Here is a 48,329-nt window from a genome sequence, read left to right on the forward strand (position 1 = left end):
TGGGCGAGAAGAGCGAAGCGCTCGAGCCGTTCCACCCTGAGCGTATCGCCTCGCGCATCCTCGGCATGGGTGATGTGCTCAGCCTGATCGAGCAGGCCGAAGCCACGCTCGACAAGGACAAGGCCGACAAACTGGCCAAGAAGCTGAAGAAGGGCAAGGGCTTCGATCTCGAAGACTTCCGCGACCAGCTGCAACAGATGAAGAACATGGGCGGCCTCGGCGGCCTGATGGACAAGCTGCCCAACATCGGCGGTGTGAACCTGGCGCAAATGGGCAACGCCCAGGGCGCGGCAGAGAAACAGTTCAAGCAGATGGAAGCCATCATCAACTCCATGACCCCGGCCGAACGCCGCGACCCTGAGCTGATCAGCGGTTCGCGCAAGCGCCGGATCGCCATGGGTTCCGGCACCCAGGTGCAGGACATCGGTCGCTTGATCAAGCAGCACAAGCAGATGCAGAAGATGATGAAGAAATTCTCCGCCAAGGGCGGTATGGCCAAGATGATGCGCGGCATGGGCGGTATGTTGCCCGGCGGCGGCATGCCTAAAATGTAAAGTATTCGAGCGCAAGCCTTGCTTGCGCTCCGCCCCACAGGGATGTGGGATCTCCAGCAAACCCGCCGTTGGCGGGCGCTGACTCGCCGTTTTAACCGACGGCTCTATAGCAGATCTGAATGGCACGCTGATAGGCGCCAGAAAAAGACATTTGCAAAAGTCCGGATATTCCTTAGAATATGCGGCCTTTCGGGCACCTATGCCCGCTGTGCATTTAGATTTGCAGCACCGACTACAGGAACGATGTTCACATGCTAACAATCCGTCTTGCCCTTGGCGGCTCCAAAAAGCGCCCGTTTTACCACTTGACCGTAACCGACAGCCGCAACCCGCGTGACGGTTCGCACAAGGAACAGGTTGGTTTCTTCAACCCTGTTGCTCGTGGTCAAGAAGTTCGTCTGTCCGTGAACCAAGAGCGCGTAGCCTACTGGCTGAGCGTTGGCGCACAGCCATCCGAGCGCGTTGCAAAACTGTTGAAGGACTCGGCTAAGGCCGCAGCCTGAGCAATATGAACGCGACGCCAGCTGTTGCTGATGATTTGATCGTTATCGGCAAGATTTACTCTGTTCATGGCGTTCGCGGCGAAGTGAAGGTGTATTCCTTTACTGATCCGACTGAAAACCTGTTGCAGTACAAAACCTGGACGCTCAAGCGCGAAGGGAGTGTGAAGCAGGTTGAGCTGGTCAGTGGACGCGGGAGCGACAAGTTCCTGGTCGCAAAGCTCAAGGGTCTTGATGATCGTGAAGAAGCTCGTCTTCTGGCCGGTTATGAGATCTGCGTGCCGCGCAACCTGTTCCCTGAATTGACCGACGGCGAGTACTACTGGTACCAGCTCGAAGGTCTGAAGGTTATTGATCAACTCGGGCAATTGCTGGGGAAAATCGATCATCTTCTGGAAACCGGCGCCAATGATGTAATGGTGGTCAAGCCTTGCGCTGGCAGCCTGGATGACCGTGAACGCCTGTTGCCCTATACCGAGCAATGCGTGTTGGCCGTCGACCTGGCAGCGGGCGAGATGAAGGTGGAATGGGACGCGGACTTCTAAGCGTGGCTAATTTGCGCATTGAAGTGATCAGTTTGTTTCCCGAGATGTTTTCCGCCATCAGCGAGTACGGCATCACCAGTCGGGCGGTGAAACAGGGGCTGTTGCAGCTCACCTGTTGGAACCCGCGAGACTACACGACGGATCGACATCACACTGTGGACGATCGCCCATTTGGCGGTGGCCCGGGCATGGTGATGAAGATCAAGCCCCTGGAAGATGCGTTGGTTCAGGCCAAGGCAGCCGCCGGGGAGAAGGCGAAGGTAATTTACCTGTCCCCTCAAGGCCGTCAGCTGAAACAGGCGGCGGTACGCGAACTGGCGAATGAGGAAAGTTTGATCCTGATTGCCGGTCGCTATGAAGGCATTGACGAGCGTTTTATTGAAGCTCATGTCGATGAAGAGTGGTCGATTGGGGACTATGTCCTGTCTGGCGGCGAGCTGCCGGCGATGGTCCTGATAGATGCGGTTACACGACTGCTGCCCGGAGCTTTAGGGCATGCGGACTCCGCGGAGGAAGATTCCTTCACGGATGGTTTGCTGGATTGCCCGCACTACACCCGTCCGGAGGTGTATGTGGATCAGCGTGTTCCCGACGTATTGCTAAGTGGCAATCACGCACACATCCGGCGTTGGCGTTTACAGCAGTCCCTTGGTCGGACCTATGAACGACGCGCCGATCTTCTGGAAAGCCGCTCGCTTTCTGGAGAAGAGAAGAAGCTGCTCGAGGAATACATCCTCGCGCGGGACGATAGTTAACAACGTATCGATGGTAGGTCCATTGACTTACCTTAGGAGCACAGCATGACTAACAAAATCATCCTTGCACTCGAAGCAGAGCAGATGACCAAAGAGATCCCTACCTTTGCCCCGGGCGACACCATTGTCGTTCAGGTGAAAGTGAAGGAAGGCGACCGTTCGCGTCTGCAAGCGTTCGAAGGCGTGGTAATCGCCAAGCGTAACCGTGGTGTGAACAGTGCTTTCACTGTTCGTAAAATCTCCAACGGTGTTGGCGTAGAGCGTACTTTCCAGACCTACAGCCCGCAAATCGACAGCATGGCCGTCAAGCGTCGCGGTGACGTACGTAAAGCCAAGCTGTACTACCTGCGTGACCTGTCCGGTAAAGCAGCTCGCATCAAGGAAAAACTGGCTTAAGTCCAGCTTCCCGATGCAGAAAAAAGCAGCCTACGGGCTGCTTTTTTGTGCCTGAAATTTGCCTATCTGCCGGTATTGACCCATGACCACCCGCCTCGAAGAAATCCAGCGCCGCACCGACCTGTCCGTCACCCACGTGACCAAGGCCGTGTTCCCGCCCACCACCAATCATCACAACACCCTGTTCGGCGGCACTGCCCTGGCCTGGATGGACGAAGTGTCGTTCATCACCGCCACGCGTTTCTGTCGCTTACCTTTGGTGACGGTCTCCACCGACCGTATCGACTTCAACCATGCGATCCCGGCTGGCTCTATCGTTGAGCTGATCGGTCGGGTGATCAAGGTCGGCAACACCAGCCTCAAGGTCGAGGTTGAAGTGTTCGTCGAGAGCATGAGCGCTGATGGCCGTGAAAAGGCGATCCAGGGCGTATTCAGCTTTGTCGCGATTGACGCAGATAAACGCCCTGTCCCAGTACTGCCTGGCTTTGTTGACTGATTACTCGGCGGTGCTGGCCTGCGGTTGAATGACCGCCAGCAAGGTCCAGCCCGCTACGGGCTTCAAATTGCTCTCGGGCGAGACCACGTGCACCCAGCCGCTGGTGTCCCTGGCAAACAGCAAGGTGGCGCGCTCGCCGTGCAACGCCTGGTACTGCTCCCAGCCAAAGCCGTCGGTGAGGTTGGTGCTATACAGTTCGGCGCCCTGGCCCAACAGGCTGGCCAGTTTGGTGTAGCTCAAAGGTTGGCTGCCCAGCAAATGGCCACGGTGTTCATGGCTGGCCTTGTGCTTGTCGGTGCGACGGTTTTCCTGGCTGCTGGCCAGGGCGAACAGGCGATGGCCGAAGTCATGGCGAAAACGCATGGTGGCCAAGGCATTCAGTTCGCCAGAAGGCGAGAGGGCGAGCAGATGCCCCAGGCCGACCAGGTCCAGATGGGATTCGGCATGCTGGGAGGCCGGGTTGCCGAAGTACGTAGGCAAGCCTTCCATACGACTGGCGCGGATGTTTTCCCAGCTGGAATCCGTCAGCAACACGCGGCTGCCCAATTGCTGCAACGCCTTGCCGAGTGCTCGCGCCGGGCCGTTCGCACCCACGATCAGGAAGCCGCTAGGCGCCGGCTCAGCGACTTTGAGCAGGCGGGCCAAGGGGCGTGCCGTGGCGCTTTGCAGCACCACGGTGCCGATGATCACCGCGAAGGTCAGCGGCACCAGCAACAACGCGCCTTCGTGGCCAGCCTCATCCAGACGGATCGCAAAGATCGCTGACACCGCCGCCGCCACAATGCCCCGTGGGGCGATCCAGGCCAGCAGCGCGCGCTCGCGCCAGTTCAACCCCGAGCCAAAGGTCGAAAGCGCCACGTTCAACGGGCGTGCAATGAATTGGATGATCAACAGCAGGATCAACACGAACGGCCCCAGGGCGATCATGGCGTTCAGGTCCAGGCGTGCCGCCAGCAGGATAAACAGCCCGGAAATCAGCAACACGCTGAGGTTTTCCTTGAAGTGCAGGATGTGCCGTACATCCACGCCTTTCATGTTCGCCATCCACATGCCCATCAGCGTGACCGCCAGCAGGCCGGACTCATGCATCACCTGGTTGGAAGCGATGAAGATACCCAGCACGCCCGCCAGTGTCGCCAGGTTATGCAGGTATTCCGGCAACCACTGGCGGCGCATGATCTGCCCCAGTACCCAGCCACCGGCGATGCCGAACAGGCTGCCGCAGAGGATGACGCCGCCGAAGGTCAGCAGGCTGTGGCTCAAACCATCGCCCGACGCACTGGCGATGATAAAGCTATACACCACTACCGCCAGCAGTGCGCCAATCGGGTCGATGACGATACCTTCCCAGCGCAGGATATTGGCGATGGACGCTTTGGGGCGCACCACACGCAACATGGGCACGATCACGGTTGGGCCGGTGACCAGTGTCAGGGTGCCGAACAGCAGTGCCAGCATCCAGTCGAAACCCAGCAGCCAGTGGGTGGCCAGGGTGATCACCGCCCAGGTCGAGAGTGCGCCGACGGTGACCAGCCGGTGGACGACGCTGCCGATTTCCTTCCATTCCGACAGGTGCAGGGTCAGGCTGCCCTCAAACAGGATCAGCGCCACTGCCAACGACACCAATGGCATCAACAGAGGGCCGAACATTTCCTGCGGGTCGAGCCATCCGAGTATCGGCCCTGCCAGAATCCCGCTCAGCAGAAGAAACAGAATCGCCGGCAGTTTCAGGCGCCAGGCCAGCCACTGGCAGCCGAGTGCGGCCACGCCAATACCGCCAAAAGCCAACAAAATCTGTTGTTCGTTCATTAAAGCTTCCTGTTCCTTGAATTAGCGGGCTATGAAAGACTAATGGCTCTTGCCACAGTTCACTAAATAATTCGCGTATTGCCTTGTGCTGCGTTGCTTGAGTGCCCATGCCTGCCATTGACCATCCCCTGATCGACCGCTTCCTCGACGCCCTCTGGTTGGAAAAAGGCCTGTCGGACAACACACGCCAGGCCTACCGCAGTGACCTGGCGCTGTTTAACGGCTGGCTGCAGGAGAAAAAACTTGAGCTGAAAAATGCCGGGCGCGAGCTGATCCTCGATCACCTGGCCTGGCGCCTGGAGCAGAACTACAAACCGCGCTCCACTGCGCGATTCCTCTCCGGCGTGCGTGGCTTTTATCGCTACCTGCTGCGGGAAAAACTCATTGCCGTCGACCCGACCCTGCAAATCGACATGCCGCAACTCGGCAGGCCGTTGCCCAAATCCTTGTCGGAAGCCGACGTCGATGCCCTGCTCGCGGCCCCGGACCTGAGCGAGGCCATCGGCCAGCGCGACCGTGCCATGCTGGAGGTGCTGTATGCCTGCGGCCTGCGCGTCACCGAACTGATCAGCCTGACCCTGGAGCAGGTCAACCTGCGCCAGGGCGTGTTGCGCGTGATGGGCAAGGGCAGCAAGGAGCGGCTGGTGCCGATGGGCGAGGAGGCGATTGTGTGGGTCGAGCGCTACATGCGCGATGCGCGCCACGAACTGCTGGGTGGGCGCCCCAGCGACGTGCTGTTTCCCAGCCAGCGCGGCGAGCAGATGACCCGCCAGACCTTCTGGCACCGCATCAAGCACCAGGCCAAAGTGGCCGGGATCGGCAAGGCGCTGTCGCCCCACACCTTGCGCCATGCGTTCGCCACCCACTTGCTCAACCACGGTGCGGATTTGCGCGTGGTGCAAATGCTGCTTGGGCACAGCGACTTATCCACAACCCAGATCTACACCCATGTGGCACGCGCACGTTTGCAGGACATGCACGCCAAGCACCACCCGCGCGGATAAAACCGTCAGAAATGGCCCATTTTACCTGTCGCGGTCTGCCCTCCCGCCCAACTGTGGTAGGCTTTGCCGGTTCGCAAAGGGGACGGCACCCGTTGTGTTCCAGATCTGTATTCTGCTCCCGTCCCTGCCTCTGCCTTCAGGAGTTCCCATGCGCTTGACCCAGATTATTGCCGCCGCAGCCATTGCGTTGGTTTCCACCTTTGCGGTCGCCGATGATGCGGCCGAGCAGACCATTCGCAAGAGCCTGGCCAACCTGGCGCTCGATACCCCGATCGAAAGCATCAGCGCCAGCCCCATGGCCGGCCTGTATGAAGTCAAGCTCAAGGGTAGCCGCGTGCTGTACGCCAGTGCCGATGGCCAGTACATCGTCCAGGGCTACCTGTTCCAGCTCAAGGACGGCAAGCCGGTCAACCTGACCGAGAAGGCCGAGCGCCTGGGCGTGTCGAAGCTGATCAACGGCATCCCGGTGGCTGAAACCGTGGTTTACCCCGCCATTGGCGAAACCAAGACCCATATCACCGTGTTCACCGACACCACCTGCCCGTACTGCCACAAGCTGCACGCTGAAATCCCGGCACTGAACAAGCTGGGCGTGGAAGTGCGCTACGTCGCCTTCCCGCGCCAGGGCCTGGGTTCGCCGGGTGACGAGCAGTTGCAGGCGGTGTGGTGCTCGGCCGACAAGAAAGCGGCCATGGACAAGATGGTCGACGGCAAGGAAATCAAATCGGCCAAATGCGCCAACCCGGTTTCCAAGCAGTTCGCCCTGGGCCAGTCCATTGGTGTGAACGGTACACCGGCCATCGTTTTGGCCGACGGCCAGGTGATTCCGGGCTACCAGCCGGCGCCGCAAGTTGCCAAACTGGCACTGGGTGCCAAGTAAGCATTTATCGTTGAGCCTTTGACGATCATGGCCCGCCGAACCGTCGGCGAGTCATTAATTGAGAGCCGCAGTTGTGCGGCTGTTTTCACGGCCGACCTAGCGTCGGCCGTTTCATGGGGAGTTCTTCAGTGAAACCGGTCAAAGTAGGCATCTGTGGGTTAGGGACCGTCGGTGGCGGTACCTTCAACGTACTTCAGCGTAACGCTGAAGAAATTTCCCGCCGCGCAGGTCGCGGGATTGAAGTGGCGCAGATTGCCACGCGTTCGCCAAAGCCTCAGTTCGAAACGACCGGTATTGCGATTACCAACGATGTGTTCGCCGTGGCCACCAACCCTGAGATCGATATCGTTATCGAGCTGGTAGGCGGCTACACCGTGGCCCGCGAGCTGGTGCTCAAGGCCATCGAGAACGGCAAGCACGTGGTCACCGCCAACAAGGCGCTGATCGCCGTGCACGGCAACGAGATCTTCGCCAAGGCTCGCGAGAAGGGCGTGATCGTGGCGTTTGAAGCCGCGGTGGCCGGTGGTATCCCGGTGATCAAGGCGATCCGTGAAGGCCTGTCCGCCAACCGCATCAACTGGGTGGCCGGCATCATCAACGGCACCGGTAACTTCATCCTCACCGAAATGCGCGAGAAGGGCCGTACCTTCGAAGACGTGCTGGCCGAAGCCCAGGCCCTGGGTTACGCCGAAGCCGACCCGACGTTCGACGTGGAAGGTATCGACGCCGCCCACAAGCTGACCATCCTGGCCTCCATCGCCTTTGGTATCCCGCTGCAGTTCGACAAGGCCTACACCGAAGGCATCACCAAGCTGACCACCGCCGACGTGAACTACGCCGAAGCCCTGGGCTACCGCATCAAGCACCTGGGCGTAGCGCGCAGCACCCCGGCGGGCATCGAGTTGCGGGTTCACCCGACGCTGATCCCGGCCGACCGCCTGATCGCCAACGTCAATGGCGTGATGAACGCGGTGATGGTCAACGGTGACGCCGCCGGTTCCACCCTGTTCTACGGCGCCGGTGCCGGCATGGAGCCGACCGCTTCGTCAGTGATCGCCGACCTGGTGGACGTGGTTCGCGCCATGACCAGCGACCCGGAAAACCGTGTGCCGCACCTGGCCTTCCAGCCGGACTCGCTGTCGGCCCACCCGATCCTGCCGATCGAAGCCTGCGAAAGTGCCTACTACCTGCGCATCCAGGCCCAGGACCATCCAGGCGTGCTGGCCCAGGTGGCCAGCATCCTGTCGGAGCGCGGTATCAACATCGAGTCGATCATGCAGAAGGAAGTCGAGGAACAAAACGGCCAGGTGCCGATGATCCTGCTGACCCACCGCGTGCTCGAACAGCACATCAACGATGCCATCCATGCCCTGGAAGCCTTGCAAGGCGTGGTCGGCCCGGTGGTGCGGATTCGCGTCGAACACTTGAACTAACCGATTTGTTCCAGGGGCCCCGTCCATTCGGCGGCCCCTGTTCGAGAATGTTTTAGAGGAGCCAGTCATGCGTTACATCAGCACCCGCGGCCAGGCACCGGCCCTGAATTTCGAAGACGTTCTGCTGGCAGGCCTTGCCACCGACGGCGGCCTGTATGTGCCGGAAAACCTGCCGCGCTTCACCCAGGAAGAAATCGCCTCCTGGGCCGGCCTGCCGTATCACGAGCTGGCTTTCCGAGTGATGCGCCCGTTCGTCACCGGCAGCATTCCGGATGCGGATTTTAAAAAGATCCTGGAAGAGACGTACGGCGTGTTTGCCCATAGCGCCATCGCACCTCTGCGCCAGTTGAACGGCAACGAGTGGGTACTGGAGCTGTTCCACGGCCCGACCCTGGCATTCAAGGACTTCGCCCTGCAACTGCTCGGTCGCCTGCTCGACTACGTGCTGGAAAAGCGCGGCGAGCGCGTGGTGATCATCGGCGCCACCTCCGGCGATACCGGCTCGGCGGCCATCGAAGGGTGCAAGCACTGCGAAAACGTCGATATCTTCATCCTGCACCCGCACAAGCGCGTGTCGGAGGTGCAACGTCGGCAGATGACCACCATCTTCGGTGAGAACATTCACAACATCGCCATCGAAGGCAACTTCGACGACTGCCAGGAAATGGTCAAGAACAGCTTCGCTGACCAGAGCTTCCTCAAGGGCACGCGTCTGGTGGCGGTGAACTCGATCAACTGGGCGCGGATCATGGCCCAGATCGTCTACTACTTCCATGCATCGCTGCAGTTGGGCGGCCCGGCGCGTTCGGTGTCGTTCTCGGTGCCGACCGGCAACTTCGGCGACATCTTCGCCGGTTACCTGGCACGCAACATGGGCCTGCCGATCAACCAGTTGATCGTCGCCACCAACCGCAACGACATCCTGCATCGCTTCATGAGCGGCAACCAGTATGTGAAGGAAACCCTGCACGCCACGCTGTCGCCGTCCATGGACATCATGGTCTCGTCGAACTTCGAACGCTTGCTGTTCGACATGCACGGTCGCAACGGCGCAGCCCTGGCCGAGTTGATGAACAGCTTCAAGCAAGGTGGCGGTTTCAGCGTCGAGCAAGAGCGCTGGACCGAAACCCGCAAGCTGTTCGATTCCCTGGCCGTGGACGATGCACAGACCTGCGAAACCATCGCGCAGGTCTATGCCGAGACCGGCGAAGTGCTCGACCCGCACACGGCTATCGGCGTGAAAGCCGCCCGCGAATGCCGCCGCAGCCTGGATATTCCAATGGTGATCCTCGGTACCGCGCACCCGGTCAAGTTCCCGGAAGCGGTCGAGAAAGCCGGCATTGGCAAGGCCCTGGAGTTGCCGGAGCATTTGACCGACCTGTTCGAGCGCGAAGAGCGCTGCACCGTATTGGCCAATGACCTGAAGACAGTGCAGGCGTTTGTCAGCCAGCATGGCAATCGGGGCAAACCGCTCTGATCGACAGGGCTGCCTGAAGGCCGACGGGCATCTTTGTGCTGCCCATCGATCCAAAATGTGTGGGCTTGCTCGCGAATGAGGTGGATCAGTCACACATTCAGTGACTGACACAGCGCTTTCGCGAGCAAGCCCGCTCCCACATTTGAGACGGTTTCATCCACCCAAGACGTGGTGGAGCAACAGTCAGCTTTTTTGCAGTCGGCCAAGCCCGTCCTCGTGACGGGCTTTTTCATTCTGGCGAGCCATACTTGCCCAGTCGCCCAATCAAGGAAACCCAACCGGTGCAGGTGTTGATCCAATGGACGTTGAAGCTGGTGTGCCTGTTGTGGCTCATCCAGGTGCCCATGAGCCTGGCCGCCGTCAGCCTGCCGTTCAAACTGGTCCCGGCGTTTATCCCGCTTGAACCTATGCCGCTGGCGCCAACGGAGCAGCAGTGGTTGGCGGCGCATCGGACACTCAAAGTGGGTATCTCGATAGATGACTACCAGCCGATCGATATCACCCGCGACCGCAATCGCTACCAGGGCATCAGCGCCGATTATTTGAGCCTGGTTGGCGCGCGGCTGGGTGTGCCCATGCAAGTGCTGGGCTTCTCCGAGCGCGCCCAGGCGGTCGAAGCGCTGCGCAACGGCACCATCGACATTCTCACCAGTGCCAATGGTTACGAGCGTGACGTACCTGGCCTGCAATTCACCCCGGACTACATGCCCGACCGTTCGGTGGTGGTGCTGCGTCGCGACGATACCCAAGGCGACGATCTGGCCGGCAAGAAGCTGGTGTTGCTCGACGGCTACGCCAACGTGCAGAAGGTGCACGCGGCGTATCCCGACAGCCACATCATGCTCGCCCCCAACCTCTACAGCGGCCTCGAAGCCTTGAAGCAAGGTGACGTCGATGCGTTTATCGGCAACGAAGTGATTGTGCGCGCCTATAAATCGCTGCGGCCTTACCTGGGGTTGCAGATCAAGGAGCAGAGCCGGCTGGCGCCCATCGGTTTTGCCTTCGCCACCCGCCAGGCAGATCCGTTGTTGGGGGCCATGATGAACCGCGCGCTGGCAAGCCTTGACGAGTCGGTGCAGCGTGAAATCCTCGCGCGCTGGACCACCGGGCTCGGCGTCGGTATCAGTGGTGAGCGCGTTGCGTTGTCGGCGTCGGAACAGGCCTGGGTGCGTGAGCATCCCCATGTCGTGGTGGTGGCCCAGCAGATGTCGCCTTACATTTTCAGGGACAAGGACGGCCAGTGGGTTGGCCTGAATGTCGACCTGTTGAATCGCATCTCGCGCATGACCGGTTTGCAGTTCGTCTATGAAGAGGTGGGTTCTACTGCGCAAACCCTGGAATGGCTGGAAACCGGCCGGGCACAGATGAACACGACCCTGGCTGTGAATCAGGAGCGCAGTGCGTTGCTCAACTTCAGTCATGGTTTTGGCGGGTCCGGCTGGGTGTTTATCGAACGTGCCGATGCCGCGCCCCTGACGGGCTTGAACCAGTTGGACGGCAAGGTGCTGGCATTGCCGGCGCGCCATGTCATGGAGAGCCAGATTCGCCATGACCATCCGCGTATCAAGTTGCGCCTGGTGGACAATTACACCCAGGCCCGCGAGTTGGTGCGACGAGGCGAGGCGGCCGCCACGATACAGACCGAAGTGGAAGTGCAGAGTTACCCGGAAGATGGCCTGCGTATCGGACGCAGTGTCGATGGCAAGTGGTCGTCCAACTGCCTGTCGGTGCGCAAGGACCAACCTGAGCTGCTGAGCATTCTGAACAAGGCCCTGGAGGCGTTGCCGGTGGCTGAGCTGAGTGCGTTGCGCCTGCGTTGGATCGGTGCCGTGGCGATTCCGCTGCCGGCCTGGCAACGCGTACCGCCATGGGCCTATTGGACGGTGGCCACGGCGCTGCTGTTTGTGTTGGTGTCGCTGGTGTGGAACAGCCGGCTCAAGCGCCAGATTCGCCAACGGCTGGAGGCCGAGCAACGGCTCAACGATCAGTTGGCGTTCAAGCGCGCACTGCTCGACGGCATGCCCAACCCGCTGTTCGTCCGCGACCTGGACGGGCGCCTGGTGACCTGCAATAAAAGTTATGAACAGCAATTGGCGACCCGGCTGGAGCTGATCCAGGGCCTGACGCTGATGGAGAGCAAGGTCGTGCCCGACGCCACAGCGGCACGCCTGCACGAAGGCCACATGGAGCAATTGGCCACGCAGCAGCCGTTGTTTGTCGACCGGCAATTGGAACTCAACGGCGGCAGTTATCACGTCTACCAGTGGACCGTGCCTTTTTTTGACGCCCAGGGCCGCCTGCAGGGGTTGTTGGGCGGTTGGATCGATATCAACGAACGCAAAGACCTGGAGCGTCAGTTGATGGACGCACGCCAGGCCGCCGACGAAGCGAACTACGCCAAAAGTGCATTTCTCTCGGCCTTGAGCCACGAGATTCGCACTCCCATGACTGCCATCATTGGCTTGCTCGAACTGGAGCAAGAGCGTTGCCTGGCAAGCGGCCAGCCGGTTTCCGAGGCGCTGCAGGTGGCCCATCGTTCGGCGCGCGAGCTGATTGCGCTGATGGGCGACAGCCTGGACTTGGCCAAGATCGAGGCCGGCCACCTGCAACTGGCGCCACAGACCACCGAGTTGAAGCGTTTTTTCGAGGGCATTCAGAGCCTGTTCGAAGCCACAGCGCAAAAGAAGGGCCTGCACCTGACCCTGGCGTTTGATCCGGCTGCTCAGGGTTATTACTGGTTCGACCCGCTGCGGTTACGCCAGGTGATGCACAACCTGTTGGGCAATGCGCTCAAATTTACCGAGCGGGGCGGGGTTCACCTCAGCGTGACCTGCCAACGGGATGAGACCGATACCGAATACCTGCACCTGTGCGTCAAGGACAGTGGCCCGGGCATCAGCGCCGAGCAACAGCCGCGGGTGTTCAAGCCTTTTACTCAGGTGAGCGCCTTGACCGCTGCGCAACACGGTGGCACCGGGCTGGGCCTGAGTATCTGCAAGCAACTGGTGGAATTGATGGGCGGCAGCATTCACCTCGATAGCGTGGTGGGCGAGGGGACAGTGGTGTGCATTGACCTGCGCCTGGACCGGGTCAGCACCGATGATGTGCCGGCAACGCCCACCGCGACGTTGTCACCGACGGGGCGCAGCCTGTCGATACTGGTGGTGGATGATTTGGCGGCCAACCGCCTGGTGCTGGCGCAGCAGTTGCAGTTCCTCGGTCATCAAGTGGTCGCCCTGGAGTCGGCCGAGGCCGCGTTGCAACGCTGGCGTGAGCAGCGTTTTGACGTGTTGGTCACCGATTGCCAGATGCCCGGCATGTCCGGTTATGCCTTGAGTGCGGCGATACGGCGCCTCGAAGCCGAGGAGCAACGGCCTCGTAGCGCGCTGGTGGGTTGCACCGCGAACGCCATGAAAGATGAACAACGCCGCTGCGAGGACGCCGGTATGGATGAACTGCTGGTCAAGCCGGTGACCTTGGAACACTGGACCCAAGTGCTGGCACGCCTGGCACCCCAGCGTTCGTTCGATATCGAGGCCCTGCGCACCATGACCCAGGCCGATGGCCCGGTGCTGCAAAGCATGTTGCAGGAACTGGCCAAGAGCCTGGACCACGAACACGAGGTGTTGGCGGGTGCCCTGGCCGAGCGCGACGTGGCACGCTTGAATGCATCGCTGCACCGGCTCAAGGGCATTTGCTCGCTGGTGGACGCACTGCCACTGGCCAAGGCCTGTGTCGCCCTTGAGCAATGCGCCCGTGAACAGCGCGGCGCCGAGCTTGAAGAACCCTGGTTGCGCTTGTCCGAGGTGCTCAAGGCTTTTCGTCGCGACCTGCAACCTTATCTGGATGCGTAACCCAGCCCGTATGCCGATCAGCCAAGCGAACGCAATGCTCAAGGCAACGAAGATCAAATGTGGGAGCTGGCTTGCCGGCGATAGCGGTAGTGCAGTAACAGATGTAGCGACTGACACACCGCCTTCGCAGGCAAGCCAGCTCCCACAGGAGGTCTGCGCTTGACCGACAAGGCTTGCCCCTCCCACATTTAAAGAAGCTTTTAGGACACGTCCTATGGGATACGGCGTAGCGTATGGCTACTGTGCAGGACTTTCTCTGTACCGACACCCTTACCCATGCGATCCCTGAACGTCCTGATCCTCGAAGACAACCCGTTTCAACTGATGGCCCTGCACCAGATGCTCAATGCTAACGGTGTGTTCAATGTGCGGGCCGCGGAAACGGTCGAAATTGCCCGCCAGTCCCTGGACAGCAAAGGCCCGGTGGATATCGCCATCTGCGACCTGTACCTGGAGCAGGGCGATGGCCTGGCGTTGATCCGTGAGTTGGCGGAACGCCGCCTGGCCCAGGTGTTGATCTTGCTCAGCAACGCCGAGCCCGACGTGCTGGAAGGCGTGGCGAACATGGCTCGCCAATTGGGGCTCAAGGTCTTGGCGTGCTTGCCCAAGCCGGCCTCGGCCAAGCTGATCGGGCAAGTATTGAGCGATTGTCAGGAGCACTTGCGTCCAGGGCCAGCGGTGCTGTCCTGGGAGCGCGTCCGTCAACTGCTGAGCTTGAGCGAGCAGGAACAACTGCCGCCCTCGGCGGATGTCAGCCAGGCGACTATCGCAGCCTGTGGCAGGGTCTGGTACCAGCCCATCGTCAGTCAGGCCGGTGTGTTGCAAGGGGTGGAGGCGCTGGCGCGTTGGCAGTTGCAGGACGGTGAGCTATTGCTGCCTGACGAGTTCCTGCCAGTGCTGGAGTTTGCCGGCATGGAAGAGGCGTTTACCTGGCATGTGCTGGAGCAGGCGCTTGGCCTGGCGAACCAGGTGATGGGCGAAAGCGGCCGAGTGCTGCCGGTAGCTGTGAACATTCCCGGGCGTATGCTGGAGCGCGAGCACTTCCCCCAGGTGCTGCAAGGTTTGCTGCAACTTCATGGTGTGCCCGCCCATAGCCTGACCCTGGAGTTGGTGGAAACCTCGACGCTGAAAACCGACAGCGCCCATGTCACTGGGTTGCTGCGCTTGCGCATGTTGGGTTGCCAGTTGTCCATCGGCGACTTCGGCATGGGCGGCACCAGCCTGCAGCATTTGCTGGAACTGCCTTTTACCGAGCTGAAAATTCCCCCGGCGTTTGCCTGTGGGATGGCCAATGATGATCGCAAGGCCGCTGTGGTGGCGGGCGCCATGAGCATGGCGGCGCGCCTGGATGTCGCCGTGGTGGTCACCGGCGTGGAAACCGCCGCCGATTATCACGCCGTGGGCGAACTGGGCGCGGCGTGGCTGCAAGGTTGCTTTATCGCCCGGCCGATGGAGGCCGAGACGCTCAAGCAATGGATCGCGTTCCAGGCTAGGCCAGCCCGTGTTCCTGCACGTAAATAAACAGGGCGGCATCGTTGACCAGCCCCAGCTTGCGCATGGCGCTGACTTTTTGCGCGCTGACGGTCTGCTTGCTGCGGTGCAGGTGCGCGGCGATCTCGCCCACCGTCATGCCACTGGCCAACAGGCGAATCACCTCCAGTTCCCGGGGTGACAGGTGCTCCTGGGAGTGCAGGCGATCAGCGCCGACTTCCCCGGCCAGGCTCAGCGCCTGGCGGATGGTCTGGGCCACATAGGTACGTTGCTGGCGAACCTGGCGGATCGCCTGGGGCAGCTCATCGGCCAGGCTGGCCTTGCTCAGCAAGCCCATCACGCCCAACGCCAGGATGGAATGAAACAACCCGGCATTGTTGAGCATGGTCACCACCACAATGGGCAGGTGCGGATAGTGCCGGCGCAGTTGCTCGATCAAGCGCAACCCGTCGGCTTGGGGCTCGACGGGCATCATGAAGTCGGTCACCACCACATCGCAGGCACAGTGTTGCAACAACGCACTGAGGGCCTGGGGGGAATTGGCCTCGCCGACGATGCTGATGTGCGTGTCACGCTCGAGCACGGCGCGCAGGCCAATCAGGAAAATCGGGTGATCGTCGGCAATCACGATACGCAAGGGCGGTTCAGACGCAGCTCTCAAGGCAGGCTCCCGGGACAATCCAGGGATTCTAGCCTGTGCGCCGTTGTTTTTTCTCTGTCATCTTTTCCGTGCATGCTCGTTTTCCTCAAGCAGTGGATTACACAAAAGGTAGAACTTTCTGCTTTGAGCACGGGTCACTTGAATGTCAGCCTCTTCGTGACATTTTTGTTTTTCGAACCTTTTTCGAATGATTGAGTGGTGATCGAGATGGAAAGTATCAACCTATTGCTCAGCCAAGCACTGAGCCCTTATCAGGTTACGCTGACCTCTGCCGGTATGCGCGACGACTGCCTGGTAACCGTGAAGAACCCCGGTGGTGCCATCGTGGTTGAACGTGAAGTCGATCGTGCGCAATTGAGCGACAAGCGCGCGCTGGTGGATGTGGTGGATTGCCTGCTCCGCGACCTGAAAATCGCCGAAGGGCGCCTGGAACCTTCAGTCATCGCTGCCTTGCGCAACGCCTCTCAAACCCGTGGCGGCGCACTGGCATGAAACATTATTTTTCTTCGGAACCTTCCTACAAGGTGGTCAGTCAGAGTTTGTAACAGCAAGAGCAGGCATTGTGCTCCGGTGTTTGTCGCTTGCTGTGCGGGTCTTTTTGTAGACCACGTTTAACCCCGAGTTGTCTCCCCACTGCTCGGGGTTTCTTTTTGCCTGGGATTTGTCAGATCGCGCCATCCTCGCGCAGGCGAGTGATAGCCGCCGCGTCGTAGCCCAAGGCATTGAGCACCAGGCTGTTGTGTTCACCCAGTTGCGGGCCGACCCATTCGCAGCTGCCCGGTGTGTCCGAGAGCTTGGGCACGATGCCGGGCATCTTGAAGTCCTTGCCGCCCGGCAACTGCGCCTTGAGGAACATTTCCCGGGCCAGGAATTGCGGGTCGCCCAGCATGTCTTCGGCGCTGTAGATGCGGCTGGCGGGCACCTCGGCTTTGTTCAGATGCTCAATCACCTGGTCGAGAGACAGCGAATTGACCCAGCGATCAATCACGCCGTACAGCTCATCGCGGCGAGCGTCACGCCCGTCATTGCTGGCCAGTGCAGGGTCGTTCGCCAAATCGTCACGGCCGATCACCCGCATGAAGCGCTTGAAGATTGCATCGCCATTGGCGCCGATCTGCACATGCTTGCCGTCTGCGGTGGTGTGGATCGAGGACGGGGTGATGCCGGGCATGATGTTGCCGGTGCGCTCACGGATAAACCCGAACACATCGAACTCGGGGATCATGCTTTCCATCATGGCGAAGATGGCCTCATACAGCGCCACATCCACCACCTGGCCCAAGCCGCCGTTGACTTCGCGGTGACGCAGCGCCATCAGCGCGCCGATCACTGCCCACAACGCGGCAATCGAATCGCCGATGGAAATCCCGGTGCGCACCGGCGGGCGGTCCTCGAAGCCGGTGATATAGCGCAAGCCGCCCATGGACTCGCCCACCGCGCCAAACCCCGGCTGGTCCTTCATCGGCCCCGTCTGGCCGAAGCCCGAGAGGCGTACCATCACCAGCTTGGGGTTGAGGGCGTGCAGGGTTTCCCAGCTCAGGCCGAGTTTCTCCAGCACGCCTGGGCGGAAGTTTTCAATCAGGATGTCGGCGTCGGCCAACAGTTGCTTGAGGATCGCCAGGCCTTCAGGGTGCTTGAGGTTGAGGGTCAGCGACTGCTTGTTGCGCGCCTGTACGAACCACCACAGCGAAGTGCCTTCATACAGCTTGCGCCATTTGCGCAGCGGGTCGCCGCCGTCCGGGGATTCGACCTTGATCACCTCGGCGCCGAATTCAGCGCAAATGCGTGAGGCAAACGGGCCGGCGATCAAAGTGCCCAGTTCGATGACTTTCAGGCCGGCAAGTGGTTTGGCATTAAGCGACATGGGGATCCTTACGAGCGCGGGACGATGATGTCCTGCTTTTTAACATAGGCGAGCCGCGCGGATGCAGCGCAGTATTCGTTCAATGCCCTCGCCATCGGTTAGACTGGCCGCCTTTCCTTGTCTTTAGAAGCCCGTTCATGGCCCAGCCGTCCACGACCTACAAATTCGAACTCAACCTCACCGACCTCGACCGCTCGGTGTACGAGAGCGTCAAACAGACCATCGCCCGCCACCCTTCGGAAACCGAAGAGCGCATGACCGTGCGCCTGCTGGCCTACGCCCTCTGGTACAACGAGCAATTGGCGTTCGGGCGTGGCCTGTCGGATGTGGACGAACCGGCCCTGTGGGAAAAGAGCCTGGATGATCGGGTTTTGCACTGGATCGAAGTCGGCCAGCCGGATGCCGACCGCCTGACCTGGTGCTCGCGCCGCACCGAACGCACCAGCCTGCTGGCCTATGGCAGCCTGCGCGTGTGGGAAGGCAAGGTGGTGCCGGTGGCCAACAACCTGAAAAACGTGCACATCGCTGCCGTGCCCCAGGAAGTCTTGGAGACCCTGGCCAAGGACATGCCGCGGGTGATCAAGTGGGACGTGATGATCAGCGAAGGCACGATCTTTGTGACCGATGACCGTGGCCAGCATGAAGTGCAACTGCAATGGCTGGTCGGCGAGCGCGGTTGAAAAGGTGGGAGCTGGCTTGCCTGCGAGGGCATCCACTCGGTGTGTCTGATGTACCGAGTCGTATGCATCGCAGGCAAGCCAGCGCCCACACTTGATCTCTGCTGCGTTCGCTATCTGTGTTTAACTGATGTATTAGAAGAGAAGCTCCCGTCACCCCATGCGTATCGATCCCCGCCCATTGCCCGCCGTCCTGCCTTTTCTCGGTGAACTGCCGCCGCTGTTGACCCGCCTTTACGCCGCACGCGGGGTGCAGTCGGAGGCCGAGCTGGACAAGAGCCTGGCGCGGTTGATTCCCTATCAGCAGCTCAAGGGCATCGATGCGGCGGTGGACTTGCTGGTGACGGCCCTGGAGCAGCGTCAGCGCATCCTAATCGTCGGTGACTTCGACGCCGATGGCGCCACGGCGAGTACCGTGGGCACCCTGGGCCTGCGTTTGCTTGGCGCGGCCCATGTCGATTACCTGGTGCCCAACCGCTTCGAATACGGCTACGGCCTGACCCCGGAAATCGTCGCGGTGGCGCTGGAGCGCGAGCCGCAGTTGCTGATCACCGTGGACAACGGTATCTCCAGCGTCGAAGGCGTGGCGGCGGCGAAAGCGGCGGGGTTGCAGGTGCTGGTGACCGACCACCACTTGCCCGGCGATGAACTGCCGGCCGCTGACGCCATCGTCAATCCTAACCAGCCGGGCTGCACGTTTCCCAGCAAGGCCCTGGCCGGCGTCGGCGTGATCTTCTATGTATTGATGGCCCTGCGTGCACGGTTGCGCAGCCTGGGTTGGTATGACAACAAGCCCCAGCCGAACATCGGTGAACTGCTTGATCTGGTGGCCCTGGGCAGCGTCGCTGACGTGGTGCCGCTGGACGCCAACAACCGCATCCTCGTGCACCAGGGGCTGGAGCGTATTCGGGCCGGTCGGGCGCGGCCGGGGATCAAGGCGATCCTGGAAGTGGCCAAGCGTGATCATGCGCGTATCACCTCCACCGACCTGGGTTTCATCCTCGGCCCGCGTCTGAACGCGGCCGGACGCCTGGATGACATGAGCCTGGGCATTGAATGCTTGCTTACCACGGACTTCGCCGCCGCACGGGAAATGGCCGCGCAACTGGACGGCATGAACCAGGACCGTAAATCCATCGAGCAAGGCATGCAACGCGAGGCCCTGGCCCAGCTCAAGGACCTGCCGGTGGAGTCGATGCCGTACGGTCTGTGCCTGTTTGACCCGGAGTGGCACCAAGGGGTGATCGGGATCCTCGCGTCACGCATGAAGGAGCGTTATTTCCGCCCGACCATCGCCTTCGCCGATGCCGGTGATGGCCTGCTCAAGGGCTCTGGACGCTCGGTGCAAGGCTTTCATATCCGCGATGCGCTGGCGGTCGTCGCCAGCCAGCACCCCAACCTGATCACCAAGTACGGCGGCCACGCCATGGCGGCGGGGCTGACCTTGCCCGAGGCCAACTTCCCGTTGTTTGCGCAAGCCTTCGATGCCGAAGTGCGTCGGCAATTGCGCGAAGAAGACCTCACCGGCCGCCTGCTTTCAGACGGCACCCTGGCGGTGGAAGAATTTCACCTGGAACTGGCCCGCGCCCTGCGCCATGCCGGCCCGTGGGGGCAGCACTTTCCCGAGCCGTTGTTTCACGGGGTATTCCAGTTGGTGGAGCAGCGGGTGGTGGGCGAGCGGCATTTGAAAGTGGTGCTCAAGAGCGAGTGCGGGTCGGTGAAGCTCGATGGCATCGCCTTTGGTGTGGACCGCGAAGTGTGGCCAAACCCGACGGTGCGTTGGGTGGAATTGGCCTACAAGCTGGATGTGAATGAATTTCGTGGCAATGAGACGGTGCAGTTGATGATTGCCCACATCGAACCGCGCTGATTATTAGCAACACCACACATCAAAAATGTGGGAGCGGGCTTGCTCGCGAAAGCGGTGGATCAGTCACAGCTGCATTGACTGACATTCCGTATTCGCGAGCAAGCCCGCTCCCACATTTTGTTTTATGTGCGGCGCGGGATTATTCGGCTTTGGCCTGATGCTTGACGATAATATCCACCAACCGCTTGGCCAGCGCCGGGTAGTTCTCATCGAAGTGATGCCCGCCCGGCAGCTTCATGGCTTCGCCCACGGCGGTCTTGTCGGTGCAGCCACTCTCGTCGACTTCTTCGGCGCCGTAGATGCACACGACTTTCTCAGGCGGCAGCTTGGCCATTTCCGGGCCGGTGGCGGCTTCTTTGCCGGCGTTGCCCAGCCAGCCTTCCACTTCGATTTCAAAGCTACCGGTACGGGCGAAGGCCAGCAGGATGATCGCGTCCACCCGTTGCTGTTCGTTCTCTGGCATACGGTTGTAGATGGCCGGCAATACGTCGGCGCCGAACGAGTAACCGGTCAGCACGAAGCGCTTGGTGCCCCACTTTTGCCGGTAGTGTTGCATCAGCTCGGTGAGGTCCTTGGCGCTTTGCTCCGGCGTCTTGTGCTGCCAGTAGTAGCGCAGGGTGTCGATGCCCACCACCGGGTAGCCGATCTTCGCCATCTCGCCCGCCACGTCGCGGTCCAGGTCGCGCCAGCCGCCGTCACCGGAGAGGAATAGGGTCACGGTGTCCTTGGCTTGGCCGGCAGGCACTTCTACCACTGGAATCGCCAGGCCGCCGTTGTCCGAACCGACCAGTTGCTTGCGCAGTTCGTTATTCAGCACCTGTGGGTAATGAATGTCGTAGTCGCTGATGCTGGTAGTAGCGCGCGGTGTGTCACGTACGAAACTGGCGCTTTCATCGTCGGGGTTATCGTTCCACGCCACCAGCCAGCTGCCATGGGCGGCGGTTTTCGGCAGCGGGTCGTTGCAGCCTTCCTGTTTCAGGGCGAAGCCCACGGAGATGGCGTTGGCCTTGTCGTCGTTCTGGGTGGCCAGCCAGCGCCAGGCGAGTGCGGCGCCAGGGCCGATGCCGCTGACCAGGGTTGCCGGGCCTTTGAGCTGGGCCAGGGCGCCTTGCAGGGCTTTTTCCTGCAGTGCGCAGTCATCCTTGGGCAGCACCACCTGAACCAGTTGCGCAGCACCGCCCTGGCTCAGGGCAATCAGTTGGCTGTCGGTCAGGGTTTCGTCGGCCATCACCGCCACGGCCACGCGGGCTTTTGCGTTGCTGGCCGGGGTTACGCGGGTCATTACCGAACCGTCGGCCTGGGGCAAGTGCTCCAGGGTCGGTTGCGGGGCGGGGCGGTTCCAGTACCAGAAGCCACCCGCCGCGATCAGCGCAAGCAGCACCACTAAAGCCAATACATACCGCCAGGAGCGTCGAATCATCAGCGTTTCACCAATCCAGTCAAGCCGCCCGCAATCAGGGCGGCGGTATCGGCCAATGCCACCAGCGGATCCAGTCCTGCGGGCACGGCCATGTAACGGGGTTCCCAGTCGGGCTGGAACTTGTCTTTGAAGCGGCGCAAACCTTGGAAGTTATACAGTTGCTCGCCACGGCGGAACACCATCGAGCCCAGGCGCTGGGTCAGCGGTGCGCCACGGCGCGGTTGCAAGCCCGACAACGGCACCATGCCGAGGCTGAAGCGCGCGTAGTCGTGGCTCTTATAGTGTTGAATCAGGCCCACCATCATGAACTCCATGGTCAACTTGGGCGCGTCCGGGTGGGCACGCATCAGGTCGAGGCTGGCCAGGTCATGATTATAGGTTTCGAGCAGATTAGCGAAGGCCACCGGGCGCCCTTCGAAGCGAATGATCGCGATACGAAAGTGCTTGAGGTAGTCATCGCTGAAACGGCCCAGGGAGAAGCCCTTTTCCCGCACATTCTTACCTGTAAGCCAGGCGTCGGAGATGACTTTTAATTCATCCATCGGCGCCTTGCCCGGTTCGCAGATTTCCAGGGACAGGCCGTCCCGGGTGCCACGGTTCCAGGTGTAGCGCAAATCCTTCATTTCTTTGCCCTTGGCTTCCAGGTCAAAGCGTTTCAGGTCGACGCGGGCTTCTTCACCCAGTTTGATCGCGGTGAGGCCGATGTCCATGTAATACGGCAGGTTCTCGGCGCGTACCTGATAGAACACCGGACGGGCGTGGTGGATGTCGCACAGGTCGCGGAACTGCCAGATCATCTCGGCGCGCGGTTGGGTCGGGCCGATCGGGTCGTACAAGGCCACCAGGCTACGCCCGCGACGGGCATACATCAGGAAGGCTTCATCGTTAGGGTGAAACAGCAGCGCCTTGTCGCCGGTGAGCGCCAGGCCGCCGTCGGGTTGGGACGAGGCCATCAGAATCTTGCTGGCGCGCTCCAGCTCTTCCGGGGTCGGCAGGTGGATGACCGGGCGTGCCGTGCGCAGCAGCCAGGTCAGCGACACGATCACCAGCAACACGGCGGCGCCGAGCAGCGAACGCAAACCACGTGGGGCGTTGGCGTCGAGGGTGAACTGCCACCAGAGTTGGTGGCTGTAGGGCACGTCCTGGTAGGCAAACAGCAACAGCCAGATCGAAGCGCCGAGCACACAGACACTGGCCACCAGGTACAGCGGCGAAAACGGCAACTCGGTCAGGCGACTGGCGCGGTAGAACGAGCGCCGGAAGATGGCCAGCAGCACTGCGGTCATGGTCATCAGGCTGGCTTCTTCCCAGTCGAAGCCTTTAAGCAGCGAAAGCAGGGCGCCAACCAGCAGCAACACCATGGTCAGCATCCAGGCGGCCGACAACCGCCGGCGCAGGCCCTGGGCGAGCAACAGGCACAACACACCGATCAGGCTGGCACCGAAGTGCGACGCGTCAATCAGACGATGGGGGATCAGGAAGCCGATGTTTTCCAGGCGTGAGTCGATCTCTGGCGTGGCGCCGGAAAACAGCAGGACCACGCCGGACAAAAAAACCAGGACGGCCAATACTGGCGCTGCCAGCCCCGACGCTACCCGCAGACTTTGCTGGGTCTGGAACAGGCGCTGGGCCTCGTTGACCAGCAGGAATACACAGGCGATCAGCAGCGGCAGCACCACGTAGATCATGCGGTACAGCAGCAAGGCAGCAGCCAGGGGCGCGGCACCGAGTTTGTCGGCAAAGGCCGCCAGCAGAATCGCTTCGAATACCCCCACGCCGCCCGGCACATGGCTGAGCACACCGGCGGCCAGGGCCAGCAGGTACACCAACAGGAACGGGCCGAAGGGCGGAGCTTCCGGCAACAGCAGATACAGCACGGTGGCGGCTGCGGCGACGTCCAGTGCGGTGATGATCAGTTGCAGGAAAGTCAGGCGTCGGCCAGGCAGGCGCAGGGTACGGCGCCCGGCCTTGACCAGCAGGTTGTCGGGGTAGGGCTGTTCCGGCAGGCGGCGGCGATAGATGCCGATGCACAGCAGGGCCGACAACAGCAGCACGGCGCCGGCAATGCCGCCGAGCAGGCTTTGCGATAAATGCAGGTAAGTGGAGGCGGCCGGCAAGTTGCTCAACGTGGCCAGCGCGGCCAGCGGTGGCAGGGCACAGCCCAGGGCCAGGCTGGCGAATACGGTCATGTGCGCCACTTCCGAGGCGCCGATGCCATGGCGTGCATATAAACGGTAACGCACCGAACCCCCCGAGAGCATCGACAAGCCAATGGCGTTGCCGATAGCAAAGGCGGTGAAACCACCCAGGGCCAGGGTCTTGGCGGGCAATTGCACGCCGGCATAACGCGCGCCGGAGAACTCATAGCCGAGCAGGATTACAAAACCGGCGACCGCCGCCGCAAAGGCCCCCAATAGGGCCGGCTTGGGCACTTCCAGGATCGAATCGTGCAGGGCGTAGAGGTCCAGCTCCAGCAGCAGGTGCCGGCAGGCGATCAGGGCGATTGCAAACAGCAGAAGCGTCACGGCCAGGCCGATGGGCTGGCGGTATTTGCTCAACAGGTCCAGCCACCGCAAACGGGTGGGAGTGATCGGTTGTTCTGCTGTAACGGTGTCTTGTGGTTCAGACGAGTTGGCGCGCATCAATCACCTCGTGGATTGTGCGCGACAGGATGGAGGTATCCAGCCAAGTTACCAATCCCTATGGACAAAATAATTACAAATATTAACGCGGATCACCGGGCGCGGCGACTGCGGCCATTGGTCGTAGAGGGGTAGCGCTTGAGCATTGAGCATAGCGTGCAATGAGATGGACTCTGCAAACCGTCTACGGTTTCATGAAAGATGCCATGTCATTGTTTCAGAAGAACTTTTTCGTCAGATACAAAAAAGGCCACTCTTTCGAGTAGCCTTTTTTGATGTTTGGTTGCGGGAGCCGGATTTGAACCGACGACCTTCGGGTTATGAGCCCGACGAGCTACCAGACTGCTCCATCCCGCGTCTGTGGGCGGCATTCTACAGCCCAGCGGCGGGGTGTCAACCGTTAATGAGCTGATCGCTGAAATAAGCGCTAATTATTCTGAAATCAAGGTGTTGGCTGCATTGTGCAGGCAAAAACAAGCGCGCACAAAAAAGGCCACTCTTTCGAGTAGCCTTTTTTGATGTTTGGTTGCGGGAGCCGGATTTGAACCGACGACCTTCGGGTTATGAGCCCGACGAGCTACCAGACTGCTCCATCCCGCGTCTGTGTGTCGGCATTCTACAGAGGAACGCGAGTGTGTCAACCTGTGAATCAAACAAAAGCGCTTGTGGTTCAATCGGTTAGCTCTCCAAAGAGGGGGCGTGAAGTGCTCTGGGCCAGTCAGGCCAAGGCTTTCAGCTCTATCGGAAACCCGAATTCGATTGAAAAAATAAATTCATCAAGGAAACTTCCTACCACTTGGAAGGAAGAATCAAACTACTGGTGCTATATACAGGTGTGAATGCGATACTGGCCACCCGTTGGTTCACACCCCGTTTATATGACGCAGCGCAAAATCATCCACGTTGACTGTGATTGCTTCTACGCCGCCATCGAGATGCGTGACGACCCGAGCCTGGCGCAAAAGCCCTTGGCGGTGGGCGGTTCGGCGGACCGGCGGGGGGTGATCGCTACCTGCAACTACGAGGCGCGAGCGTATGGGGTGCGTTCGGCGATGTCGTCACGTCATGCCTTGAAGCTCTGCCCGGACTTGACCATTGTTAAGCCGCGCATGGATGCCTATAAAGAAGCGTCGAAAGAAATCCAACTGATCTTCCGCGACTACACCGACTTGATCGAGCCGTTGTCGCTGGATGAGGCTTACCTTGATGTGTCTGACAGCCCGCATTTTGGCGGCAGCGCCACGCGTATTGCCCAGGACATTCGGCGCCGGGTCTCCAACCAGTTGCATATCACTGTGTCTGCCGGCGTGGCGCCCAACAAGTTTTTGGCCAAGATCGCCAGCGACTGGAAAAAGCCCAACGGCCTGTTTGTGATCACGCCGGATCAGGTTGAAGACTTTGTCTCGCAGTTGCGTGTCAGCAAGCTGCATGGCGTGGGCAAGGTCACCGCTGACAAGCTGGCGCGCCTGGGCATCGAAGACTGCCTGCAATTGCGCGACTGGAACAAACTGGCGCTGGTGCGCGAATTCGGCAGTTTTGGCGAGCGCCTCTGGAGCCTGGCCCGTGGAATTGATGACCGTGTGGTGCAAAACGACAGCCGTCGGCAATCGATTAGCGTGGAAAACACCTACGATGTGGACTTGCCGGATCTTTCAAGCTGCCTGGCGAAACTGCCGGAGCTGATGGAGACCCTGGCCGGGCGTATGGCGCGTATCGACAGCAGCTACCGGGCGGGCAAGCCGTTCGTGAAAGTGAAGTTTCATGACTTTACCCAGACGACGCTGGAGCAGGCCGGGGCAGGACGGGATCTGGAGAGTTATGAACAGTTGATGACCCAGGCGTTCAATCGCGGGGGCAAGCCGGTGCGGTTGCTGGGGATAGGCGTACGGTTGCTGGACCTGAGCGGCGGCAACGAACAGCTCGAGTTTTCCTGGTAAAAACCCGAAACAAATGTGGGAGCTGGCTTGCTTGCGATAGCCGTGTGTCAGTCACGAATGCTTTAACTGATACACCGCTATCGCAGGCAAGCCAGCTCCCACAGTTTGATCTTCACAGGTATTGCACGATCAGCGTGCGCCAGGATCGGCGACTAACCGCCCCCCATCCTTGGTCAACGCCTGCACAAACTCCTGCTGCAACTCCGGATCATTGCGCGTCAGTTCAATCAGGCTTTGTTCCAGCTCGCTGGCTTCTTCTTCCAGGCCCAGCTCCGACAAGCGTTTGACCCGGTGTACCCACTGGTTCACTTCGTCATCTTCCAGGTCGTCATAGATCAGGGCATGGGCTTCGAGCAGCTTGCTGCGCAGCGTGTTGCTGACCGCCAGGGTCGAGTCGGTATGCACGTCGTCCTGGCCATCCGCCACAGTGATTTTCAGCGTGGTGACGCGGTTCAGGTCCTGCTCGGCAAAGGGGCTGTCCAACAGGTTAAGGCGCAGTATGCCGTTACGGTCGGTGGTCAGCTCGTGGGTCTGCTTGCCGGCGGTGACTTGCACCGGGCGCTCGCTCCAGGGCAGGCTCGAATACTCCAGGCGCTTGTCACGCTGGACTTCATCGATGGCCGCCAGGTTCTGTTGCGCACGGCCGTGGGATTGCACGTTCATGAACGGGTTGATGCCGTCCACGCCATAGCTCAACCAGTCATGGGTCACACTCGTGGGCAGGTTGCCGAGGGCGAAGATATTCACCACGTTAGCACCCACGCCCGCCACCAGCGCCACGGCACCCAGGGGCATCTCATAGAGTTTGCGCCAGGGCTGGTAGGGTGTGTAGCGGTCGTAACGACGGGTGACTTCGAATTCGGTGACCTCGAAGGTCTTCTGCTCATGAATGCGAACCCGGCGTTGCGGCAGCTCCAGCACTTTAGGCTCGCCTACATCGATCTGCAGGCTGTGGTCGAGCAACTTACGCTCGACCCGCTCCTCGTGTTCACTGCGTTGCGACATCTGATTGGCGCAGCCGCTGACCAGCAGGGCGCCGCACAAGGCGGCGCCCCCCAGGGCTCTGGTGTTTCGCTTGAACATGACTTCTCTTGATCTGGTTTTCAGCGACGAATACGCGCCTGGAGGAAAGACAGCACCTCAGCCACCGGCAACGGTTGGGCTTCGGCTTCGGTCCGGCTCTTGTATTCCAGATTGCCATCCGCCAGGCCGCGGTCACTGACCACGATCCGGTGCGGGATGCCAATCAGTTCCATGTCGGCGAACTTGATGCCCGGGCTGGTTTTCTTGTCCCGATCATCGAGCAGCACTTCAAAACCGGCGGCGGTGAGTTGCGCGTACAGTTTGTCGGTGGCTTCGCGTACTTGCTCGGTTTCATAGCGCAATGGCACCAGGGCCACCTGGAACGGCGCCAGCGCGTCACTCCAGATGATGCCTTTCTCGTCGTTGTTCTGCTCGATGGCAGCGGCAACTACTCGGGATACGCCAATGCCGTAGCAGCCCATGTCCAGGGTGATCGGCTTGCCGTTCTCACCCAGCACTTCGCACTTCATCGCCTTGCTGTACTTGTTGCCCAGCTGGAAGATGTGCCCGACTTCGATGCCGCGCTTGATCTCCAGGGTGCCCTTGCCATCCGGGCTCGGGTCACCGGCCACGACGTTGCGCAGGTCGGCCACGGTCGGAACCGGCAGGTCACGCTCCCAGTTCACGCCGAAGTAGTGCTTGTCATCGATGTTTGCGCCGATACCGAAGTCGCTCATCAGCTCAACGGAACGGTCGATGATGATCGGCAGTGGCAGGTTCAGCGGGCCGAGGGAACCGGCACCGGCGCCAATGGCGTCGCGCAGTTCGGCATCGGTGGCCATGACCAGCGGGCTGGCTACGCCAGGCTGGTTGGCGGCCTTGATTTCGTTGAGTTCGTGGTCGCCACGGATCACCAGGGCGATCAGCTTGCCTTCTTCTTCGGCGCGCACGATCAGGGTCTTGATGGTCTTTTCAATCGGCAGATTGAATTTCTCCACCAGGGCCGCGATGGTCTTGGTGTCTGGCGTGTCGACCAGGCGCAGCTCCTCGGTGGGAGCAGGGCGCGAGGTTTCACGTGGTATGGCTTCGGCCTTCTCGATGTTCGCCGCGTAGTCGGAACCGTTGCTGAACACGATATCGTCTTCGCCGGACTCGGCCAGCACGTGGAATTCGTGGGAGCCGGCACCGCCGATGGAGCCGTTATCCGCTTCAACCGGGCGGAACTTCAGGCCCAGGCGCGTGAACACGTTGCAGTAGGCCTGGTGCATGCGGTCGTAGGTCGCTTGCAGGGAAGCCTGGTCGGCGTGGAACGAATAGGCGTCCTTCATGATGAACTCGCGGCCACGCATCAAGCCGAAGCGTGGGCGGATTTCATCACGGAACTTGGTCTGGATCTGATACAGGTTGAGCGGCAACTGCTTATAGCTGCTCAGTTCGTTGCGCATCAGGTCGGTGATGACTTCTTCGTGGGTCGGGCCGGCGCAGAAATCGCGGCCATGACGGTCTTTGAAGCGCAGCAACTCAGGGCCGTACTCTTCCCAGCGCCCGGATTCCTGCCACAACTCAGCCGGTTGGGTGCTCGGCATCAACACTTCCAGAGAGCCGGCAGCGTTCATTTCCTCACGAACGATGGCTTCGACCTTGCGCATCACCTTCAAGCCCATGGGCAACCAGGTGTACAGGCCCGAGGCCAGTTTGCGGATCATGCCGGCGCGCAGCATCAGCTGATGGCTGATTACAACCGCGTCGGAAGGCGTTTCTTTCTGTGTGGCGAGCAAATATTGACTGGTACGCATGGTAGGCCGTTGTCGGTTGCTTGGACTTGAAATGACTTGGGATTGTACGGGCGCAGAGTGCTGGAGTACAGGTATCAGAATGCAGAGGGGTCTGTGGGAGCGGGCTTGCTCGCGAATGCGGCGTGTCAGCCTCCGAGTCTTGGACTGACCCACCGCATTCGCGAGCAAGCCCGCTCCCACATGTATCAGTCTTCCTGCGGGGGATTGAGTCGGGCGCGGCGGTTCTCCTGGAACCAATGCAACGCAATCAGGAGCAGCGTCGGCACGCCCAACAGGCAGGTGATCATAAAGAAGTTGTGGTAACCGAACTTCTCCACCATCACGCCTGAATAGCCGCCGATCAAACGTGGCAGCAACAGCATGATCGAACTGAGCAGCGCATATTGGGTGGCGGAGAACTTGAGGTTGGTGAGGCTCGATAGGTACGCCACGAACGCCGAAGTGGCCATGCCCGAACTGAAGTTGTCCAGGGAGATGGTCACGATCAACATCTGCAGGTCGGGGCCCATGTCGGCGAGCATCACGAACAGCAGGTTGGTACCGGCCGAGGCCACGCCGCCGATGAACAGGATCGGCAATATGCCGAACCGCACGATCAACAGGCCGCCCATGCCGGCGCCGAGCAGGGTCATGATCAGGCCGAAGATCTTGCTCACTCCGGCGATCTGGTCCTTGGTGAAACCCTGGTCGATATAGAACACGTTGGCCATGACGCCCATCACCGTGTCGGACATGCGATAGGTGGCAATCAGCCCGAGCAGCAGCAGCGCCTGCCAACGGTAGCGCAGGATAAAGTCATTGACCGGCGTGAGCACGGGCGCCAGGCCCCGGCGGCCCATGGCTGAAAGGCACAGGGTAGTGAGGATGATATAGAGGATGGCGCGCAGGAACGCGCGGTCTTCCATCAGCAGTTCCCACAAACTCACGCCCTGGAACAGCACGCTGGCGAAGTCGGTGTTGTACAACTGGGTGAACATCGCCGGCACTGAGACCAACAGCACGATCAGCACAAACACCGACACCAACTGATGCATGAAACTGTAGCGGCCGGCCTGCAACTGAGTGCGCAGTGGCACATCAGGTTCACGCATGAGGAAGGTGGTGAGCAACGCCGGCACCATCAACACGCCGAACAGCACATAGGTGCCGGTCCAGGCCGAGTGTTTATAGTTGAAGCCGGTGGAGCCAAAGCCTTCGGCAAAGAACAGCGCACCGGCCGTGGCCAGCAGGGCGGCAATGCGATAGCCGGACATGTAGCTTGCCGCCAGGGCGGCCTGACGGCTGTCGTCGGCGATTTCCAGGCGGTAGGCATCCACGGCGATATCTTGGGTGGCCGACGCGAAGGCGACGATCACCGCGATGGCGATCAACCAGGACAAGTGTTTTTGCGGGTCACAAAAACCCATGCCGATCAATCCGAGGATCACCAGCGATTGGGCCAGCACCAGCCAGGAGCGACGACGCCCCAGTTTGCCAAGCAACGGCAGGCGCCATTGGTCGAGCAGCGGCGACCAGACCCATTTAAAGGCGTAGGCCAGGCCGATCAGGCTCGCATAGCCAATGGTCTCGCGAGCCACACCGGCTTCACGCAGCCACACCGAAAGCGTCGAAAACACCAACATGTAAGGCATGCCGGCGGCGAAACCGAGCAACAACAGCACTAACGTCGAAGGGCTGGCATAGGCGGCGAGCGCGGCGCGCCAGGTTTTACGGGGCATGGGCTGGAGTCTGCCTCAGATTTGCGGAAACAAAGCGCGCACTCTAACCGCTGTGCTCTACCGGGCGCCAGCCATGACGCTGAATATCAACACGATTGTTCAGGATAGTGACGCCTTCGCTACGTAAACGCGCACGTTGTTCGTCGCCCGAGGCACTGCCCACCGGCAGGCTTATCCGACCACCGGCACCCAGCACCCGATGCCAGGGCAACCGCGTGTCTTGCGGCAACTGGCTCAGGGTGCGCCCGACCCAGCGGGCAGCACGGCCCAGACCCGCCAGGTGGGCCAGCTCGCCGTAACTCACCACGCAGCCTTCGGGCACCTGCGATAACGTCAGGTACAAGGCGGTGCGGCGCATCTCGGCGGGGCTTTGTGGTGCATCTGCAGGTGGGATCACTGTGGAGATATCCGTTGAGATCGTCGTTGTTTTGTCAGAAACGTCTGTAAACATGACGATGAGTATTGAACTCAATATAAATCCTTGAGTCAGTTCTAGCCATGTAACACTATAACGCCCCTTTTTTCGCCTATCCTGAGCCCCGTACCTGCTTATGTTGTCCAGAACCCTGTTGTGCCTTGCTGTTTTCAGTGCTTCCACGCCCTTGCTCGCCGATACCGTCTGGTTGAAAAACGGTGACCGGCTCACTGGCAAGATAAAAGTCTTCGACGGTGGCAAGTTGCTGATCCAAACCACCTACGCAGGCTCCATTCCGGTGGACTGGAAGCAGGTCAAAACCCTGGAAAGTGACCAGGAGCTGCTGGTCAAGCAAGACGCCTACAGCGGTGAAAAGGCCAAGTCCTTGCAGGCATCGGATGACGGCAAGGTGGTGCTGGCCAATGGCGAGGCGCCCAAGACGGTGGAACTGGCAAGTATCCAACAGATCATGAAGCCCAAGCCCGTGATCGAAGACCTGGTGTGGAAGGGTAATGTCGACCTGGCGCTGGACTACAAACGCGCGGACAAAGACACCAACGACTACGACATCGACTTCAAGACCTCGGCCCGTCACGGCCAGTGGCGTCATACGGGCAAGGGCGAATATAACCGCGAGTTCCAGGACGACGTCACCACCACCGACAACTGGGCCCTGGAATACGACCTGGACCGTTTTATCACCGAGCACTGGTTCTGGCAGGGGCGCCTGACCTACAAGCGCGACAAGGTCGAAGACCTGGCGCGCCAGCGCACCGTGGGTACCGGCCCGGGCTACCAGTTCTGGGATGATGAGCTGGGCGCGTTCTCCCTCGGTTCGCTGGTCAACCGCACCGATTACGAATATGCCGACGGCGGCAAGGACAACTTTTACTCTCTGGCCATGAAGTGGAATTACAACCGCTACCTGGTGGGCAAGACCGTTGAGTTCTTCACCAACGGCGAATTGGGCAAGCCTCTGGACGGTCCGGCCGATTACTCCCTGGATGCCGAGATGGGCCTGCGCTACAAAGTCACCGAATGGGCGTCCCTCAATCTCAAGGCCGAGCGTGACGTCATCAGCGGCGACTCCGACAGCAGCTTGAGCAAGACCCGTTACACCGCAGGCTTCGGCGTGGCCTGGTAAACCGGCGTCGGCCACTCTGGCAACCTGCGCAGATATTGATTACCTTGTGTTGAGATCCATTCCCATATGCCATGGGCGGCGGAACACCCGAGGAGTCATCTATTGAGCACGCAGGTTGCCAAGAACGCCCGAGAGCTGTTGCTCAAGGAATACCGTGGGGCGCTCGCCACACAATCCAAAGCCATGCCCGGCTTTCCCTTTGGCTCGGTGGTGCCCTACTGCCTGGACGAGCAGGGCCGCCCGCTGATCCTGATCAGCCGCATTGCCCAGCACACCCATAACCTGCAAAAAGATCCCAAGTGTTCGCTGTTGGTGGGTGAGCGTGAGGCCGATGATGTGCAAGCCGTGGGGCGCCTGACTTACCTGGCCGAAGCCGAGAAGCTGGAAGACCCCGCTGCCATCGAAGCTGCGGCCGAGCGCTACTACCGCTACTTCCCTGATTCGGCCAACTACCACAAGGCCCACGATTTCGATTTCTGGGTGCTCAAGCCGGTGCGCCACCGTTATATCGGTGGGTTTGGCGCAATCCATTGGGTCGACCAGTTGACCTTGGCCAACCCGTTTGCGGGCAAGGCCGAGCGCAGCATGATCGAGCACATGAACAGCGATCACGCCAAGGCCATCGCCCATTACGTCGACCTCGGCGGTTTGCCGACCAGCGAGCCAGCACAGCTGGCCGGCATCGACAGCGAAGGCATGCACTTGCGTATCGGCCAATCCTTGCACTGGTTGCCTTTCGAGACGCCTTGCAACACACCGACACAAGTACGCGAAGCCCTGGTTTCATTGGCTCACGCCGAGGTGTGGCCGAAAAAAACCACGGTTGACGCTTGAATTTACACAACGGCGACGTCATCTAAGGTGGACTGGCAAGGCATTCTTGCGTTGAGGAACCATTTGATGCGCCCTTTTTTATTGCTCTTTCTGCTGTTCCCGGTGTTGGAGCTGTTCGTATTCGTTAAAGTCAGCGGTGCGATCGGGTTTTTCCCGGCGCTGTTGCTGATCATCGTAGGCTCCATGCTCGGCGTCCTGGTGCTGCGTGTCGCCGGCCTGGCGACCGCGCTGCGTGCCCGTGAAAGCCTGAACCGCGGCGAACTGCCGGCCCAGACCATGCTTGAGGGCCTGATGATGGCCCTGGCCGGTGGTCTGCTGATCCTGCCGGGTTTTATCAGCGACGTGCTCGGCCTGGTGCTGTTGCTGCCGTTCACCCGCAAGCTGCTGGCCGGCAAAATGCGCCAGCGTGCTGAAGAGGCGGCGATGCGCCAGCGTGCGTTCGCCGACGACCTGCAACCCCGTGGTGGCCCGGCTCCACGCCAACCCCTGGGGCGTGAAGGTGATGTGATCGAAGGCGAGTTCGAACACCGCGACCCTAAGTAACCGCTTCACTGGCACGGCACCTTCGGGTGCCGTGTTGCATTTAGCCTTGAGCCGACACAAAAAATTTCATCCTCGGCCCCTTGTAATAAGCCTGGGCGCCCTTATGTAACGGTCACCGCAAGGTTTCTGGTGGTGACATCAGACAGACTTCCGCGTCTCGCCCCGCGAGCCGCGACCGGCACCGCCGGAATTTAACCCGCCGGAATTGATACCGGCCGATGAAAAACACAATTAGGAGAGATCGACAATGAAGCTTCGTCCTCTGCACGACCGCGTCGTAATCCGTCGCAGCGAAGAAGAAAAGAAAACCGCTGGCGGGATCGTTCTGCCAGGTTCGGCTGCTGAAAAAGCCAACCACGGTGTGATCGTCGCTGCTGGCCCAGGCAAAACCCTGGAGAACGGTGATGTACGCGCACTGGCCGTGAAAGTGGGTGACAAGGTTGTTTTCGGCCCTTACTCCGGCAGCAACACTGTGAAAGTAGACGGCGAAGACCTGCTGGTAATGGCTGAGAACGAAATTCTCGCCGTTCTGGAAGACTGATTTCCTCGCTCATTTTCCCGTTACTACAAAGTATTTAAGGAATATCGATCATGGCTGCTAAAGAAGTTAAATTCGGCGACTCCGCCCGCAAGAAAATGCTCACTGGCGTCAACGTACTGGCTGACGCAGTAAAAGCGACCTTGGGCCCGAAAGGCCGTAACGTGATCATCGAGAAGAGCTTCGGCGCTCCGACCATCACCAAGGACGGCGTTTCCGTCGCCAAAGAAATCGAACTGGAAGACCGTTTCGAAAACATGGGCGCGCAGCTGGTCAAAGACGTTGCCTCCCGTGCCAACGATGACGCAGGTGACGGTACTACCACCGCAACCGTACTGGCTCAGTCGATCGTCAACGAAGGCCTGAAGGCCGTTGCTGCCGGCATGAACCCGATGGACCTCAAGCGCGGCATCGACAAGGCGACCATCGCCATCGTCAAAGAGCTGAAGAACCTGTCCAAGCCATGCGCCGACACCAAGGCCATCGCTCAGGTAGGCACCATCTCCGCCAACTCCGACAGCTCCATCGGCGACATCATTGCCGAAGCCATGGAAAAAGTCGGTAAAGAAGGCGTGATCACCGTTGAAGAAGGCTCGGGCCTGGAAAACGAACTGTCGGTTGTAGAAGGCATGCAGTTCGACCGTGGCTACCTGTCCCCGTACTTCGTCAACAAGCCGGACACCATGGTTGCCGAGCTGGACAGCCCGCTGATCCTGCTGGTCGACAAAAAGATCTCCAACATCCGCGAAATGCTGCCAGTGCTGGAAGCCGTTGCCAAAGCCGGCCGCCCACTGCTGATCGTGGCTGAAGACGTTGAAGGCGAAGCCCTGGCGACTCTGGTTGTGAACAACATGCGTGGCATCGTCAAGGTTGCAGCCGTCAAGGCGCCAGGCTTCGGCGACCGTCGCAAGGCCATGCTGCAGGACATCGCCGTTCTGACCGGCGGTACCGTTATCTCCGAAGAGATCGGCCTGAGCCTGGAAAGCGCCACCCTGGAAAACCTGGGTAGCGCCAAGCGCGTGACCCTGTCCAAGGAAAACACCATCATCGTTGACGGTGCTGGCGTTGAAGGCGACATCGAGTCCCGTATCGCTCAGATCCGTGCACAGGTTGCCGAGACTTCCTCGGACTACGACCGTGAAAAACTGCAAGAGCGCCTGGCCAAGCTGTCTGGCGGCGTTGCAGTGATCAAGGTTGGCGCTGGCTCCGAAGTTGAAATGAAAGAGAAGAAGGCCCGCGTTGAAGACGCCCTGCACGCAACCCGTGCAGCCGTTGAAGAAGGCGTGGTACCTGGCGGTGGCGTTGCGCTGATCCGTGCTCTGGAAGCCCTGACTGAGCTGACCGGCGACAACGCTGACCAGAACGTCGGTATCGCTGTACTGCGTCGTGCCGTTGAAGCACCGCTGCGCCAGATCGCTGCCAACTCCGGCGACGAGCCAAGCGTTGTGGTCAACGAAGTCAAGAACGGCAAAGGTAACTACGGTTACAACGCTGCGACTGGCGTGTACGGCGACATGATCGAAATGGGCATCCTGGATCCAACCAAGGTGACTCGTTCCGCGCTGCAAGCAGCATCCTCCATCGGCGGTCTGATCCTGACCACCGAAGCTGCGATCGCTGAAGCACCGAAGAAAGAAGGCTCGGCTGGCGGCGGTATGCCAGACATGGGCGGCATGGGTGGCATGGGCGGCATGATGTAAGCCAGCCTACCCGGCGCTATAAAAAGCCCCGCCTGCAGTGATGCAGGCGGGGCTTTTTTATGCACGGCTGTACCCACCCGACGGCGGCCTGACAGCCACGCTTATCTAACTGATGCACGGCGGTCAAAATGTGGGAGCTGGCTTGCCTGCGAAGACGGCCTGCCAGCCTGCAGGAATGTCGGATCAGAGCGCGTTCATATCCGTTAGTCAGGCAACGGCCATCTAGGGGCCGCCCTGCCGGGTTACCCAGGAGTTCAAGCCTGCGTTCGGCCAGCGTGGTTATCGAGATTGTAGTTGCCGTCGACCGCTGCAAAGTTGTGTCGATACTTATGGCCAATCGCAGGCAAGCCAGCTCCCACATTTGATCTTCGTTGCATTCGCTTAACTGACCGGCATCACGGCTTGCCGTGAAGGCCGGTACAGCAACAAGCAATACAGCCCCAGGCAGATCAGCCAGCAAAAGATCGCTGTCCACACATTGTGGGAAAAAAAATGCGCCCCTTGCAGCATACGGCTGACTGAAAACACGCTGCCCAGGCCGACAGCAAAGATGAACGCGTAGCGCGCCAGCCGTGGCCGTCGATCCCGCAGCGCGAAGAACCAGGCGAACAAGGCAAACCCGGTGGCGGCATGCCCGCCGGGCCAGCAGCGGCCGGGTTTATCGGTCGGCGGGCGCGGGCTGAGCAGTTCGCTGTAGGTTTCCTGGCCGCCGAACTCCTTGAGGCTCCAAGGGCATTGCACGGCGGTGATGGTTTTCAATGGCGACACGAACGCCGTCGCCATTCCCAGCGACAGCACCAGGCACACCAGTTCACGGCGGTACGGCTTGAGCCGCTGCAGGATGAAGCTGCCGACCAGGCCCAGAATCGCCAGCACCGAAAACAGGATCACCAGTTGCTTGGCACGGTCATGCAGGATGTCTTCAAGGAAGAAGCTATAGCGGCCAATGAAGCCGCCAGCCTCTGCGCTATAGAAATGCCTGGCCAGGTCCATGTCCAGTGACGTCAGTTCAAGCAACAGCAAGGCCACCGCAGCGCTGGCAGGCAGGCCCAGGCACAGCCAAAAATCAAGCGGTTTGGAAACCGGTAAAGAGGAGGCGGATTTCATCACGAACCTTGGTAGAAAAGCCCCGTGCTCACCTGCACGGGGCTTTTTGATTAGCGTTTGCTTAAGACTGGAGCCTCTTCCTTGGGCGCTTTCCAGCTCAGCAGTTGCTGTTTGTAGTCATAACTGGCGGCCTGGTAGTAGGTGATCGCCCGTTGAATCAAGGGGTCATCGCTACCGACGCGCAGCTCCTGGCTCTCGCCCAAGGCCTGGTCGTGGCGACGCAAGCCTTGGCGCGGGCTGAGGATTGCCAGGTCCTTGCCATCGAACAGACCCAGGTGCTGGTAATTGCCCACCACTACCCGTGCAGGCAATGGGTTGTCTTGCAGCAGGTTGCGGCCAAAGAATGTTGATTCGTAGCTCAGGTTGAGCAGGCCCAGCAAGGTCGGCGCCAGGTCGATCTGGCTGGCCAGTTGGGCGGATTCCCGTGCGTCGATCAGCTTGGGCGCGTAGATAAACAGCGGTATCTGGTAGTTGGTGATCGGCAGGTCTTCCTTGCCCGCGCTGCCGGCCGTGTGGTCGGCGACGAACACGAAGATCGTGTTATCGAACCACGGCTTCTGGCGTGCAGCTTCGAGGAACTGGCCGATGGCGTAGTCGGTGTATTTCACCGCGCCGTCGCGGCCCTTGCCGGACTTGATATCGATACGCCCGTCCGGGTAGGTATAAGGGCGATGGTTGGAGGTGGTCATCAGTTGCAGCAAGAACGGCTGCTGCTTGGCGTAATCGGCGTCGGCCAGTTTCAAGGTCTGTTTGAACAGGTCTTCGTCGGCCATGCCCCAGGCGTTTTTGAACGAGATCTCCGACTCTGGCACGCTGCTCTGGTCCACGACCCGATAACCGTTGCCGCTGAAGAACGCGTTCATATTGTCGAAGTAACCGCGCCCGCCGTAGACAAATACGCTGTCATAACCGATGGCCGAGAGCTGTTGCCCCAGGCTGGCGAACCCGCTTTCGCGGCCGATGCGCTTGACGATCGAACGTCCCGGCGTCGGCGGGACTGCCAGGGTAATGGCTTCCAGGCCTCGGTCGGTGCGCGTACCGGTGGCGTAGAAGTTATTGAAGTACAGGCTCTGTTGGCGCAATGCATCCAGATTGGGCGTGAGGTTGCGCGCATCGCCATTGCTGCCCATGTACTTGGCGCTGAAGCTCTCGATGGTCACCAGTACGATGTTGGGCTTGCGCAGTGTGCCGGGGTTGGTGATGGCACGGCGAATATCCAGCGGGTCCGGGTCGATAAAGCGGGCGTTGGGCTCACTCAGTTCGGCGCGCAACTGCTTGGCGACGACGTCGGTCGGCAGGCTTTTGTAGAACTGGGTGTAATCCAGTTCGTTGTTACGGAAGGCGGCGAAGAACTGATAAGGCCCGTTGCTGGCCAATTCGTTGTTGTACGCGTTACCGCCTTGGGTGCGTGGGCTGTCCTGGCTGACCAGTTGCAGGCTGAGGCCGGCGAGCACCAGCAGGCCCAGGGCGTTGACCAAACGGCCACGCAGCGCAGGCACGGGCGCTGCCATCGCGGCATTGAAGGGCTTGCGCAGAGCCACGCTCAGAATCAGTGCAAGCATCGCCAGCAGGCTCAGCAGCTTGCCGATCGGGTAAGACTCCAGCAGGTTGTTCAGTACCTCATCGGAGTACACCAAGTAATCGACAGCGATAAAGTTGAAGCGCACGCCAAACTCATCCCAGAACAACCATTCGGCCACCGAGGTGAACAGCATGGCGAACAGGCTGACAGTCAGCACCGCTTGCAGGAACCAGCGATGGCCACGGCGGCGCCACAGGGCTGGCGGGCAGAGCAGCAAATACAGGCCAAGCGGCAAGGCTGCGTAGGCGAGGAAGGCCAGGTCGTAGAGCACACCTACGCCAAACACCGGCAGCAGGTTGCCGCCGACTTCATCCAGGTGAGTGATGAGCAGCACACTGCGGGTGAGCAGGAAAACCACTAACCAGGCCCCGGTGATCAATAGCAAATAACGCATTGGCGCGGTTTTGAAAAAACCCATGTCTATGTTCCTTAGATCAATGGGGGGCGATCTTCTTCCTGAGGCTGTAGTCAGTTTGTGAAGCTATAGTGAAAAACTTGTTCGGCTCTGCAAACAGTTGAAAACCTTTATCAGCGGGGCTCTGCGCTCTATCCCTGAGCCCCGCTTGGCCTTAAGCTGCGCGAGCCAACACGGCCGTTACCGCGTACGGAGACACTGCCCATGCGAATTCTATTGGTTGAAGACAACCGCGATATCCTCGCCAACCTGGCCGATTACCTGGGGCTCAAAGGCTACACAGTGGACTGTGCGCAGGATGGTTTGTCGGGCCTGCACCTGGCGGCCACCGAGCATTACGACCTGATTGTGCTCGACATCATGTTGCCCGGCATCGATGGCTACACCCTGTGCAAGCGCCTGCGCGAAGACGCGCGCCGTGACACTCCGGTAATCATGCTTACCGCTCGCGACCAACTGGACGACCGGCTGCAGGGCTTCAAGTCTGGCGCCGATGACTACCTGCTCAAACCCTTCGCCTTGTCGGAACTGGCTGCGCGTATCGAAGCGGTGTTGCGCCGTGCCCAGGGTGGCGGGCGTCGTGCCCTGCAAGTGGGTGACCTGAACTACGACCTCGATACGCTGGAAGTCACCCGCGAAGGGCGCCTGCTCAAGCTCAACCCCGTGGGTCTGAAACTGCTCGCCGTGCTGATGCAGAAAAGCCCGCACGTTCTGCGTCGGGAAGTTCTCGAAGAAGCCCTGTGGGGAGACGACTGCCCGGACAGCGACAGCCTGCGCAGCCATGTTCACCAATTGCGCCAAGTGATCGACAAACCCTTCACCAAGCCATTGCTGCAAACGGTGCATGGTGTGGGTTATCGCTTGGCCGAGGGTCGTGATGGAGTTTAAGCAAAGCCTTGCCCAACGGATCATCATCGCCTTCGCCTTGATGAGTGCGTTGGTGGCGGGGGCCTTCGCCATCGGCATCATTGCGACCGTGCACCTGGTGGAAGAGAAGTTGATCTCGGCGGGCTTGGGCGGCGACTTGCAACGCCTGCTGTTGATGGACAGCGTCGAAGACTGGAACCATCGGCCGGAGCCGGACCAGCTGTTCTATTTCAGCGGCGGGCGTGGCGATTTTGAACTGCCCAAGGACCTGCGCCATCTGGACCCGGGGTTTCATGAGGTGTTTCGCGAGGCGCTGTCGTACCACGCCATGGTTGAAGTGGTCGATGGCCGACGTTATGTGTTGCTGCAAGACCAGAGCGATTTCGAAGAGCGTGAGCGCGTGCTGTTTGCGGTGGTGCTGGTGGGGTTCGTACTCAGCCTGGCGCTGGCGGCGTTCCTCGGCTGGGTGCTGGCCCGCAAGGTGATGGCGCCGGTGGTACGCCTGGCCCGCCAGGTCCGTCATCGTGACCAACTGTTGGGCCTGGCACCGCCCCTGGCGCCGGATTACGCCGCCGATGAAGTGGGCGAACTGGCGGTAGCGTTCGACGCCACCTTGGGGCGTTTACGCCAGGCGCTGTCACGTGAGCAATTGTTTACCAGCGATGTGAGCCATGAGTTGCGCACGCCCTTGATGGTCCTGGCGAGTTCCTGCGAACTGTTGCGCGAAAACCCGGCCATCGATCAACGTGGTCGCAACCAGGTAGAGCGCATAGCCCGTGCCTGTGAAGAAATGCGCGAGCTGGTGCAAACCTTCCTGATGCTGGCCCGCGCCAAACACGACGACGCTGCCAGTTCACCCCAAGGCAACCTCACCCAGGTGGCCGAAGACCTGCTCGGTATCTGGCGCGAGCCCATCGAGAAAAAAGGCCTGGCGTTGATCTACCTGCCGGGTAACCCCCTGGACACCCGCTACAACACCACCTTCTTGCACGCGGTGATGGGCAACCTGCTGCGCAACGCACTGCATTACACCGAGCACGGGTTTATCCGCCTGACCCTGGAGCCCAGTGGTTTCACGGTGGAGGACTCCGGTGTCGGGATCCCCGAAGAGAAGCGCGAAGCGATGTTCGAGCCGTTCGTGCGCGGTAGCGAGAAGCGTGGCGAGGGCCTTGGCCTTGGGCTCTCACTGGTGCAACGGATCTGCGAAAGCCAGGGCTGGAGCGTAAGCCTGAGCACTATGGAGCCCAATGGCTGCCGTTTTCACGTGGAGCTCAGCCCAGTCAAAACCTGACCCTTCAGTCTGTCGTTTTGCTGATGCAGACTGCCCGCTTTTCGGCGAAGATGGCCCGGTGCTACTGAATGTTTCTGTAAAGTCTTGAAATGTATGCAATTGGACAGGACAAGATTTTCACAACGAGTTGACCTGTTGATCACAGTTCGCTGCTTAAGGTCGTAGGCATCAGTTACTGGAGACGTAAGATGCCTTCCCCGATCAAGCTGGAATTTTCTGACAAGTACGACGATCAACACGCGCAGAAATATTTGCTCAAGCATCAGGACAATCTGGCTCGCCGGTTGTCCCACAAACGCGACGAGCAGTTGGCGCGCGGCGCATTGGCCATGGCCGGTGAGCCGGGCCTGGTGTTGGACCTGCCGTGTGGCGCTGGACGTTTCTGGCCGTTGCTGGCCGAAAAACCCAACCGTGTGATTATCGGAGCTGACAATTCGGCGTCGATGTTGAAGATCGCCACCGCTGCCCAACCGGCAGAGGTGGTGAAACGGGTACGCCCTTTGCAGACGTCTGCCTTTGATATCGATTTGCCAGATAACTCCGTCGACAGTATTTTCTGCATGCGCTTGATGCACCACATCGGTGATCCAGAGCACAGATTGACAATATTGCGCGAGTTTCAACGTGTTACCCGCGACAGCGTGATTATTTCGCTGTGGGTAGACGGTAATTTCAAGGCCTGGAAGCGCAAGCGCAGCGAAGTGCGTCGTCGCAAAAAAGGTGAGCAGGAAGGTTACCAAAACCGGTTTGTGTTACCGGCTGCTACTGTCGAGGCAGAATTCGAGCAGGCCGGTTTCCGTGTTCAGGAATCCCTGGACTTCATACCGCTCTACGCCATGTGGCGAGTGTATGTATTGCGCAAGAGGTAACAGGATGGCAGTTGAGTGCGTAGTAGGCAGTCATGTAGCTCCCGAAGAACGATTTGATTTTTTCTGGCGTCAACAGGGTGAATGGGTGGAAGAACCCAACCGCCGACGTGGTGGTGAAAGTGGCGTGCAACGGGTCATAAGCCCTAATGGCCGTTTGCTCTATTGCAAGCGCCAGACCGGCCACATTTACCGCAGCTGGCTGCACCCCTTTGGGCGTCCGACCGTGCTGCGTGAGCGTGATGCCCTCAAAGGCCTGCGTTTGCTGGATGTGCGTGTGCCGGAACTGGTGTTTTGCGAAGCACGTCGCGACCCAGAGCACCAGTGGAAAGCCCTGTTGGTCACCGCGTCTCTGGACGGTTTCGACGAGATTGAAAACTGGTACGCCGCCGGTGGCCGCGAACAGTATGGCGAGGCGGTCCACGAGCGCCTGCTGCAAGAGTTGGCCGGCACCTTGGCCCGTATGCACAAAGGCCGCTGGCAACACGGTTGCCTGTATATCAAGCACATTTTCGTGCGGGTTACCGGTGAGCCTGATGCGGCGACGGTGGAAGTGGCCTTGCTGGACTTTGAGAAATGCCGCCAGCGCCTGACCGCTTATCGGGCCGCGTCCCACGACATGCTGCAATTGCGTCGCCATTCGTCGTGGAATGATACCGACTGGAAAAAACTCAGCTACTTTTACGAGACGGCGTTTGGCAGCGCTATCAAGGGTTTAACCAGATGAAGCTAGAAATCGCACGAGGTTTGTTTCTGGTCGGGGCATTGGGTGTTGCGGCCCTGGCCCTGGCGGTATGGGAACAACCTCGTACACAAGTGTTGAGTGCGGTAGACGGTGGCGGGCAATGCCTGCTGCCACGCATTGCCAAGACGAGTGTGGCGGCCAAGCCCGACCATGAATTGTTGTTATTCATGTTCGGCATGTCTCAAGCGATGAGGCCGCAAAGTTGAAACGATTGACCCCGAAAAGGGCCTTGCCATGCGAGGCCCTTTTTTTATGGTGCGCCAGGCATGATCATTCCCACGCTCTGCGTGGGAATGCCTCTTGAGACGCTCTGCGTCTCGTCCGTTAGCGCTAGTGACGCAGAGCGTCACGGGTTGCATTCCCACGCAGAGTGTGGGAACGATCAAGCCCGCTCCCACATTTGATGTCGTCGGTCTTTAGACCAAGTGCAGGTGGTTATCCCAGAACCCCGCCGGTAACTCCAGTGGTGTTGCCAGTAACTTTTCCTGGCGGCAGTCATAGAAGCGGCAACGCCCCTGTCCTGATGTCACGACAAACCCATCCGCCACCGCACCCACCCCCGCACAGTCCGGCAAGGGCCCATCCAGGCGCAGTTCGGCGGTGTCCATGTCCCAGATAAAAAAGCGATTGCCACGAGGTGCTGTCAACGCCACCAGGCGCAGTTCGCTATGCACCGCCACGCTGGCGGTGTAATGCCCCATCGCCTGCAACTGTTCATCCGCCACTGGGAACGCCACGAACGGCTGCCCCGGGCGCTTGATCGCCAGCAACTCGGAACGCTCCTGGGACGGGCCCATGAACTGTTGCCCGGTGAGGATGGTGCCATCGCTGGCGATGCCCATGTGCCGCACGCTGTTCATCTGCTGGGCCAGGGTTTCCTTGCTGATCAGGCTGCCGTCACGGCGCATCAGCACCAGGCTCGGCTCCATGGCGTTGAGGTTCATTTCTACCCGGCTTTCGGCTTCGGTGCGAATGCCACCGTTGGCCACGATCAGCGTCTCGCCGTCGGGCATCCACGAGACTTGATGCGGGCCGATGCCGTGGGTAGAGATCTCGCCGCTGTGCACCAGCCGCTCACCTTCAAACTTATACACACCCAACAGGCCGCGACCAGGGTCGGAAGTGTCGTTCTCGGTGGCGTACAGCCAGTCGCCGCTCTTGTGGATCACCGCATGCCCATAGAAATGGCGGTTGGCGTTGGAGGTGATGGTTTGCAGCAGCCTGCCATCGCGCAGGTCGATCAGGTAACTCTCGGTGCCCGGTCGACGGGCCACGAACAGCGCAATCGGCAACGTTGGGTGGTTGATGATGTCATGGCAGCGCTGGCCGACCTGGGTGGCAAATACCGGCTTGCCGTCCAGGCGATAGCCGACAGCGTAGTGCTTGCCATCGGCATCATCGCGCGCCGACAGCAGCAGCGGGCCCTTGTCTTTATGCTTGAACAGCGTCCAGCCACCCAAGGTGATAGCGCTGAGCAGCACGCTGCCCACTGCCAAAGCCTGTCGCCTGAGCATCATCAGTCACCGTCGTTGGCGTTAAAGCCCAGTTGGACGCCCAGCGCCTTGGCCAGTTCACCTTCATGCAGGCGATGGACTACGTTGAGGCTGTCGTAGATGTCGTTGAGTTGCTGGCGCCCGGCGTCGTCGTTCAACAGTTCGTTGAGGGTGCGCTGGTTGCTGGCGAACAGTTTCAGCGACGCTGCGTAGGCGGCGTCGATTTTCTCGGCCAGGGGCTTCTGGTCCGCCGGCAGCAGGCCACGCAGGCCTTTGTTATCGACGCCCACCCACACGGTCTGCGCTGCGGCGAGGCTGGCTTCCAGGCTCTGCAGGGACGACTGGCTGCGCCAGGCATCGGCCTGGAACGGTTGCGGGATGCCCTTGGTCTGGCGGCCCATTGGGGTGCCGAGTTTTTTCTTCAGGGTGTCCAGGGCGGTCACTTGCACGCGCAGCAGGTCGGCGATGGCTTCGTGGGAATCAGCGTAGCGCTGGTTCGGAAACTTGGTCATTTGCGCGAGCATGCCGTCGGTGCTGTTCCAGCTGGCCAGGATCTCTTCGGCCAGGAGTTTCTGGCGCTCGCCGATAGCCATCAGCAACGGGCAATAGCGGGCTTTCTGGGCTTCGTCGGCGACGTCGGGCTTGGCGTCGTAGAGGATGTATTCGTAGGCCGACAGGCCCTGCACTACCACGCTGGATTTCGCCAGGGCCGCGGCGTCGATCTGCGGCTGGGCACTGACCAGTTGCTCGACCTGGCGGCCGACCAGGTTCTTCTTGTCTGGCCAGAACTGCACCTGCCACGCCCGGTTGCCTTCGGCCAGCGGGCCGATCAGCAGCGGTTGCAGCTCGGCCCAGGCTTTTTGTGCGTGCAGGAAGTCAGCGCGGGCGGTGTCCAGGCTTTCCTTGCCTTGGCAGTAGGCCAGGGCGCTGACGGCCAACTGACGGTCGGCCTCAACCCAACGGCTGTAGGTCGGCAGGATCACTTGCTTGGCGATGGCTGCCGAGGTCACTGCTTGCGGGTCTTGGGGCGAGCAGGCGCCCAAGGCCAGGGCGGCGAGGCTGGTGAATAACAACTTGGGACGAAACATGTCGAGCTCCCTTCTGTAAGTGGGGCAAAGCTTATAAAGAATTCAGGAACGCCAGCAACGCGGCACGCTGCTCGGCATTGAACGACAACACATGTTGCTGCGCCGCTTGGGCTTCACCGCCATGCCACAGCACGGCTTCAAGCAGGTTGCGGGCGCGGCCGTCATGCAGGAACTGGGTGTGACCACTCACGGTTTGCGTCAGGCCAATGCCCCACAGCGGCGGGGTGCGCCAGTCGCGGCCAGTGGCTTTGAATTCGCTACGGTTGTCGGCCAGGCCTTCGCCCATATCGTGCAGCAGCAGGTCGCTGTAAGGGCGAATCATCTGGTTGGCCAGTTCTGGTTCGGCGGCATTGGCGGCGGTGGTGAAGCTGGGCTTGTGACAGCCTTGGCAACCGGCCTGGTAGAACAAGTTCTTGCCGGCCAGCACTTGCGGCGTATCAACGTCCCGACGTGCGGGCACCGCGAGGTTGCGGGTGTAGAACAGCACCAGGCGCAGGATGTTATCGCTGACTTCCGGTTCACCCTGCGGGCCATTGCCGTTGGGCGCCTGTTTGCAGGCCACTTGGGCGTCGGTGCAGTCATCGAAGGGTCTCAGGGACGTGGTGAGGCCCATATCACCAGAAAACGCGTGAACGTTTTGTTGATTGAGGTTGGGCTGCCCGGCTTTCCAGCCAAAACGCCCGAGGACAGTTTTGGCCTGAGCGTCATCCCAGACCCAATTGGCGCGGCCGACAATAGCCTCTTTGTCGGCGGTCTTGGGGTCGGTGTTGCGCAGGATATCGGCATCGCTGATCGCTTCGAGCAGGCCCAGGCCGATCATCGGCGGGGCGATACGCGCCGAGAAGCGTGTGTCGGGGTGCATCGGGCCGTAGCCGAGTTGGGTGATCTGCAGGTCGGGCTTGCGTAATTCAACGAGCGTGCCGTCCTTGAACCTGACGTTGACCGGTGTGTAGTCGAACCGCACCTTGCCTTCCGGCGCAACGCCAGGTACGGCCATGTCCTGGAGTTGCCCACCGTAGACCGGCTCGGGTACCACGCCGATCTGTTCGATGAGCTTGGCGTAGGCTGGCTGCTCTGTAATAGAGGGATGGATGGACAGGCGCACCAGCATCGACACGGCATTGGGCGCGTCGGGCAGCGGCGGGTGGCCACGGCCATCCTTGATATGGCAGTTCTGGCAGGCGTTGGTATTGAACAGCGGGCCCAGGCCATCGCGCGCCGTGGTGGTGGACGGCGCAATCACCCACGGGTTGCGAAAGAAACTGTTGCCGACGCTGAAGTCCAGGCGCCGCGTCGGCGCGAGGTTGGCCGAGGGCAGGGAAAAGGCGTTCTGGTCGCGCTTGTTTACCGTCGCCGCGCCACCGGCCCGCGATTCACCCGGCTCTGCTTTCGTGAAGCGAGGGGCGTCATCGCAAGCAGTCAGGCTTAAAGCCATCAACGCTGCAGGCAGGTACAAAAGCGCACGGAACATCGAGATTCCTGGACGAGGGCAGAAAATTAAGGCGCAAAGTCTAACAGGGCAGGGCAGATTGAATAAGAGCAATTATCGTTTGGTGGCATCCCGATTCTTTCCCGCTAGAATGGCTGCACATTTTTTTATGGAGGTGGCCAATGCAGGCTCTCGACGCTTTGCTCAACCGTGTTTCCGTGCCCCGTTTGCTCGACCCGGCACCGACCCAGGAGCAGCGCGACCTGCTGTTCGCCGCCGCCATGCGCGCGCCCGATCACGGTCAACTGCGCCCGTGGCGTTTCCTCACCGTGGAAGGTGCAGCCCGTGAACAGATGGGCACGCTGTTGGCTGAAGCCGCCCGCCTGCAAGACGCCGACGCACCGCAAGCCGTCATCGATAAAGCCCAGAACGGCCCGCTGCGTGCGCCGCTGGTGGTGGTGGTGATTGCACGCTTGCAAGAGCATTTCAAAGTGCCCAAGTCCGAGCAATTGCTGGCCGCCGCCTGTGCGGCCCACGGCATTCTGCTGGCGGCGTATGCCCAGGGTATTGGCGCGGTGTGGCGTACTGGCGAATTGTCCTACTCGGCCCATGTCGCCAAAGGCCTGGGGTTGGCGGCGAATGAAGAAGTGATTGGCTTTCTCTACCTGGGCACACCGCAGAACCCACCGCGTACGGCGCCGAAGGAAGACCTGACGCCGTTCGTCCAGGCTTGGCCCGGTCGGTAATTCACCGCTGTTCTGCTCTATGTGAGAGCTGGCTTGCCTGCGATGGCATCGACTCGGTTTCACAGATACACCGAGTTGTCTGCATCGCGGGCGAGCCCGGCTCCCACCCAGATGTTTAGTGTTTTCAGAACCGAGTCAGACCCTGAACTGATCCATCAACTTCATCTGCTGGCTGGCCAGCGCATTGAGCTGGCTGCTGATCGCCGCCGACTCGGTGGCCTGGCCCGTGAGGGTTTCGGTCACGGTGCGAATCGCCGAGACGTTGCGGTTGACCTCTTCGGCCACCGCGCTCTGCTGTTCGGCCGCGCTGGCGATTTGCAGGTTCATGTCGCTGATCACGGTGACCGCGTCGCTGATCTTGCCCAGGGCTTGCACGGCTTGATGGATCTGCCCGGCATTGCTCTGCGCCTGGTGCTGGCTGGAGTGCATGGTCGCCACTACGCCACGAGTACCGCTCTGGATACGCTCGATCACCAGGCGGATTTCTTCCACCGAGTCCTGGGTGCGTTTGGCCAGGTTGCGCACTTCGTCGGCCACCACCGCAAAGCCACGTCCGCTTTCCCCAGCGCGCGCCGCTTCAATCGCCGCATTCAACGCCAACAGGTTGGTCTGTTCGGCAATGCTGCGGATCACCTCCAGCACTGAACCGATTTGCTCGCTGTTGACCGCCAGGGCTTCGACTTCGCCCACGGCTGTGCTGACTTCGTCGGCCAGGAGGTGATAT

The 48,329-nt window shown here is 60.4% G+C and carries 42 protein-coding genes and 2 tRNA genes (1 of these 44 running past the window's edge); 27 read left to right on the forward strand and 17 right to left on the reverse strand.

The genetic code is table 11. The annotated features are described in order from the left end of the window. The 6 genes from ffh to BMH52_RS03205 form a co-directional block, all read left to right on the forward strand. On the forward strand, positions 1 to 554 hold the end of the coding sequence (gene ffh / locus BMH52_RS03180) for a signal recognition particle protein (RefSeq protein ID WP_003193965.1). The gene continues 823 nt to the left of window position 1, outside the view; the window shows 554 of its 1,377 coding nt (coding positions 824–1,377); its start codon lies beyond the left edge, outside the window; its stop codon occupies positions 552 to 554. 251 nt (positions 555 to 805) lie between these two features. Beyond that, entirely contained in the window at positions 806 to 1,057 is a 252-nt protein-coding gene (gene rpsP, locus BMH52_RS03185) for a 30S ribosomal protein S16 (RefSeq protein WP_003175899.1), read from the forward strand. A 5-nt stretch (positions 1,058 to 1,062) separates the two neighbouring features. Then, complete coding sequence (rimM, locus tag BMH52_RS03190) at positions 1,063 to 1,599, forward strand: ribosome maturation factor RimM (protein WP_003175898.1); 537 nt, start codon at positions 1,063 to 1,065, stop codon at positions 1,597 to 1,599. Beyond that, positions 1,581 to 2,354 (forward strand): tRNA (guanosine(37)-N1)-methyltransferase TrmD, encoded by a 774-nt coding sequence (trmD, locus tag BMH52_RS03195; protein WP_153475158.1) that lies wholly within the window; start codon positions 1,581 to 1,583, stop codon positions 2,352 to 2,354. The genes rimM and trmD overlap by 19 nt, the downstream gene beginning before the upstream one ends. 45 nt (positions 2,355 to 2,399) lie before the next feature. Further along, complete coding sequence (gene rplS, locus BMH52_RS03200; protein WP_003175895.1) at positions 2,400 to 2,750, forward strand: 50S ribosomal protein L19; 351 nt, start codon at positions 2,400 to 2,402, stop codon at positions 2,748 to 2,750. Between the two features lie 82 nt (positions 2,751 to 2,832). Then, positions 2,833 to 3,246, forward strand: a complete 414-nt coding sequence (locus tag BMH52_RS03205) for an acyl-CoA thioesterase (RefSeq protein WP_003193963.1) — start codon at positions 2,833 to 2,835, stop codon at positions 3,244 to 3,246. On the opposite strand, the gene BMH52_RS03210 is transcribed toward BMH52_RS03205, so the two are convergent. Next, positions 3,247 to 5,055: a sodium:proton antiporter gene (locus tag BMH52_RS03210; RefSeq protein WP_020301361.1), complete on the reverse strand. Its 1,809-nt coding sequence runs from the start codon at positions 5,053 to 5,055 to the stop codon at positions 3,247 to 3,249. It lies immediately after the preceding gene. 107 nt (positions 5,056 to 5,162) lie between these two features. On the opposite strand from BMH52_RS03210, the gene xerD reads away from it, so the two are divergent. From xerD to BMH52_RS03240, 6 genes are all read left to right on the forward strand, one after another. Continuing rightward, positions 5,163 to 6,059, forward strand: a complete 897-nt coding sequence (gene xerD, locus BMH52_RS03215) for a site-specific tyrosine recombinase XerD (RefSeq protein WP_014719783.1) — start codon at positions 5,163 to 5,165, stop codon at positions 6,057 to 6,059. A 148-nt stretch (positions 6,060 to 6,207) separates the two neighbouring features. Then, positions 6,208 to 6,939 (forward strand): thioredoxin fold domain-containing protein, encoded by a 732-nt coding sequence (locus BMH52_RS03220; RefSeq protein ID WP_005791088.1) that lies wholly within the window; start codon positions 6,208 to 6,210, stop codon positions 6,937 to 6,939. Between the two features lie 128 nt (positions 6,940 to 7,067). Further along, positions 7,068 to 8,372, forward strand: coding sequence for a homoserine dehydrogenase (locus BMH52_RS03225; protein WP_003193959.1), 1,305 nt, complete (start codon positions 7,068 to 7,070; stop codon positions 8,370 to 8,372). A gap of 67 nt (positions 8,373 to 8,439) precedes the next feature. Beyond that, positions 8,440 to 9,849 carry a threonine synthase gene (gene thrC / locus BMH52_RS03230; RefSeq protein WP_014719782.1) on the forward strand — a complete coding sequence of 470 codons (1,410 nt, stop codon included), beginning with the start codon at positions 8,440 to 8,442 and terminating at the stop codon, positions 9,847 to 9,849. A 281-nt stretch (positions 9,850 to 10,130) separates the two neighbouring features. Next, entirely contained in the window at positions 10,131 to 13,703 is a 3,573-nt protein-coding gene (locus BMH52_RS03235) for a transporter substrate-binding domain-containing protein (protein ID WP_072435086.1), read from the forward strand. Positions 13,704 to 13,979: 276 nt separating this feature from the next. Continuing rightward, positions 13,980 to 15,224: an EAL domain-containing protein gene (locus BMH52_RS03240; protein WP_014719780.1), complete on the forward strand. Its 1,245-nt coding sequence runs from the start codon at positions 13,980 to 13,982 to the stop codon at positions 15,222 to 15,224. On the opposite strand, the gene BMH52_RS03245 is transcribed toward BMH52_RS03240, so the two are convergent. Continuing rightward, the gene (locus BMH52_RS03245) at positions 15,193 to 15,855 is read right to left on the reverse strand and encodes a response regulator transcription factor (RefSeq protein ID WP_003193955.1); all 663 of its coding nucleotides are present in this window, start codon (positions 15,853 to 15,855) and stop codon (positions 15,193 to 15,195) included. The genes BMH52_RS03240 and BMH52_RS03245 overlap by 32 nt on opposite strands. A gap of 207 nt (positions 15,856 to 16,062) precedes the next feature. Between BMH52_RS03245 and BMH52_RS03250 the strand changes: the two genes are divergently transcribed. Further along, a complete protein-coding gene (locus tag BMH52_RS03250) occupies positions 16,063 to 16,347 on the forward strand; it encodes a DUF3509 domain-containing protein (RefSeq protein ID WP_020301357.1) in 285 nt (94 codons plus the stop codon). A 172-nt stretch (positions 16,348 to 16,519) separates the two neighbouring features. Here the strand turns inward: BMH52_RS03250 and BMH52_RS03255 are convergent, their stop codons facing one another. After that, positions 16,520 to 17,719, reverse strand: coding sequence for a CaiB/BaiF CoA-transferase family protein (locus BMH52_RS03255; protein WP_072435087.1), 1,200 nt, complete (start codon positions 17,717 to 17,719; stop codon positions 16,520 to 16,522). 137 nt (positions 17,720 to 17,856) lie between these two features. Between BMH52_RS03255 and BMH52_RS03260 the strand changes: the two genes are divergently transcribed. Then, positions 17,857 to 18,399: a YaeQ family protein gene (locus BMH52_RS03260; protein ID WP_003193952.1), complete on the forward strand. Its 543-nt coding sequence runs from the start codon at positions 17,857 to 17,859 to the stop codon at positions 18,397 to 18,399. 157 nt (positions 18,400 to 18,556) lie between these two features. Then, positions 18,557 to 20,266: a single-stranded-DNA-specific exonuclease RecJ gene (gene recJ, locus BMH52_RS03265; protein ID WP_014719777.1), complete on the forward strand. Its 1,710-nt coding sequence runs from the start codon at positions 18,557 to 18,559 to the stop codon at positions 20,264 to 20,266. Positions 20,267 to 20,405: 139 nt separating this feature from the next. Here the strand turns inward: recJ and BMH52_RS03270 are convergent, their stop codons facing one another. The 4 genes from BMH52_RS03270 to BMH52_RS03285 all read right to left on the reverse strand — a co-directional run bounded on the left by BMH52_RS03270 (position 20,406) and on the right by BMH52_RS03285 (position 24,928). Then, complete coding sequence (locus tag BMH52_RS03270) at positions 20,406 to 21,686, reverse strand: virulence factor family protein (RefSeq protein ID WP_014719776.1); 1,281 nt, start codon at positions 21,684 to 21,686, stop codon at positions 20,406 to 20,408. Further along, positions 21,686 to 24,328: a bifunctional lysylphosphatidylglycerol flippase/synthetase MprF gene (gene mprF, locus BMH52_RS03275; protein WP_014719775.1), complete on the reverse strand. Its 2,643-nt coding sequence runs from the start codon at positions 24,326 to 24,328 to the stop codon at positions 21,686 to 21,688. The genes BMH52_RS03270 and mprF overlap by 1 nt, the downstream gene beginning before the upstream one ends. A gap of 280 nt (positions 24,329 to 24,608) precedes the next feature. Then, positions 24,609 to 24,685 (reverse strand) — tRNA-Met (locus BMH52_RS03280). A gap of 166 nt (positions 24,686 to 24,851) precedes the next feature. Then, positions 24,852 to 24,928: transfer RNA gene (locus BMH52_RS03285), tRNA-Met, on the reverse strand. A 278-nt stretch (positions 24,929 to 25,206) separates the two neighbouring features. On the opposite strand from BMH52_RS03285, the gene dinB reads away from it, so the two are divergent. Continuing rightward, on the forward strand, positions 25,207 to 26,265 hold the full coding sequence (gene dinB / locus BMH52_RS03290) for a DNA polymerase IV (RefSeq protein WP_014719774.1): 1,059 nt from the start codon (positions 25,207 to 25,209) through the stop codon (positions 26,263 to 26,265). 129 nt (positions 26,266 to 26,394) lie between these two features. On the opposite strand, the gene BMH52_RS03295 is transcribed toward dinB, so the two are convergent. From BMH52_RS03295 to BMH52_RS03310, 4 genes are all read right to left on the reverse strand, one after another. After that, a complete protein-coding gene (locus BMH52_RS03295) occupies positions 26,395 to 27,348 on the reverse strand; it encodes a hypothetical protein (protein ID WP_032902715.1) in 954 nt (317 codons plus the stop codon). A gap of 20 nt (positions 27,349 to 27,368) precedes the next feature. Then, the gene (locus BMH52_RS03300) at positions 27,369 to 29,084 is read right to left on the reverse strand and encodes a proline--tRNA ligase (RefSeq protein ID WP_014719772.1); all 1,716 of its coding nucleotides are present in this window, start codon (positions 29,082 to 29,084) and stop codon (positions 27,369 to 27,371) included. 185 nt (positions 29,085 to 29,269) lie between these two features. After that, positions 29,270 to 30,802, reverse strand: coding sequence for an AmpG family muropeptide MFS transporter (locus BMH52_RS03305; protein WP_005791052.1), 1,533 nt, complete (start codon positions 30,800 to 30,802; stop codon positions 29,270 to 29,272). A 43-nt stretch (positions 30,803 to 30,845) separates the two neighbouring features. Further along, on the reverse strand, positions 30,846 to 31,160 hold the full coding sequence (locus BMH52_RS03310) for an MGMT family protein (RefSeq protein ID WP_020301352.1): 315 nt from the start codon (positions 31,158 to 31,160) through the stop codon (positions 30,846 to 30,848). Between the two features lie 193 nt (positions 31,161 to 31,353). Here BMH52_RS03310 and BMH52_RS03315 point away from each other — a divergent pair, with 193 nt between their 5' ends. From BMH52_RS03315 to groL, 5 genes are all read left to right on the forward strand, one after another. Continuing rightward, entirely contained in the window at positions 31,354 to 32,361 is a 1,008-nt protein-coding gene (locus BMH52_RS03315) for a DUF481 domain-containing protein (RefSeq protein ID WP_014719769.1), read from the forward strand. A gap of 102 nt (positions 32,362 to 32,463) precedes the next feature. After that, a complete protein-coding gene (locus BMH52_RS03320) occupies positions 32,464 to 33,195 on the forward strand; it encodes a HugZ family protein (protein ID WP_073842896.1) in 732 nt (243 codons plus the stop codon). 66 nt (positions 33,196 to 33,261) lie between these two features. After that, on the forward strand, positions 33,262 to 33,738 hold the full coding sequence (locus tag BMH52_RS03325; RefSeq protein WP_003193941.1) for an FxsA family protein: 477 nt from the start codon (positions 33,262 to 33,264) through the stop codon (positions 33,736 to 33,738). Positions 33,739 to 33,985: 247 nt separating this feature from the next. Next, positions 33,986 to 34,279: a co-chaperone GroES gene (locus tag BMH52_RS03330; RefSeq protein ID WP_003193940.1), complete on the forward strand. Its 294-nt coding sequence runs from the start codon at positions 33,986 to 33,988 to the stop codon at positions 34,277 to 34,279. 50 nt (positions 34,280 to 34,329) lie between these two features. Beyond that, positions 34,330 to 35,976 carry a chaperonin GroEL gene (groL, locus tag BMH52_RS03335; RefSeq protein WP_014719767.1) on the forward strand — a complete coding sequence of 549 codons (1,647 nt, stop codon included), beginning with the start codon at positions 34,330 to 34,332 and terminating at the stop codon, positions 35,974 to 35,976. A gap of 381 nt (positions 35,977 to 36,357) precedes the next feature. Here groL and BMH52_RS03340 read toward each other — a convergent pair whose 3' ends face one another. Continuing rightward, a complete protein-coding gene (locus BMH52_RS03340; RefSeq protein WP_019817329.1) occupies positions 36,358 to 37,083 on the reverse strand; it encodes a phosphatase PAP2 family protein in 726 nt (241 codons plus the stop codon). Between the two features lie 50 nt (positions 37,084 to 37,133). After that, entirely contained in the window at positions 37,134 to 39,083 is a 1,950-nt protein-coding gene (locus tag BMH52_RS03345; RefSeq protein ID WP_073842898.1) for an LTA synthase family protein, read from the reverse strand. A 201-nt stretch (positions 39,084 to 39,284) separates the two neighbouring features. Between BMH52_RS03345 and colR the strand changes: the two genes are divergently transcribed. The 5 genes from colR to BMH52_RS03370 all read left to right on the forward strand — a co-directional run bounded on the left by colR (position 39,285) and on the right by BMH52_RS03370 (position 43,055). Further along, entirely contained in the window at positions 39,285 to 39,968 is a 684-nt protein-coding gene (gene colR / locus BMH52_RS03350; protein WP_073842900.1) for a two-component system response regulator ColR, read from the forward strand. After that, the gene (locus BMH52_RS03355) at positions 39,958 to 41,238 is read left to right on the forward strand and encodes a HAMP domain-containing sensor histidine kinase (protein WP_019817331.1); all 1,281 of its coding nucleotides are present in this window, start codon (positions 39,958 to 39,960) and stop codon (positions 41,236 to 41,238) included. The genes colR and BMH52_RS03355 overlap by 11 nt, the downstream gene beginning before the upstream one ends. Before the next feature lie 188 nt (positions 41,239 to 41,426). Continuing rightward, a complete protein-coding gene (locus tag BMH52_RS03360) occupies positions 41,427 to 42,107 on the forward strand; it encodes a class I SAM-dependent methyltransferase (protein ID WP_019817332.1) in 681 nt (226 codons plus the stop codon). Between the two features lie 4 nt (positions 42,108 to 42,111). Next, a complete protein-coding gene (locus BMH52_RS03365) occupies positions 42,112 to 42,831 on the forward strand; it encodes a lipopolysaccharide kinase InaA family protein (protein WP_019817333.1) in 720 nt (239 codons plus the stop codon). After that, on the forward strand, positions 42,828 to 43,055 hold the full coding sequence (locus tag BMH52_RS03370; protein ID WP_003193932.1) for a hypothetical protein: 228 nt from the start codon (positions 42,828 to 42,830) through the stop codon (positions 43,053 to 43,055). The genes BMH52_RS03365 and BMH52_RS03370 overlap by 4 nt, the downstream gene beginning before the upstream one ends. Before the next feature lie 210 nt (positions 43,056 to 43,265). On the opposite strand, the gene BMH52_RS03375 is transcribed toward BMH52_RS03370, so the two are convergent. Genes BMH52_RS03375 through BMH52_RS03385 form a run of 3 tightly spaced genes read right to left on the reverse strand, consistent with a single transcriptional unit; the run spans position 43,266 to position 46,901 of the window. Beyond that, entirely contained in the window at positions 43,266 to 44,363 is a 1,098-nt protein-coding gene (locus BMH52_RS03375) for a DUF1513 domain-containing protein (RefSeq protein WP_032902721.1), read from the reverse strand. 2 nt (positions 44,364 to 44,365) lie between these two features. Further along, complete coding sequence (locus BMH52_RS03380) at positions 44,366 to 45,430, reverse strand: imelysin family protein (protein ID WP_054918348.1); 1,065 nt, start codon at positions 45,428 to 45,430, stop codon at positions 44,366 to 44,368. Positions 45,431 to 45,461: 31 nt separating this feature from the next. Beyond that, on the reverse strand, positions 45,462 to 46,901 hold the full coding sequence (locus BMH52_RS03385) for a di-heme oxidoredictase family protein (protein ID WP_073842902.1): 1,440 nt from the start codon (positions 46,899 to 46,901) through the stop codon (positions 45,462 to 45,464). A 140-nt stretch (positions 46,902 to 47,041) separates the two neighbouring features. On the opposite strand from BMH52_RS03385, the gene BMH52_RS03390 reads away from it, so the two are divergent. Continuing rightward, complete coding sequence (locus BMH52_RS03390) at positions 47,042 to 47,605, forward strand: NAD(P)H nitroreductase (protein ID WP_073842904.1); 564 nt, start codon at positions 47,042 to 47,044, stop codon at positions 47,603 to 47,605. Between the two features lie 135 nt (positions 47,606 to 47,740). On the opposite strand, the gene BMH52_RS03395 is transcribed toward BMH52_RS03390, so the two are convergent. Continuing rightward, positions 47,741 to 48,329 (reverse strand): methyl-accepting chemotaxis protein (locus BMH52_RS03395; protein ID WP_256575691.1); only part of this gene is annotated, 589 nt, incomplete at its 5' end.

Source organism: Pseudomonas sp. BTN1 (assembly GCF_001907715.1).
In the GTDB taxonomy this organism is placed as follows: Bacteria; Pseudomonadota; Gammaproteobacteria; order Pseudomonadales; family Pseudomonadaceae; genus Aquipseudomonas; species Aquipseudomonas paracarnis.

What these genes read in the sequence shown, in the direction of transcription:
- rpsP (WP_003175899.1), top strand. Translation starts at nt 806, where the DNA reads ATGCTAACAATCCGTCTTGCCCTTGGCGGCTCCAAAAAGCGCCCGTTT.
- rimM (WP_003175898.1), top strand. Translation starts at nt 1,063, where the DNA reads ATGAACGCGACGCCAGCTGTTGCTGATGATTTGATCGTTATCGGCAAG.
- trmD (WP_153475158.1), top strand. Translation starts at nt 1,581, where the DNA reads ATGGGACGCGGACTTCTAAGCGTGGCTAATTTGCGCATTGAAGTGATC.
- rplS (WP_003175895.1), top strand. Translation starts at nt 2,400, where the DNA reads ATGACTAACAAAATCATCCTTGCACTCGAAGCAGAGCAGATGACCAAA.
- BMH52_RS03205 (WP_003193963.1), top strand. Translation starts at nt 2,833, where the DNA reads ATGACCACCCGCCTCGAAGAAATCCAGCGCCGCACCGACCTGTCCGTC.
- BMH52_RS03210 (WP_020301361.1), bottom strand. Translation starts at nt 5,055, where the DNA reads ATGAACGAACAACAGATTTTGTTGGCTTTTGGCGGTATTGGCGTGGCC.
- xerD (WP_014719783.1), top strand. Translation starts at nt 5,163, where the DNA reads ATGCCTGCCATTGACCATCCCCTGATCGACCGCTTCCTCGACGCCCTC.
- BMH52_RS03220 (WP_005791088.1), top strand. Translation starts at nt 6,208, where the DNA reads ATGCGCTTGACCCAGATTATTGCCGCCGCAGCCATTGCGTTGGTTTCC.
- thrC (WP_014719782.1), top strand. Translation starts at nt 8,440, where the DNA reads ATGCGTTACATCAGCACCCGCGGCCAGGCACCGGCCCTGAATTTCGAA.
- BMH52_RS03240 (WP_014719780.1), top strand. Translation starts at nt 13,980, where the DNA reads ATGCGATCCCTGAACGTCCTGATCCTCGAAGACAACCCGTTTCAACTG.
- BMH52_RS03250 (WP_020301357.1), top strand. Translation starts at nt 16,063, where the DNA reads ATGGAAAGTATCAACCTATTGCTCAGCCAAGCACTGAGCCCTTATCAG.
- BMH52_RS03255 (WP_072435087.1), bottom strand. Translation starts at nt 17,719, where the DNA reads ATGTCGCTTAATGCCAAACCACTTGCCGGCCTGAAAGTCATCGAACTG.
- BMH52_RS03260 (WP_003193952.1), top strand. Translation starts at nt 17,857, where the DNA reads ATGGCCCAGCCGTCCACGACCTACAAATTCGAACTCAACCTCACCGAC.
- recJ (WP_014719777.1), top strand. Translation starts at nt 18,557, where the DNA reads ATGCGTATCGATCCCCGCCCATTGCCCGCCGTCCTGCCTTTTCTCGGT.
- BMH52_RS03270 (WP_014719776.1), bottom strand. Translation starts at nt 21,686, where the DNA reads ATGATTCGACGCTCCTGGCGGTATGTATTGGCTTTAGTGGTGCTGCTT.
- mprF (WP_014719775.1), bottom strand. Translation starts at nt 24,328, where the DNA reads ATGCGCGCCAACTCGTCTGAACCACAAGACACCGTTACAGCAGAACAA.
- dinB (WP_014719774.1), top strand. Translation starts at nt 25,207, where the DNA reads ATGACGCAGCGCAAAATCATCCACGTTGACTGTGATTGCTTCTACGCC.
- BMH52_RS03295 (WP_032902715.1), bottom strand. Translation starts at nt 27,348, where the DNA reads ATGTTCAAGCGAAACACCAGAGCCCTGGGGGGCGCCGCCTTGTGCGGC.
- BMH52_RS03300 (WP_014719772.1), bottom strand. Translation starts at nt 29,084, where the DNA reads ATGCGTACCAGTCAATATTTGCTCGCCACACAGAAAGAAACGCCTTCC.
- BMH52_RS03305 (WP_005791052.1), bottom strand. Translation starts at nt 30,802, where the DNA reads ATGCCCCGTAAAACCTGGCGCGCCGCGCTCGCCGCCTATGCCAGCCCT.
- BMH52_RS03310 (WP_020301352.1), bottom strand. Translation starts at nt 31,160, where the DNA reads ATGCGCCGCACCGCCTTGTACCTGACGTTATCGCAGGTGCCCGAAGGC.
- BMH52_RS03315 (WP_014719769.1), top strand. Translation starts at nt 31,354, where the DNA reads ATGTTGTCCAGAACCCTGTTGTGCCTTGCTGTTTTCAGTGCTTCCACG.
- BMH52_RS03325 (WP_003193941.1), top strand. Translation starts at nt 33,262, where the DNA reads ATGCGCCCTTTTTTATTGCTCTTTCTGCTGTTCCCGGTGTTGGAGCTG.
- BMH52_RS03330 (WP_003193940.1), top strand. Translation starts at nt 33,986, where the DNA reads ATGAAGCTTCGTCCTCTGCACGACCGCGTCGTAATCCGTCGCAGCGAA.
- groL (WP_014719767.1), top strand. Translation starts at nt 34,330, where the DNA reads ATGGCTGCTAAAGAAGTTAAATTCGGCGACTCCGCCCGCAAGAAAATG.
- BMH52_RS03340 (WP_019817329.1), bottom strand. Translation starts at nt 37,083, where the DNA reads ATGAAATCCGCCTCCTCTTTACCGGTTTCCAAACCGCTTGATTTTTGG.
- BMH52_RS03345 (WP_073842898.1), bottom strand. Translation starts at nt 39,083, where the DNA reads ATGGGTTTTTTCAAAACCGCGCCAATGCGTTATTTGCTATTGATCACC.
- colR (WP_073842900.1), top strand. Translation starts at nt 39,285, where the DNA reads ATGCGAATTCTATTGGTTGAAGACAACCGCGATATCCTCGCCAACCTG.
- BMH52_RS03355 (WP_019817331.1), top strand. Translation starts at nt 39,958, where the DNA reads ATGGAGTTTAAGCAAAGCCTTGCCCAACGGATCATCATCGCCTTCGCC.
- BMH52_RS03360 (WP_019817332.1), top strand. Translation starts at nt 41,427, where the DNA reads ATGCCTTCCCCGATCAAGCTGGAATTTTCTGACAAGTACGACGATCAA.
- BMH52_RS03365 (WP_019817333.1), top strand. Translation starts at nt 42,112, where the DNA reads ATGGCAGTTGAGTGCGTAGTAGGCAGTCATGTAGCTCCCGAAGAACGA.
- BMH52_RS03370 (WP_003193932.1), top strand. Translation starts at nt 42,828, where the DNA reads ATGAAGCTAGAAATCGCACGAGGTTTGTTTCTGGTCGGGGCATTGGGT.
- BMH52_RS03375 (WP_032902721.1), bottom strand. Translation starts at nt 44,363, where the DNA reads ATGCTCAGGCGACAGGCTTTGGCAGTGGGCAGCGTGCTGCTCAGCGCT.
- BMH52_RS03380 (WP_054918348.1), bottom strand. Translation starts at nt 45,430, where the DNA reads ATGTTTCGTCCCAAGTTGTTATTCACCAGCCTCGCCGCCCTGGCCTTG.
- BMH52_RS03385 (WP_073842902.1), bottom strand. Translation starts at nt 46,901, where the DNA reads ATGTTCCGTGCGCTTTTGTACCTGCCTGCAGCGTTGATGGCTTTAAGC.
- BMH52_RS03390 (WP_073842904.1), top strand. Translation starts at nt 47,042, where the DNA reads ATGCAGGCTCTCGACGCTTTGCTCAACCGTGTTTCCGTGCCCCGTTTG.